37 protein-coding genes and 1 pseudogene are annotated in these 41,761 nt (G+C 72.7%); 23 read left to right on the top strand and 15 right to left on the bottom strand.

What is annotated here, in order from left to right; all coding sequences use genetic code 11:
- Positions 1–74 precede the first annotated feature (74 nt).
- Positions 75–1,067, bottom strand: a complete 993-nt coding sequence (locus K5S26_RS12815) for an iron-siderophore ABC transporter substrate-binding protein (RefSeq protein WP_221858758.1) — start codon at positions 1,065–1,067, stop codon at positions 75–77.
- Between the two features lie 96 nt (positions 1,068–1,163).
- Between K5S26_RS12815 and K5S26_RS12810 the strand changes: the two genes are divergently transcribed.
- The 3 genes from K5S26_RS12810 to coaA are packed head-to-tail and all read left to right on the top strand — an operon-like array spanning position 1,164 to position 4,197.
- Positions 1,164–2,165 (top strand): FecCD family ABC transporter permease, encoded by a 1,002-nt coding sequence (locus K5S26_RS12810; RefSeq protein WP_221858756.1) that lies wholly within the window; start codon positions 1,164–1,166, stop codon positions 2,163–2,165.
- Entirely contained in the window at positions 2,162–3,193 is a 1,032-nt protein-coding gene (locus K5S26_RS12805) for a FecCD family ABC transporter permease (protein ID WP_221858754.1), read from the top strand. Before K5S26_RS12810 ends, K5S26_RS12805 begins: the two co-directional genes overlap by 4 nt.
- Before the next feature lie 32 nt (positions 3,194–3,225).
- The gene (gene coaA / locus K5S26_RS12800) at positions 3,226–4,197 is read left to right on the top strand and encodes a type I pantothenate kinase (RefSeq protein WP_221858958.1); all 972 of its coding nucleotides are present in this window, start codon (positions 3,226–3,228) and stop codon (positions 4,195–4,197) included.
- A 37-nt stretch (positions 4,198–4,234) separates the two neighbouring features.
- Here the strand turns inward: coaA and K5S26_RS12795 are convergent, their stop codons facing one another.
- The 6 genes from K5S26_RS12795 to kdgD form a co-directional block, all read right to left on the bottom strand.
- Positions 4,235–4,909, bottom strand: coding sequence for a FadR/GntR family transcriptional regulator (locus K5S26_RS12795; RefSeq protein ID WP_221858752.1), 675 nt, complete (start codon positions 4,907–4,909; stop codon positions 4,235–4,237).
- 61 nt (positions 4,910–4,970) lie between these two features.
- Positions 4,971–7,496 carry a glycosyl hydrolase gene (locus K5S26_RS12790; protein WP_221858750.1) on the bottom strand — a complete coding sequence of 842 codons (2,526 nt, stop codon included), beginning with the start codon at positions 7,494–7,496 and terminating at the stop codon, positions 4,971–4,973.
- A complete protein-coding gene (locus K5S26_RS12785) occupies positions 7,493–8,800 on the bottom strand; it encodes an MFS transporter (RefSeq protein WP_221858748.1) in 1,308 nt (435 codons plus the stop codon). The genes K5S26_RS12790 and K5S26_RS12785 overlap by 4 nt, the downstream gene beginning before the upstream one ends.
- 98 nt (positions 8,801–8,898) lie before the next feature.
- Positions 8,899–10,029: an L-talarate/galactarate dehydratase gene (locus K5S26_RS12780; protein WP_221858746.1), complete on the bottom strand. Its 1,131-nt coding sequence runs from the start codon at positions 10,027–10,029 to the stop codon at positions 8,899–8,901.
- 121 nt (positions 10,030–10,150) lie between these two features.
- The gene (locus tag K5S26_RS12775; RefSeq protein ID WP_221858744.1) at positions 10,151–11,731 is read right to left on the bottom strand and encodes an aldehyde dehydrogenase (NADP(+)); all 1,581 of its coding nucleotides are present in this window, start codon (positions 11,729–11,731) and stop codon (positions 10,151–10,153) included.
- Between the two features lie 17 nt (positions 11,732–11,748).
- Entirely contained in the window at positions 11,749–12,684 is a 936-nt protein-coding gene (gene kdgD, locus K5S26_RS12770; protein WP_221858742.1) for a 5-dehydro-4-deoxyglucarate dehydratase, read from the bottom strand.
- A gap of 556 nt (positions 12,685–13,240) precedes the next feature.
- On the opposite strand from kdgD, the gene K5S26_RS12765 reads away from it, so the two are divergent.
- The 9 genes and pseudogenes from K5S26_RS12765 (at position 13,241) to K5S26_RS12725 (ending at position 20,556) form a co-directional block, all read left to right on the top strand.
- The gene (locus K5S26_RS12765; RefSeq protein ID WP_221858740.1) at positions 13,241–13,549 is read left to right on the top strand and encodes a helix-turn-helix domain-containing protein; all 309 of its coding nucleotides are present in this window, start codon (positions 13,241–13,243) and stop codon (positions 13,547–13,549) included.
- A 108-nt stretch (positions 13,550–13,657) separates the two neighbouring features.
- Positions 13,658–15,511 (top strand): glutamine--fructose-6-phosphate transaminase (isomerizing), encoded by a 1,854-nt coding sequence (gene glmS / locus K5S26_RS12760; RefSeq protein WP_221858738.1) that lies wholly within the window; start codon positions 13,658–13,660, stop codon positions 15,509–15,511.
- Between the two features lie 108 nt (positions 15,512–15,619).
- Positions 15,620–15,967 (top strand): annotated as a pseudogene (locus K5S26_RS12755) (holo-ACP synthase); the annotation flags it as partial.
- Positions 15,968–16,089: 122 nt separating this feature from the next.
- Positions 16,090–17,256, top strand: coding sequence for an alanine racemase (gene alr, locus K5S26_RS12750; protein ID WP_221858735.1), 1,167 nt, complete (start codon positions 16,090–16,092; stop codon positions 17,254–17,256).
- The gene (tsaE, locus tag K5S26_RS12745) at positions 17,253–17,735 is read left to right on the top strand and encodes a tRNA (adenosine(37)-N6)-threonylcarbamoyltransferase complex ATPase subunit type 1 TsaE (protein WP_221858733.1); all 483 of its coding nucleotides are present in this window, start codon (positions 17,253–17,255) and stop codon (positions 17,733–17,735) included. Before alr ends, tsaE begins: the two co-directional genes overlap by 4 nt.
- Positions 17,736–17,805: 70 nt before the next feature.
- Positions 17,806–18,498, top strand: coding sequence for a tRNA (adenosine(37)-N6)-threonylcarbamoyltransferase complex dimerization subunit type 1 TsaB (gene tsaB / locus K5S26_RS12740; protein WP_221858724.1), 693 nt, complete (start codon positions 17,806–17,808; stop codon positions 18,496–18,498).
- Positions 18,495–19,022, top strand: coding sequence for a ribosomal protein S18-alanine N-acetyltransferase (rimI, locus tag K5S26_RS12735; RefSeq protein ID WP_221858722.1), 528 nt, complete (start codon positions 18,495–18,497; stop codon positions 19,020–19,022). Before tsaB ends, rimI begins: the two co-directional genes overlap by 4 nt.
- Before the next feature lie 14 nt (positions 19,023–19,036).
- Positions 19,037–20,143, top strand: coding sequence for a tRNA (adenosine(37)-N6)-threonylcarbamoyltransferase complex transferase subunit TsaD (gene tsaD / locus K5S26_RS12730; protein WP_221858956.1), 1,107 nt, complete (start codon positions 19,037–19,039; stop codon positions 20,141–20,143).
- Entirely contained in the window at positions 20,140–20,556 is a 417-nt protein-coding gene (locus tag K5S26_RS12725) for a hypothetical protein (RefSeq protein ID WP_221858720.1), read from the top strand. The genes tsaD and K5S26_RS12725 overlap by 4 nt, the downstream gene beginning before the upstream one ends.
- A 1-nt stretch (position 20,557) precedes the next feature.
- Here the strand turns inward: K5S26_RS12725 and K5S26_RS12720 are convergent, their stop codons facing one another.
- On the bottom strand, positions 20,558–21,754 hold the full coding sequence (locus K5S26_RS12720) for a class I SAM-dependent methyltransferase (RefSeq protein WP_221858718.1): 1,197 nt from the start codon (positions 21,752–21,754) through the stop codon (positions 20,558–20,560).
- A gap of 280 nt (positions 21,755–22,034) precedes the next feature.
- On the opposite strand from K5S26_RS12720, the gene groES reads away from it, so the two are divergent.
- The 3 genes from groES (at position 22,035) to K5S26_RS12705 (ending at position 24,985) form a co-directional block, all read left to right on the top strand.
- Positions 22,035–22,331 (top strand): co-chaperone GroES, encoded by a 297-nt coding sequence (gene groES / locus K5S26_RS12715; RefSeq protein WP_017203655.1) that lies wholly within the window; start codon positions 22,035–22,037, stop codon positions 22,329–22,331.
- Positions 22,332–22,495: 164 nt separating this feature from the next.
- A complete protein-coding gene (gene rarD / locus K5S26_RS12710; protein WP_308122957.1) occupies positions 22,496–23,458 on the top strand; it encodes an EamA family transporter RarD in 963 nt (320 codons plus the stop codon).
- A 204-nt stretch (positions 23,459–23,662) separates the two neighbouring features.
- Positions 23,663–24,985, top strand: coding sequence for an ABC transporter substrate-binding protein (locus K5S26_RS12705; RefSeq protein WP_246603969.1), 1,323 nt, complete (start codon positions 23,663–23,665; stop codon positions 24,983–24,985).
- Positions 24,986–25,099: 114 nt separating this feature from the next.
- Here the strand turns inward: K5S26_RS12705 and K5S26_RS12700 are convergent, their stop codons facing one another.
- Both K5S26_RS12700 and ulaA read right to left on the bottom strand, forming a co-directional pair.
- Positions 25,100–25,798 carry a sugar isomerase domain-containing protein gene (locus K5S26_RS12700; RefSeq protein ID WP_221858714.1) on the bottom strand — a complete coding sequence of 233 codons (699 nt, stop codon included), beginning with the start codon at positions 25,796–25,798 and terminating at the stop codon, positions 25,100–25,102.
- Complete coding sequence (gene ulaA / locus K5S26_RS12695; RefSeq protein WP_221858712.1) at positions 25,795–27,648, bottom strand: PTS ascorbate transporter subunit IIC; 1,854 nt, start codon at positions 27,646–27,648, stop codon at positions 25,795–25,797. Before ulaA ends, K5S26_RS12700 begins: the two co-directional genes overlap by 4 nt.
- A 165-nt stretch (positions 27,649–27,813) precedes the next feature.
- On the opposite strand from ulaA, the gene K5S26_RS12690 reads away from it, so the two are divergent.
- The 3 genes from K5S26_RS12690 to K5S26_RS12680 all read left to right on the top strand — a co-directional run bounded on the left by K5S26_RS12690 (position 27,814) and on the right by K5S26_RS12680 (position 30,874).
- Positions 27,814–28,569: a GntR family transcriptional regulator gene (locus K5S26_RS12690; protein WP_221858710.1), complete on the top strand. Its 756-nt coding sequence runs from the start codon at positions 27,814–27,816 to the stop codon at positions 28,567–28,569.
- A gap of 92 nt (positions 28,570–28,661) precedes the next feature.
- Positions 28,662–29,426 (top strand): polysaccharide lyase family protein, encoded by a 765-nt coding sequence (locus K5S26_RS12685; RefSeq protein ID WP_221858708.1) that lies wholly within the window; start codon positions 28,662–28,664, stop codon positions 29,424–29,426.
- Positions 29,423–30,874, top strand: coding sequence for a hypothetical protein (locus tag K5S26_RS12680; protein ID WP_221858706.1), 1,452 nt, complete (start codon positions 29,423–29,425; stop codon positions 30,872–30,874). The genes K5S26_RS12685 and K5S26_RS12680 overlap by 4 nt, the downstream gene beginning before the upstream one ends.
- A 50-nt stretch (positions 30,875–30,924) precedes the next feature.
- On the opposite strand, the gene K5S26_RS12675 is transcribed toward K5S26_RS12680, so the two are convergent.
- From K5S26_RS12675 to K5S26_RS12660, 4 genes are read right to left on the bottom strand one after another with little or no spacing between them, the layout of a single operon-like run.
- Positions 30,925–31,677, bottom strand: coding sequence for an ABC transporter ATP-binding protein (locus K5S26_RS12675; RefSeq protein WP_221858704.1), 753 nt, complete (start codon positions 31,675–31,677; stop codon positions 30,925–30,927).
- Positions 31,674–32,648 (bottom strand): ABC transporter ATP-binding protein, encoded by a 975-nt coding sequence (locus K5S26_RS12670; protein ID WP_221858952.1) that lies wholly within the window; start codon positions 32,646–32,648, stop codon positions 31,674–31,676. The genes K5S26_RS12675 and K5S26_RS12670 overlap by 4 nt, the downstream gene beginning before the upstream one ends.
- 28 nt (positions 32,649–32,676) lie before the next feature.
- Positions 32,677–33,657, bottom strand: coding sequence for a branched-chain amino acid ABC transporter permease (locus K5S26_RS12665; protein ID WP_221858702.1), 981 nt, complete (start codon positions 33,655–33,657; stop codon positions 32,677–32,679).
- A 9-nt stretch (positions 33,658–33,666) separates the two neighbouring features.
- Entirely contained in the window at positions 33,667–34,995 is a 1,329-nt protein-coding gene (locus K5S26_RS12660; protein ID WP_221858700.1) for a branched-chain amino acid ABC transporter permease, read from the bottom strand.
- A gap of 283 nt (positions 34,996–35,278) precedes the next feature.
- Between K5S26_RS12660 and guaB the strand changes: the two genes are divergently transcribed.
- Positions 35,279–36,781 (top strand): IMP dehydrogenase, encoded by a 1,503-nt coding sequence (gene guaB, locus K5S26_RS12655; protein WP_221858698.1) that lies wholly within the window; start codon positions 35,279–35,281, stop codon positions 36,779–36,781.
- A gap of 16 nt (positions 36,782–36,797) precedes the next feature.
- Here guaB and K5S26_RS12650 read toward each other — a convergent pair whose 3' ends face one another.
- The gene (locus K5S26_RS12650) at positions 36,798–37,307 is read right to left on the bottom strand and encodes a hypothetical protein (protein ID WP_221858696.1); all 510 of its coding nucleotides are present in this window, start codon (positions 37,305–37,307) and stop codon (positions 36,798–36,800) included.
- Positions 37,308–37,411: 104 nt separating this feature from the next.
- Here K5S26_RS12650 and K5S26_RS12645 point away from each other — a divergent pair, with 104 nt between their 5' ends.
- From K5S26_RS12645 to guaA, 4 genes are all read left to right on the top strand, one after another.
- A complete protein-coding gene (locus K5S26_RS12645) occupies positions 37,412–38,533 on the top strand; it encodes a GuaB3 family IMP dehydrogenase-related protein (RefSeq protein ID WP_221858694.1) in 1,122 nt (373 codons plus the stop codon).
- Between the two features lie 72 nt (positions 38,534–38,605).
- Complete coding sequence (locus tag K5S26_RS12640; protein ID WP_221858950.1) at positions 38,606–39,424, top strand: SURF1 family cytochrome oxidase biogenesis protein; 819 nt, start codon at positions 38,606–38,608, stop codon at positions 39,422–39,424.
- A 93-nt stretch (positions 39,425–39,517) separates the two neighbouring features.
- Complete coding sequence (locus K5S26_RS12635; protein WP_221858692.1) at positions 39,518–40,066, top strand: DUF3817 domain-containing protein; 549 nt, start codon at positions 39,518–39,520, stop codon at positions 40,064–40,066.
- 35 nt (positions 40,067–40,101) lie between these two features.
- Positions 40,102–41,679 (top strand): glutamine-hydrolyzing GMP synthase, encoded by a 1,578-nt coding sequence (gene guaA, locus K5S26_RS12630; RefSeq protein ID WP_308122972.1) that lies wholly within the window; start codon positions 40,102–40,104, stop codon positions 41,677–41,679.
- Positions 41,680–41,761: the final 82 nt, after the last annotated feature.

Genomic DNA, 41,761 nt, shown 5'->3' with positions numbered 1-41,761 from the left:
GGTTTGCGTGGTTCATTTGCGGCCGATCCCGGCGGGGGCCCCGGCCCTATCCGCGCCGGCGCACCCGCGAAGGATCAGTCGATCGCGTCCTCGAGGAGCGGGACGAGGTTCTCGATCGCGTACAGCTTCGACGCCGGCGTGCCGAGCGAGAACGACTGCGACACGTTGCCGTCGATCACCACGGCACGCCCGTCCTCGACCGCCGGGATCTGCTGCCAGCCGGCGTCCTCGGTGATCTCGGTGGTCTCGATCCAGATCGGGAAGGCGACGATCAGGTCGGCGTCCAGCAGGTCGAGCTGCTCGGGCGAGATCTTGACGCTCCAGCCGTTCTCACTCGTGTCGGAGAGGTCGGTGATCGTCTCGTTGGGCACGAAGCCCAGGTCCTCGAGGAACAGGCTGCGGGCGTCGTCGAAGTACGCGCCCCAGCCCTCGCTCGTGCGGGTCGCGGCGGTGAAGGTCTTGCCCGCCCACTCGGGGTGCGCCTCGGTCACCTCGGCGAACGCCGCGTCGACCTCGGCGAGCATCTCCTCGGCGCGCTCCGGCTGGCCGAGGGCCGCGCCCACCATGCGCACCTGCTCGTCGGGCCGGGTCTTGTAGCCCTCGCCGCCCTCGGACACGCCGACGGTCGTCGCGATCGAGGACAGGCGCTCGTAGCGCTCCGCGTCGCCGGCGCCGCGCACGTCCAGGATGAGGTCGGGCTCGAGCGCCGCGACCGCCTCGTACGACAGCTCGAGGGTGCCGAGGATCTCGGGGGCCTCGTCGTACAGGCCCTCGGACCACGGGCCGACGCCCTCCCCGCCGAACGCCAGCCAGTCGGCCGCGCCGACGGGCTGCACGTCGAACGCGAGCGCGAGCTCGGCATCGCCCCAGCCGAGCGCGACGACGCGCTCGGGCTTCTCGTCGATCGTGACGTCGCCGAAGTTCGTCGGGATCGTCACGGGGTAGCCCGAGTCGGCGGAACCGGCGCTGGAGTCGGCGGCCGGCTCGTCGGCGGCGGGGGACGAGCACGCGGTGAGCGCCAGGGCGCCGACGACGGCGACGACGGCGAGACCTCGGAGGGAACGCATAGGAGAGGACCTTCTTCGTCTGGGGACGGTTGACGGGTGACACCCGGACGGCGGGATTCGCGATCCCGCGACTGCTGAGGCTAGCCTAACCACATCATGTCCGCCCGCTCCCGACGCCTTCTCGCGCTCGGGGGAGGCATCGCGGCGCTCGCCGCGGTCGTGGTGCTGAGCCTCGCGATCGGCAGCCGCCCGGTCCCGCCCGACGTCGTCCTGGCGGCGCTGACGGGCGGGGACGTCGCGCCGGCCGACCTGCACGCGATCGTCGAGCTGCGCGTGCCGCGCACGGTGGTGGGCGTCGTGACCGGGGCGGCGCTCGGCGTCGCGGGCGCTCTCATCCAGTCGATCACCCGCAACCCGCTGGCGGATCCCGGCATCCTCGGGGTGACCGCGGGGTCGTCCTTCTCGGTCGCGCTCGCCGTGGCGCTGCTCGGCGCCTCCGCGCCGACGCAGTACGCGTGGTTCGCGTTCGGCGGCGCGCTGGTCGCGACCGTGGCGGTCGCCCTGATCGGCGGCGGGGCCGCCCGCATCGACCCTGTCAAGCTCACGCTCGCGGGCGTGGCCTTCTCGGCCGTCCTGACGGGCATCGTCGGCGGCCTGCGGCTCTCCGCGCCACGCACGTTCAACGCGCTGCAGGTCTGGGAGGCGGGCACGCTGCTCGAGCGCGGCTGGGACGTGCTCGTGCCGCTGCTGCCGTTCCTCGCCGTGGGTCTCGCGTTCGCTCTGCTGGTGGGCGGCCCGCTGAACGCGCTCGCGCTCGGCGAGGACGTGGCCCGCTCGCTCGGCGCGAAGGTGGGGCTCACCCGGGCCGGGGCCGTGCTCGCCATCGCGCTGCTCGCCGGCGGCGCGACAGCCGTCGCCGGGCCGATCTCGTTCCTCGGCCTCATGGTGCCGCACCTCGCCCGCGCGCTCGCCGGGCCCGACCAGCGCTGGATCACCGGTCTGACGCTGCTGTACGCGCCGGTGATCCTGCTCGCCTCCGACATCATCGCCCGCGTCGTGCTCTGGCCCGGAGAGGTGCCCGTCGGCATCGTCACCGCCTTCGTGGGGGCGCCCGTGCTGATCGCGCTCGTGCGCCGCCGGCGGGTGATCGCGCTGTGACCGCCGTCGACGCCGCCGTGCAGGACGTGCGCCTCGCGCTGCACTCCCGCCGTCGTCGCTCCGTGCTCACCGCGGCGCTGCTGGGCGCCCTCGCCGGCGCGCTGTCGATCGTGGCGCTCGCGCTGGGCGATCTGGGGCTCACGATCGGCGAGGTGGTCGTGGCGCTGACGGGGCAGGGCGGGTTCGACTCGACCGTCGTGCTCGAGTGGCGGCTGCCGCGCGTGGTCGCCGCGCTGCTGTTCGGCGCGGCGCTGGGAGTCGCCGGCGCGCTGTTCCAGACCATCACGCGAAACCCGCTCGGCTCGCCCGACATCATCGGCTTCGCGACCGGCTCGTACACGGGCGTCATCTTCGCGACCGTCGTCCTCGGCCTGGGCGCCGCGGCCTCGACGACCGGCGCTCTCCTCGGCGGCGCCGCCACCGCCGTCGTCGTGTACCTGCTCGCCTACCGCCGCGGCGTGCAGGGGTTCCGGCTGATCGTGGTCGGCGTCGGCGTGACCGCCATGCTGCACGGCGTCAACATCTGGCTGCTGCTGCGCGCCAAGGCGGAGGTCGCGATGACCGCGGCGATGTGGGGCGCTGGATCCCTCTCGCTGGCGGCGTGGCGAGACGTGCTGCCCGGCGCGATCGCGCTCGCCGTGGCCGCGCCGCTGGTCATCCTCGCCGCTCACACCCTGCGCCAGCTCGAGCTGGGCGACGAGACCGCGGCGTCCCACGGCGTGCGCGTCGAGCCCGCCCGTCTCGGCATCCTCGGCCTCGGTGTCGTGCTGACCGCGCTCGTCACGGCGACCACCGGGCCGATCGCCTTCGTCGCCCTGTCCGCCCCGCAGATCGCGCGGCGCATCGCGGGCTCGGGCGGCATCCCGCTGCTGCACTCCGCCCTCACCGGGGGCTTCCTGCTGCTCGGGGCGGACATGCTCGCGCAGCACGTGCCGGCCAGCCCCGTGCCGGTGGGCGTCGTCACGGTGGTGCTCGGCGGCGTGTATCTCGTGGCGCTGCTCGTCGGCGAGGCCCGCAGGGGACGCTGAACGTGCCGGACGCCGGCGGCCGCGCCGATACGATGGGCCGGATGAGTGCCGCAGCCCCTCCCTCCGCGCCGCTCTCGCTCTACGGCGAGATCGCGCGCGACGACTGGTCGCGCCTCGCGGCCGGGATGGACCAGCCGCTCACCGAGTCGGAGGTCATCAAGCTGCGCGGCATCGGCGACCGGCTCGACCTCACGGAGGTGCGGGAGGTCTACCTGCCGCTGAGCCGCCTGCTCTCGATCTACGCGAAGACCACGCGCCGGCTCGGCAGCGAGGTCAGCGACTTCCTGGGCACCCCGCCCGACCAGGCCGCCGAGCGCACCACGCCGTTCGTGGTGGGCGTCGCCGGCTCGGTCGCCGTCGGGAAGTCGACCATCGCGCGACTGCTGCGCGAGCTGATGAGCCGCTGGGCAGACACCCCGCGCGTGGAGCTCGTCACCACCGACGGCTTCCTGTATCCGAACGCCGAGCTCGAGCGCCGCGGCCTCATGGAGCGCAAGGGCTTCCCCGAGTCGTACGACCGTCGAGGGCTCGTGGAGTTCGTCACGGAGGTGAAGAGCGGCGCCGACGAGGTGCGCGCGCCGTTCTACTCGCACATGAAGTACGACATCATGCCGGACGCGCACGTGGTGGTCAGGCGGCCCGACGTGGTCATCGTCGAGGGGCTCAACGTGCTGCAGCCCCCGCCCGCCCCGAACGACGTCGCCGTCAGCGACCTGTTCGACTTCTCGATCTACGTCGACGCCGACGCGGGGCACATCGAGCAGTGGTACATCGATCGCTTCCTGGCGCTGCGCGAGGGCGCGTTCGCCAACCCGGCGTCGCACTTCAACGTGTTCGCGCACCTGTCCGACGACGAGGCGATCGACACCGCGCGCGGCTACTGGAACGACATCAACCTGCCGAACCTCGTCGAGAACGTGCTGCCCACCAGGCACCGCGCGTCGCTCGTGCTCAGGAAGGGCGCCGACCACTCCGTCGAGTCCGTGCTGCTGCGCAAGCTCTGACCCGTCGCGCGAGGCCGGCGGCCCCGCCCGGGCGCGGTCAGCGGGCGGCGCGGCGGGCGGTGGACGCCGTGAGGTGCGCCCGCATGGCGGCCGAGGCCGCGAGCGGGTCGGCGAGCCGGATGGCCGTCGCGACCGAGCGGTGCTCCGCCAGCACGGCCGCCGCCTCCGCAGCGTCCCGCTGCGCATCGGAGATCCGGGCGGGCGGCAGCACGATGACCCGGGCGCCCATGCGGTCGAGCGCCGCCAGCAGGTAGCGGTTGCCCGAGGCGGCGGCGATCGCCCGGTGGAACGCGAAGTCCGCCTCGACCGTCTCGACCGGCAGCTGCGCGCGCTCGAGGGCGGCCAGGGCGGCATCGATCTCGGCCGTCGCCTCGGGCGTCGCCGCCCGCGCCGCGTGCGCGGCCGCCTCGGCCTCGACCGCGATGCGGAACGCGTGCAGCTCGGAGCGCTCGGAGTCGTCGCGCGCCGAGAGCCAGTCGTCGCCCGACGTCGGTGCGGGCGGGGTCAGCGCATAGCTGCCCGAGCCCACGCGGGTGCGCACCAGGCCCCGCGACTGCAGGCGGTGCAGCGCCTCCCGCACCACCGGCCGGCTCGCGCCGAACTCGTCGACGAGGCGCGCCTCGCTGGGCAGGCGCTCCCCGGGCGCGATGGTCCCCTCGACGATCCGGTCGGCGAGGACCCGCGAGATCTCCTCGGCGCGCGTTGTGCTCATCGACCCATCGTCCCATCCGCGGCGGGCCCGCCCCGATCCGTGCCCCGCGGCGGGGCGGGGCTCAGCGCGTGATGCGCACGACCGGGGCGCGCAGGATGCCCGAACGCACGCCGTCCGCCCGGCTCGCGGCGTCCTGTACGCGGAACCGCGCTCCCGTCGCCGCGCGCACCTCCGCTGCGGCGCCATCCGCGGCGCCGGCGGCCGTCGGGCCCACGCCGAGGCCCGTGACCTCGACGCGCAGGCGGTGGACGCCGGCCGCGAGCGTGCCCAGCGAGACCGTCGACGGCGTCCGCCACACGCCGCCCGCGGGCGTGCCGTCGACGAGGACGCGCGCGGCGGCGCCGATCGGCGGGGTCGCGGGCGCGGCGAAGGAGTTGCCGCGCAGGCCCCCGGCGCCGGCGAGGGCGGGCGGCGGGGGCAGCGGATCGCCGAAGTCCAGCACCGCGGCGCCGCCCTCCGGCAGGTGGAGCTCCGCCTCGTAGGCGAGGCGCTCGGTGCCCTGCGGCACCAGCGGGTCGTCCTCCCACACGTGCGGCAGGGAGACCTCGCGCGTCCCGTCCGGCGAGGCCAGCGCCCAGCCGGTCGGGCTGATCGCGGCGCCCGACGGCGCGGCCTCCGGCGCCGTGTCCAACGCCCTGCCGGCCTGCGCGACGAGCACGCCCTCGTAGGAGCCCAGGCGGATCGTGGCGACGCCGCCCTCCGCCACCGTCCGCGCCTCGCCCGTGACGGCGTCCCAGACGGTGAGGACGCGGTCGCGGTCGGCGGCGCTCAGCGTGACGGTGCTGTCGGTCTCCGCGGTGTTCACCACCAGTGACAGCCAGGCGTCGTCGAGGCGTCGGGTCGTGACGCCGACGGTCGTCGGCCTGCTCGTCGACAGGGGCGGGACGAGCCCCGCGAGCGCGCCCCGGATCTCGGCGGTGCGGGCCTCTCCTTCGGCCGCGGAGAGGCGGACCACGCGGCGGCCCGAGCGGCGCAGCACCTCCTCCGCGACCGGCGTCGGGGTGCAGCCGGCGGGCACGAGCACGACGTCGAACCTCTCGGCGCCGCCGGCCCGCAGCATGTCGTCGTCGAGCACGTCGGCGTCCAGCCCCTCGGTGCGCACGGCGGAGAGGAAGTCGTCGTCGACGAAGCGCCGCGTCTGCCGCCAGAGATCCAGCGGACGCTCGCCGTCGGGGCGCGCACGCAGCTCGGCCACCGGATGGTAGATCGCGACCTGTGCGACTCGGGTGCCGAGCTGGAGGGCCGCGCACATCCGGCCCAGGCCCGTGAACAGCTCCGGCGCCACGGGCCACCACGGGTTGCGGGCGTCCAGCGCACCGGAGGCGTAGAAGACCGGCTGTCCGTCGCCGAGCGCCGCTCCGAGCGGCCATCCGTGCCCCACCAGCAGGTTCACGCCGCCCAGCAGGTGCTCGTACGCCTCGCCCAGCAGGTCGAACGGCCCGGCGCGGAACGAGGGGGAGCGCACCCACGTCCAGGTCTCCGACGACACGAGCGTCCTGCCGTATGCGCCGGCGGCCGACACCGCCCAGCCGTTCTTCGTCCAGCGACGCCAGCCCCAGCCCTCGCCCTCGAACAGGTCGACGTGCCGGAAGCTGCTCATCAGCATCGGCGGCTCGCCGTAGCACTGCGCCCGGAACAGGATGTCGTGCGCTGCGGCCCAGCGCCGGAACGTCGCGAGGAAGGCCTCCTCGAACAGCTCGGTCAGCGTCGCGAGCACGTCCGCCCGGAGGCGCTCCGAGCCCGGCGCCTGCGCGTGCAGCATCCAGAGCTCCGGCAGCAGCTCGTAGCCGCGGCGGACGCGGAACTCGTCGGGCAGCGACGGCGTCCAGTCGGCGTCGAAGACCTCGAAGCTGTCGCAGAACCCGGCGTGCACCCGCTCGGCGCCGGCGGCGCCCACCAGGGGCGCGGCGACCCGGTCGAGGTGGGCGCTCGCCGCCGCGGCGGAGTAGTGGTCGAGCACGAGCCCCTCGGCTCCGTGCGGCGCGCGCTTGACGTTCTGGCCCGTGAGGCGCGAGACGGCGACCAGCACCACGCGGGGGCCGCGCCCGAGCAGCGGCACCTCGATCCGGGATCCCGCGCCCTCGTGCGCGGCCTCCCGGGCGCTCAGCTCGACCCGCTGCCACTCCCGGGGCGGCTCCTGCAGCGAGCCCGCGCCGGCGTAGGCGGCGATCACCCGGTCGCCGTCGAGCGGGGCGCGGTAGCCGACGCCCTCGATGCCGGGAGCCACCTCGATCCGCTCCCAGTGCAGCCGCCGTGCGGCGAGGTCCTCGTCGACGTGCGGGCCGCCGAACGGCCAGCCGGCGCCGAGGGTGAGGTCGAAGCGCAGGCCGCGCGCCGCGGCGCCGCGCGCCGCGTGCGACACGAGCTCGAGGAACGCCGGCGAGAGGAAGCCCGTGCCGTGCTCGGCGACGGGGTAGACGAAGCAGGCCTCGACCCCGCCGATGCCCGCGGCGGCCATGGCGTCGAGGTCGGCGTCGATCGCCTCCGCGCTGAGGTGGGAGGAGAACCACCACCACCGCATCAGGGGTCGCCCGTGCGGGCCGCCCTCTCGGACGGCCCGCACGACGTCGAGCGCGGTGGACGTCATCGACCGAGGCGCGCGTCGGGGACGGCGACGGGCTCCGGGCCGACCTCCTGCGCCTCCTCCTCGTCGATCGCGGTGGTGCGCTGCCGGCTGAAGACGACGAAGGCGAGCACGACCGCCACCAGGCATGCCCCGGCGAGCAGCCCGAACAGGGCGCGCGGGCCGTTCGCGAGCACGACCGGTGTCACGAGCGCGAGCCCCGCCGAGCCGAAGCGGGCGATGGCGATGATGGCGCCCTGCGCCGACGAGCGCAGCAGGGTCGGGAACGACTCCTGCGTCCAGATCTTCATGATGCCCTCGCCCGCGAACACCGTGCCCACGAGCCACAGGAACATCATGATGTGGAGGGTCCACACCTGCGGGCCGAACACCAGCGGGACGCACATGGCGACGACCGTGCAGGCGGCGCCCGCGGCGAACCACGTCATGCGCCACCGGGTCGCGACCACCTTCATGAACACGAGCACCAGGATCGCACCGAGGAACATCGTGATGAGCTTCACGGTCGAGTACACCTGCACGGTCGAGTCGGCGACCTCGGTGTACATGTAGGCGCCGTACTGGCCGACGGTGTTCGAGCCGAGGTTCATCAGCGTGTAGAAGGCCGCGAGGGCGAGGAAGTACGTCACGAAGGGCGGCTTGAGCAGGGTCTTCAGCGTGCTCCAGCCGAGCGCCGCGTCCGAGCGGCTCGTCGCCTCCGCCTTCTCGGCGAGCCGTTCCGCGCGCCAGCGCGCGGACTCGGGCACCGAGATGCGGCCGAGCAGCGTGAGCAGCGTGATGACGGCGATGTGGCCGAACAGGATCTGCGCGCCGAGCTGTCCCCAGTCTCCAACGACGGTGGCGATGCCGAGCGCGACCATGCTGCCGATCTTCCACAGGAAGTGGCTGAACCCGATCATGCTGCCCCGCAGGCCCGCCTTCGCCATCTCGGCGATGGTCGCCAGCGAGACCGGCAGGTCGGCGCCCGCGCCGAGCCCGACGAGGATCATGCCCGCCAGCAGCCCGGGGAACACCTCGACGAACACGAGCAGCAGCGAGCCGACCGCGATCATCGCCATGGTGGCCAGGAAGACGACCTTCCTGCCGAACAGGTCGCCGAGGCGGCCCCCGAACAGGGCGCCGATCGCGACCGTGAAGGTCAGCGCCGACGACAGCACGCCGATCATCTCGGGGGTGAGCGCCAGGGTGTCCTTGAGCAGCACGAGCGCGGTGCCGCTGGACGTCATCGCTGCGGCGTCGATGTACGACGCCATGCCGGCGATGAGCGCGATCCACCACATCCGGCGGGTCGATAGGCGTTCTGACATCTTCCAAGACCTCTCTGTCATTGTGTCCGCGGCGGCTGTGCCGCGGGCGTTGCTCCCGTCGGGTGGGACGGAGACCCGGCGCGGCGGCCGGGCCGGGCTCATCTCGACACGGTCACCGACTCGGTCGTCCAGGCGCGGGCCTGGCCGCTGAAGGTGATGCCGAGGCCGGGGCGGTCGGGCACGACCATGCGGCCGTCGCGCGTCTCGAGGCGCTCCTCGAAGAGCGGGTCGAGCCAGTCGAAGTGCTCCACCCACGGCTCGCGCGGGTAGCAGGCGGCCAGGTGCAGGTGGATCTCCATCGCGAAGTGCGGGGCGAGATCGAGACCCGCCTGGTCGGCGAAGGTCATCAGGCGCAGGAACTGGGTGATCCCGCCGACGCGCGGTGCGTCGGGCTGAATGATGTCGCACGCCCGTGCGGCGATGAGCCGCTCGTGCTCGGCGACGGACGCGAGCATCTCTCCCGTCGCGATGGGGGTGTCGAGGGCGCGGGCGAGATCCGCGTGGCCCTCCGCGTCGTAGGCGTCGAGCGGCTCCTCGATCCAGACCAGGTCGAACTCCTCCAGGCGGCGGCCCATCCGCAGCGCGGTGGCGCGGTCCCACTGCTGGTTCGCGTCGACCATCAGCGGCACGGCGTCGCCGATGTGCTCGCGCACGGCGCGCACGCGGCGCAGGTCCTCGCCGGAGTCGGGGAGCCCCACCTTGATCTTGATGCCGCCGATGCCCTGCTCGATCGACTGCGAGGCGCGCTCGCGCACCTCGTCGATCGAGGCGTTGAGGAAGCCGCCGGAGGTGTTGTACGTGCGGACGGAGTCGCGGTGCGCGCCGAGCAGCTTGGCGAGCGGAAGCCCGGCCCGCTTGGCCTTGAGGTCGTACAGCGCGATGTCGATGGCGGCGAGCGCCTGCGTCGCGACGCCGGAACGGCCGACGGAGGCGCCGGCCCACAGTAGCTTCGTGTAGAGGCGCTGGATGTCGTTGGGGTCCTCGCCGATCGCGGCGGCGGCGACCTCCTTGGCGTGGGCGTACTGTGCGGGGCCGCCCGCGCGCTTGGAGTAGCTGAAGCCGTGCCCGGAGAAGCCCTGCTCCGTCTCGATCTCGGCGAGCAGGAAGACGACCTCGGTCATCGGCTTCTGCCGTCCGGTGAAGACCTTCGCGTCGGAGATCGGCGTCTGCAGCGGCAGAGCGAGCGTCGACAGCGTGAGCGAGCGTATGGCGTCGGGCGTGTAGGCCATTGATCCTTCGTCCTTGAGGCGATCCGGGTGCTCCACAAAATCTATCAGACAACTTCATAACCTGTAACACAGCAGATGGGCGCACCCCCGAAGGGATGCGCCCATCTGGGGCGAACGCGGGTCAGCGCTGCTCGAGCACGCCGTCCACGCGGCGCACGAGGTGCCAGGGGTTGCCCTCGCGAAGCGGCGTCGGCAGCAGCGCGTCGGGCAGGTTCTGGTAGGCGACGGGCCGCAGGAACCGCTCGATGGCGAGCGTGCCCACGCTCGTGGTCCGCGAGTCCGAGGTCGCGGGGAACGGGCCGCCGTGCACCATGGCGTGCCCCACCTCGACCCCGGTGGGCCACCCGTTCGCGAGGATGCGCCCCGCCTTGCGCTCCAGCACGGGCAGCAGCGTCGCGGCGAGCTCGTGATCGCGTTCGGTCAGCTGCAGCGTCGCCGTGAGCTGTCCCTCCAGTCGGCCGGCCGCCGCCGCGAGGTCGTCCGCGCCGTCGTAGCGCACGACGAGCGAGGCGGCGCCGAAGATCTCGTCCTGCAGGGCCTCGAGGCCCAGGAAGGTCGACGCGTCCGTCGCGTGCAGCACGGGGGCGGGCGCGTTGTCGCCGTCCCCGTCCGTACCGCGCGCCAGCACGTCGACGTCGAGCTGCTCGCGAGCCGAGACGCCGTCGCGCCAGGCGCGCGCGATGCCGGGGGTCAGCATGACCTGCCCGACCGCGTCGCCGAGCGCGTGCGCGGCCGCCGCGACGAAGCGGTCGCCCTGTTCGCCGCGCGGTACGAAGGCGATGCCGGGCTGCGTGCAGAGCTGGCCGCTCGAACCCGTGACGCTCGTCACGTACGCCGCCGCGAGGGCGTCCACGTCGCCGTCGAGCGCGCCGGGCAGCACGAACACCGGGTTCACCGAGCTCATCTCGGCGTACACCGGGATCGGGACGGGGCGGGCCTGTGTGGTGCGGACGATCGCGAGCCCCCCGGCGCGCGAGCCGGTGAAGCCGACCGCCTGGATGAGCGGATCCGCCACGAGCGCCTGGCCGACGTCGGCCCCCGGACCGTAGACGAGCGAGAACACCCCGGGGTGCAGCCCGTGCTCGGCGACGGCCTCGGCGATCGCCGACGTCACCAGCTCGCTCGTGCCCGGATGCGCGTTGTGCGCCTTGAACACCACGGGGCAGCCTGCCGCGAGCGCCGACGCCGTGTCGCCGCCCGCCGTGGAGAACGCGAGGGGGAAGTTCGAGGCGCCGAACACGGCCACCGGGCCGAGCGGCACCTTGCGCTGCCGGATGTCGGGGCGGGGCAGCGGGGTGCGGTCGGGCAGCGCCGGGTCGACCCGGACGCCACGGAAGTCGCCCTGGCGGACGACCTCGGCGAACAGGCGCAGCTGCCCCGTCGTGCGCGCCCGCTCGCCGGTGAGGCGCGCCACAGGCAGCCCGGTCTCCTGGGCGGCGCGCTCGATCAGCGCGTCGCCCAGTGCGTCGATCCGGTCGGCGACGCCGTCGAGGAACGCGGCGTGGGCCTCGGGCGCGAGCGTCGAGAACGACGGGAACGCCTCCTCGGCGGCGGCGGTCGCGGCGGCCAGCTGGTCGATGCCGAGCAGGGTGTACGCCGGCTCGAGACGCTCGCCGGTGGCGGGCGAGATGCCGTGGGTGGTGCCGGCGGTGCCGACGACGCGGGTGCCCGCGATCAGGGAGTGTCCGGTGAGTTCGGTCATGAGGGGTCCTTTCCGGTTCAGACGGCGGCCGCGCGGCGGATGCCGGCGCGTTCGATCAGTGCCGACAGGTCGGCGAACTCGTCGTCCCGCAGGTCGTGCAGGGGCGGACGCACCGGGCCGGCGTCGCGGCCCACCGCGCGCAGGCCGGCCTTGACGATCGAGACGCCGTAGCCGCGGCCGCGGTCGCGCAGCTCGAGGTACGGCAGCACGAAGCGCGACAGCTTCTCCATCACGGCCTCGCGGTCCTGCGCGCGCACGTCGCGGTAGAACTCGAGCGCGAACTCCGGGGCGAAGTTGAACAGCGCCGACGAGTACGTGCTCATCCCCATCTGCAGCAGCGGCAGCGCGAACGTCTCGGCGGTGGGCAGGCCGCCGAGGTAGAACAGGCGGTCGCCGTTGCGCGCGCGCACCTTGGCGAGCTGCTCGATGTCGCCCAGCGCGTCCTTGAAGCCGATGAAGTTCTCGTGGCGTGCGGCCAGCCGCTCCACGGTCTCGGCCGAGTAGACCGCGTTCCCGCGGTTGTAGACGATGATCGCGAGACGCGTCGACGTCGCGATCGCGTCGACGTGGGCCTCGAGCCCTCGCTGGTCGCACTCGGTGAGGTACGGGGGCAGCACGAGGAGCCCCTCGGCGCCGGCCTCTTCGGCGGCGCGGGCGTTCTCGACCGCCTGCCACGTCGCGCCGCCGGCCGAGGCGAGCACGGGCACCTCGGGGCGCGAGCTGTCGACCGCGGCGCGCACCACAGCCGCCGACTCGGCGGGGCTGAGGCTGAAGCCCTCGCCCGTGCCGCCCGCCGCGAACAGGCCCGCGACGTCGTAGCCGGACTGCCACTCGACGTGCTCGCGGTACGCGCGCTCGTCGAACGAGAGGTCGGCGGCGAAGGCGGTGACGGGGAAGGACAGCAGTCCGTCCTTGAGGTGGTCCGCCAGCTCGGCGGGGGTGAAGCGTGCCACGGATGCTCCTGGGGCAGGGCCGGCGAGCCGGCTGTCGGATGAGTCAGGTGTCACGCTAGGCGCGTCCGATCATTCCTGTCCAAGCCTCGATCTGGATGCAACGATGCTTCGAGTGCATCGTTCGGTGGAGCCGTGACGAGCGCTCGGGTCGCGCGCTCAGCGCTCCCGGTCCTCGAGGGATCGCCAGATGTAGACGCCCAGGAGGCACACCCACACGATCAGGGGCACGACCCACAGTGGGGCGGTGCTCACGACCGGCCTCCCCTCGTCGGGTGTCGTCGCGCCGGCGCATGAGGGCGTCGACGGGCGCCTGCGGGGTGGTGACGCGATGCGGGCAGCATGACCTCCGGAACGGGCGAGGGCGTCGCGATGCGTGGGCGACGCCCCCGCCCGAGGCCCTTCGGGTTTCCGCCGGGGGGCTGGCGGGGGACAGGCATGGGGGGCTGCCCCGTGCGCCGGGCCGGAGCGCACAGCCCAGAGTGTACAGATGCCATGGCATATATGCGAGCGTCTGCGTGCGACTGGACTTTATGGATCACGCAGATATGCAGGAGGGATGTCCTCCTCTCCCGCCTCCCTGGAAATCGCGCAGCGCGTCCGCGACCTGCGCCACCGGAGCGGCATGTCCCGGAAGTGGATCGCCGAGGCGGCGGACATCGACATCACCCACCTCACGCGCATCGAGTCGGGGCGCGGCAACCCGACGCTGCACAAGCTCATCCAGCTCGCCGTGGCGCTCGAGGTCGACCCCGGCGAGCTGATCGCCGGTCTCGGCGCCGACGACGTCCCGCAGGAGAACCGCCCGCACGGCTTCAGCGAGCACCATCTCTACCGCCGGCGCCCGCGCGGCGCTCAGGAGAGCTGACGACCCTCGCCGGCCCCGGTCGCCGGCGGCGATCCGGCGTCCGCGATCCCGGCCCGTCACGTCGCGCCGCAACCGCTCCTCCCAGGCGCCGACCGTAGGATCGGAGCCATGTGTGGAATCGTCGGATACGTCGGCCCTCGACAGAGCCAGGACATCCTGCTCGCCGGTCTGGCGCGCCTGGAGTACCGGGGCTACGACTCGGCCGGCATCGCGGTCATCGACGGCGACGGCGCGCTGCACAGCGCCAAGAAGGCCGGAAAGCTCGCCCGCCTGCGGGAAGAGCTCGACGCGCGTCCCATCGGCACCGGCACGACAGGCATCGGCCACACCCGCTGGGCGACCCACGGCGGGCCCACCGACCTGAACGCCCACCCGCACCTGGCCGACGACGACCGGCTGGCAGTCATCCACAACGGCATCATCGAGAACTTCTCCGAGCTCAAGGCCGAGCTCGTCGCGGAGGGTCACGGGTTCCGCAGCCAGACCGACACCGAGGTCGCGGCGGTGCTGCTCGGGCGCGAGTACCGCGCGGCGGGCGGCGACCTGGTGGCCGCGTTCCGCGCCGTGGCGCGCCGGCTCGAAGGCGCGTTCACGCTGCTCGCGATGCACGAGGACCACCCCGGACTCGTCGTCGGCGCGCGCCGCAACTCCCCGCTCGTGATCGGCCTCGGCGAGGGGGAGAACTTCCTCGGCTCGGACGTCGCCGCGTTCGTCGAGCACACCCGCAAGGCGCTCGCGATCGGCCAGGACCAGATCGTCGCGATCACCCCGGACGGCGTCACCGTCACCGACTTCGACGGCAACGACGTCGAGACGTCCCCGTTCGAGGTGATGTGGGACGCGTCCGCGGCGGAGAAGGGCGGCTGGTCGAGCTTCATGGCGAAGGAAGTCTCCGAGGAGCCGGAGGCCGTCGCCAACACGATCCGCGGTCGCGTGCACGAGGGGCGCGTGGTGATCCCCGAGCTCGACGGCCTCGACGACCTGTTCGCGGACATCTCGCGCATCGTGATCCTCGGCGCCGGCACCGCCGCATACGCCGGCCTGGTCGGCAAGTACGCGATCGAGCAGTGGGCGAGGATCCCCGTCGAGGTCGAGCTGGCGCACGAGTTCCGGTACCGCGACCCGCTCGTCGGCCCCGACACCCTCGTCATCTCCATCAGCCAGTCGGGCGAGACCATGGACACGCTCATGGCGGTCAAGGAGGCCGCGCGGCTCGGAGCGAGGACCCTCTCGATCTGCAACACGCAGGGGGCGACCATCCCGCGCGAGTCGGACGCGATCGTCTACACCCACGCCGGGCCCGAGGTCGCCGTCGCATCGACCAAGGCGTTCGTCGCGCAGATCACGGCGCTGTATCTCTTCGCCCTGCACGTGGCGCGCGTGCGCGGCACCATGGGCGCCGACGACCAGGCGGCGCAGATCGAGGAGCTGTCGGCGCTGCCCGACAAGATCCGCTGGGTGCTCGACAACGAGCAGGAGCGCATCGAGCAGCTCGCGCACTGGATGGCCGACACCCGCTCGGTGCTGTTCCTCGGTCGTCACGTGGGGTACCCGATCGCGCTCGAGGGCGCGCTCAAGCTCAAGGAGCTGTCGTACATCCACGCCGAGGGCTTCGCCGCCGGCGAGCTCAAGCACGGCCCCATCGCGCTGATCGAGCCCGGGCAGCCCGTGTTCGTCGTCGTGCCGTCCCCGCGCGGAGCGCAGGTGCTGCACTCCAAGGTCGTCTCCAACATCGAGGAGATCCGCGCCCGCGGCGCGCGCGTCATCGCGATCGCCGAGGCGGGCGACGCCGCCGTGCTGCCGAGCGCCGACGAGGTGCTGCGCATCCCGCTCGCGGCCCCGCTGTTCGAGCCGATCCTGGCCGTCGTGCCGCTGCACGTCTTCGCGATGGGCCTGGCCGAGGCGAAGGGCCTCGACGTCGACCAGCCGCGCAACCTCGCCAAGTCGGTCACGGTCGAGTAAGCGCTCACCCGTGTGCCGAACCACGTCGACCGGCCGAACCCGCCCCGGTCTCCGGTGTGCGTTCGGCGGCACGACGTGGTTCGGCGGGATGACAGGAAGGGACCGCGCATGATCGTGGGCATCGGTGTCGACCTGGTCGACATCCCGCGCTTCGAGCGCACGATCGAGCGCACCCCCAAGCTGCTCGACCGCCTGTTCACGGGCGCCGAGCGCGGCCTGCCGCTGCGCTCCCTCGCCGCCCGCTACGCCGCCAAGGAGGCGCTGATCAAGGCGTTGGGCGGATCGGACGGCGTCCACTGGGACGAGATCGAGATCGCCCGCGAGGGCGAGAGCGTGCCGCCGCGGTTCGCGCTCTCGGGCTCGACCGCCGACGTCGTCGCGGCGCGCGGCATCACCTCGCTGCACCTGTCGCTGTCGCACGACGCCGGCCTGGCGATCGCGTACGTCACCGCCGAGGGCGCCACCGCGGGCGTGCTCGGCGGCGATGCCGTCGACGCCGTCGGGGCGGCCTACGCGCCCGCCGGCGACGGCGACGCGCTGCTGGACGTGCCCGAGGCCGAGGACCCGGAGGAGCCGCGATGACGGGCATGCGCGAGGCGCGCATCGACCTCGCCGCCGTCACCCACAACACCCGCACGCTGCGTGACCTCGCGGGCACGCGCGAGCTCATCGCCGTCGTCAAGGCCGACGCCTACGGGCACGGCGCGGCGGACGTCGCCCGCGCCGCGCTCGCCGGCGGGGCGACGCGACTCGGCGTCGCCGACATCCGCGAGGCCATCGCGTTGCGGGACGCCGGCATCGAGGCACCCGTGCTCGCGTGGCTGCACGACCCCGACGAGACGTTCGTCGACGCCGTCGCCCGCGACGTCCAGGTCGGCGTCTCGAGCCTCGCGCAGCTGCACGCTGTCGCGCGGGCCGCCGAGTCGACGCGCGCCGTCGTCCACCTCAAGCTCGAGACCGGGCTCGGCCGCAACGGCATCGCCTCGCAGGACTGGGCCGACGTCTTCCGCGAGGCCGCGAGGCTGGAGGACGAGGGGCGCCTGCACGTCGAGGGGCTGTTCAGCCACCTCTCCAACACCTCCGACGACGACGACCGCGTGCAGGTGCGGCGCTTCGAGGTGGGCGTCGCGGCCGCCGAGGCCGCGGGCCTGCGCCCCGCCGTGCGCCACATCGCCGCGACCGCCGCGGCGATCGCGCTGCCCGAGGCTCGGCTCGACGCCGTGCGGATCGGCATCGGCCTGTACGGGCTGTCGCCCTTCGCCGACCGTCCGGCCGCCGACGACCCGGCGGCCGGCATCGGGCTGCGGCCCGCGATGACGCTGCGCGCTCGCGTGGCCGCGGTGCGCCGCGTGCCGGGCGGCCAGGGGGTGTCCTACGGCTACGCGCACCGCACCGCCGCTGAGAGCACCCTCGCGCTCGTGCCGCTCGGCTACGCCGACGGCGTGCCGCGCCAGGCGTCCGGCGCCGGCCCCGTCGTGATCGGCGGGGCACGGTTCACGGTGGCCGGCCGCATCGCGATGGACCAGTTCGTGGTCGACGTCGGCGATCACCCGGTCGCGGTGGGCGACGAGGTCGTCCTGTTCGGTGACCCCGCCGCGGGGCACCCCTCCGCGGCGGAGTGGGCGTCGGCGGCCGGCACGATCAACTACGAGATCGTCACGCGCATCGGCCCGCGCGTGCCGCGGGTGCGCGCCGAGGGTGCGAGCCCGGCGGGCGAGACCGGGGCCGCCGCGGAGCGCGGATGATCGCCGAGGACCTTCTCGGACGGCACGAGGTCGCGACCGCCGCCGACATGGAGCGGCTCGGCGCTCGGCTGGGCGCAGGCCTGACCGCGGGCGACCTGATCGTGCTCACCGGTCCGCTCGGGGCGGGCAAGACCACCCTGACGCGCGGCATCGCCGAGGGCCTCGGGGTGCGCGGCCCGGTCCAGAGCCCCACCTTCGTGATCGCGCGGACGCATCCGTCGCTCGTCGGCGGCGCCCCGCTCGTGCACGCCGACGCGTATCGCCTCGCCTCGGCGATGGAGCTCGACGACCTCGACGTCGACGTCGACGGATCCGTCACGATCGTCGAGTGGGGGCGCGGCAAGGTCGACGGCCTGCGCGACTCGTGGATCGACGTCGAGATCGAGCGGCCCGTCGGAGACGTCGCCGACGAAACCGACGCCGAGGACCTCGACCTCGACGCGCCGCGGGTCGTCACGATCGCGCGCGTCACCGCCTGAGGGCCGCGCGTCCGGCGCGCCGGGCAGCGGTGCCCGGCTTCCCGTCAGACAGCGTGGATACCCTGGTGGGGTGATCCTCGCCGTCGACACGTCGCTCGGCTCGACCGTCGCGATCGTCGAGCCGGACGGTGCCGTGCGCGCCGTCGCGCGGAGCGAGAACACGCTGGGCCACGCGGAGGTCATCGGCACGCTGCTGCAGCGCGCGCTCGCGGACGCGGGCGTGAGCCCGGCCGACGTCACCCACGTCGCAGCCGGGATGGGCCCCGGCGCGTTCACCGGTCTGCGCATCGGCATCGCCGCCGCGCGGGCCTTCGCGCTGGGGCGCGGCATCCCCGTCGTCCCGGTGCCGGGCCACGTCGCGGCCGCGCTCGCCCACCTGGACGCGGGCGCGACGGCTCCCTTCGCCGTCGTCACCGACGCGCGCCGCCGCGAGAACGCCGTCACGGTGTTCGACGGCCGGGACGCGAACGGCCTCCCGCGCCGCGTCGCCGGTCCGGAGCTGCGCGCGAACGACGTCGACCTCGCCGCCGACCCGCTGCTCTCGGTCGCCGCCGGTCCCGCCTCCGACGGCGCCCGGGGCGGAGCGCGAACGGCCGAGGTCGTGCCCGTGACCGAGATCCCCGCCGACGCGCTGGGCCGCGTGGCGGCGTCGATGCTCGCCTCCGGCTGGGCGCCGACCGGCGAGCTCGCCGAGACCGAGCCGCTGTACCTGCGCTCGCCCGACGTGACGGTCGGCCACGCCCCGAAGAAGGTGCGCGCATGACCGGCCCCTCCGCGGCGCGGATCCGGCCCGCAACGGGCGACGACCTCGACGCCGTCATGCGGCTCGAGCGCGCCTCGTTCCCCACCGACGCGTGGTCCGAGGCGATGATGCGCGAGGAGCTCACCGGTGCCCATGGGCGCTACTTCGTCGACGAGCTCGCCGGTCGCGTCGTCGGGTACGCCGGCGTGCGCATCCTGCCGGGCTCGCGTGACGCCGACGTCCAGACCATCGCGATCGCCGAGGAGGCCCGCGGGCGGGGGAGGGGCCGGGCGATGCTGCGCACGCTGCTGCAGGAGGCCGCCGGACGCCGCGTCCGCGAGGTGTTCCTCGAGGTGCGGGCCGACAACCCGGTGGCACAGGCGCTGTACGCGTCGGAGGGGTTCGCCGAGCTCGGCCGTCGCCCCCGCTACTATCAGCCGGACGACGTCGACGCCGTGGTGATGCGCCTCGACCTCGAGGGCTGGGCCGCCGCACGGAACCCGACCGCGCTCGCGACGGCCGCCGAGGCGGGGGCATGCTCATGACCGGCCCCGGCCCGATGCCGCGCGGACCCCTGGTGCTGGGGATCGAGACGAGCTGCGACGAGACCGGCATCGGGATCGTGCGGGGCCGTTCCCGCCCCGGCGAGCGGCACGTCCTGCTGAGCAACACGATCGCCAGCAGCATGGACGAGCACGCCCGATACGGCGGCGTCGTGCCGGAGGTCGCCGCCCGTGCGCACCTCGAGGCGCTGCAGCCGGCCATCGAACGCGCCGTCGCCGAGGCGGGCGTGACGCTGGCCGAGGTCGACGCGGTCGCGGTCACCAGCGGGCCCGGGCTCGCCGGGGCGCTCATGGTCGGCGTGGGCGCCGCGAAGGCGCTCGCGGTGTCGCTCGACAAGCCGCTGTACGCCGTCAACCACCTCGTGGGGCACATCGCGGCCGACATCCTCGACGCGGACGCCCCGCCGCTGGAGTATCCGACGGTCGCCCTGCTGGTGTCGGGCGGCCACACCTCGCTGCTGCTCGTGCGCGACCTGACGAGCGACGTCGAGCTGCTGGGCGAGACCGTGGACGACGCCGCGGGCGAGGCCTTCGACAAGGTCGCACGCATCCTCGGCCTGCCCTATCCCGGCGGCCCCGAGATCGACCGGGCCGCCGTCGACGGCGATCCGACGGCGATCCGATTCCCTCGCGGGCTCTCCCGTGCCAGCGATCGTGCCGCCCATCGCTACGACTTCTCGTTCTCCGGGCTGAAGACGGCCGTGGCGCGCTGGATCGAGCAGCGCGAGGCGGCGGGCGAGCCGGTGCCCGTGGCGGACGTGGCCGCGAGTTTCCGGGAGGCGGTCGTCGACGTGCTGGTCGGCAAGGCGCTCGACGCGTGCGCGCAGCACGGCGTGCCCCGCCTGCTGCTCGGCGGCGGCGTGATCGCCAACCGCCGACTGCGCGACGTCGCGCTGGCGCGGGCCGAGGCGGCGGGCGTCACCGTGCGCATCCCTCCGCTGAGCCTGTGCACCGACAACGGCGCGATGATCGCCGCGCTCGCCGCAGAGCTGATCGGCGAGGGGCGCGCCCCGTCGACGCTCGAGTTCGGCGCCGACTCGACCCTGCCGGTCACGCAGATCCAGGTGGCGGCCCGGGACGCGGTGGCCGTGGGGACGGCATGACGGATCCGTCGGCTCCGCTCGCGGACCCCGGGGCGCCGGCGGCCGAGGCCGACACCCGCGCCGCCTCGTCGGTGCGGCCCGCCGTCACCGTGCCGCGCGAACGGGCCCGGGACGCGGGCGTGGCCGTCCCGACGGCGTCGTCGCCGACCGCCCGCCGCACGTCGCGCGGTCGCCTCGCGAGCTGGTCGCTGAGCGTCGCGATGTTCGCGCTGACGGCGTCGTGGTTCACGGGATGGGCGCTGCCGCTCGCGGTGGTCGGCGTGGTGCTCGCGGGCGTCGCGCTCCTCGCGCGCCGTGCTGGCCGCGAGCTCGCGTGGTGGGGCCTCGGCCTGGGGCTCGGCGCCGTCGGCTGCAGCGCCTTCTGGATCGTCTGGGGACTGCGCGCGGCCGCCGAGGTGGCCGCCGTCGGCTGAGTCAGGGGCGCGGCACCCGGTCGGCGAGCACGGCCGTCCGCCGACCGCCGATGCGGGTGACGATCAGCGTCGCGGACTCGTCCCCCTTCAGCGACAGGCGCTTTCGCAGCGCGGCGGGATCGACGTCGACCCCGCGCTTCTTGATCTCGAGCGTCCCGATGCCGCGGGCCCGCAGCGCCTTCGCGAGGGGCTTCGGGTCGGCGGGCAGCACCTCGCGCACCCGGAACGACGTCACGAACGGGCTGGTCGCCGTCGCGTCGCCCGTGAGGTAGGCGATTCCGGGCGCCACCGGTCCCGCCTGGAGCGAGCGGGCGACGTCGCCGATCAGGCGTGCCCGGATGACGGCGCCCTCCGGCTCGTGCAGGAACGCGCCGAGCTCCCGCACCGGCTCGTCCGACGCGTCGGCCGCGGAGGTGAGCTCGTGCGCCTGCTCGCCGCGCAGCACCAGGGCGGCGCGGCGGACGCCCGGCCGTGCGAGGGCGCCGGTCCACACGATCAGCTCGACGGTCGAGCCGTCGACGCTCACCCACTGCGTCTCGGCGCCCTCCGGCACCGCGTCGCGGTCGTGGGCCGGGCCGAGCTTGACGCCGGCGGAGACCCGCCCCGCCAGGTCGAAGGTCCACTCGAGCGGAGGGGAGTAGTCGGCCGCGGACACGCGGGCGGTCTCGGCGTGCCCGGCGGTGCGGCGCGCGGGGTCGAGCCACACCGCGTCGACGTCGTCGAGCCCCACGTCCTGCGCGAGCGCCGAGCGCACCTCGACGTCGCCGCCGAACGGGGCGAGGTTGAACGCCGCGAGGGCGGCCGTCACCTCGTCGGCGTCGACGGCGAGCACGCCGATGCCGAGCGACGCGAACGCGAGGGAGTCGCCGCCGATGCCGCAGCCCAGGTCCGCCACGCGCCGGATGCCGGCCTGGCGCATCCGGCGTGCGTGATGCGCCGAGACGCTCATCCGCGTCGCCTGCTCGAGCGCCGCGCGGGTGAACAGCATGCGCGACGCGAAGGGGCCGAACTTGGCCTCGGCCCGACGCCGCAGCCGGGCCTGGCCGACCACCGCGGAGACGAGCTCGGGGGAGTGGCCGGCGGCGCGCAGCCGCGAGACCGCCCGCGTGACGTCGTCGGTCGTCTCCACCGGGTCCAGCGACTCGAGGAGCGCGAGCCCGTCGCGCGTGAGCAGGGCGTCGAGCTCGGCGGAGTCCATCCGTCCAGCGTACGGTCAGGGCCGCGACACGATGCAGGACGTTCGAGCGGGACCGGCGCGCATCCCGCCGGGGCGGCGCTCGGTCACGCCGCCTCGCGGGCGGAGGTCCTGCGTTGTGTCGGAGGATGACAAAGGCTGGCACTCGCGTTGCGCGAGTGCCAGCATGCCTCCTAAACTGCTGTTAGCACTCTCCATAGGGGAGTGCAAAGCCCCGGCTCCGCGAGGGAGCTCAGGGGCGAACAGTCTTCCCGTACGAAGCACAGGAAAGAAGAGGTACACCGTGTCGGTTTCCATCAAGCCGCTCGAGGACCGCATCGTCATCAAGCAGGTCGAGGCCGAGCAGACCACCGCCAGCGGTCTGGTCATCCCCGACACCGCGAAGGAGAAGCCCCAGGAGGGCGAGGTCGTCGCGGTGGGCCCCGGTCGCATCGACGACAACGGCAACCGCGTCCCGCTCGACGTCGCCGTCGGCGACCGCGTGCTGTACAGCAAGTACGGCGGCACCGAGGTCAAGTTCGGCGCCGACGAGTTCCTGGTGCTGTCGGCTCGCGACGTCCTGGCGGTCGTCGTCCGCTGACCCCGCGACTCTCCGAGAGGGCCCGGACGCGCATCGCGTCCGGGCCCTCTCGCGTCCCGCGCCCGCGGCGTCGCCCGGACGACTCCGCGTCCGTGGCAGGAAACCCGCGATGGATGGCAGGCGCCGCGGGCCCGCGGCGGCCGCGGCGCCCGTAGTCTGAGTCGGTGAACGCCGCCCCCGCCTCCTCGTCCCTGCGCGACGAACGGGGCGGCGGCGAGACGGCCGGGACGCTCTACGCCCTCGGCGCCTACGTGCTGTGGGGCGTCCTGCCTCTCTACTTCGTGGCGCTCGCGCCGGCGGGGTCGTGGGAGGTCGTGGCCTGGCGCGTGCTGCTGTCGCTGGTCTTCTGCGCGCTGCTCCTGACCGTCACGCGCGGATGGGGTCGCTTCGTCGCCGTGCTGCGGCGGCCGCGCCTCGCGCTGCTGATGGGCCTGGCGGGTGCGCTGATCTACGGCAACTGGCAGGTCTTCGTCCTCGCCACGCAGAGCGACCAGGTGCTCGAGGCGAGCCTCGGCTACTTCATCAACCCGATCACGACGGTGCTGCTCGCCGTGATCGTGCTGCGCGAACGTCTGCGGGTGCTGCAGTGGATCGCGATCGGGGTCGCGGCCGTCGCCGTGGTCGTGATCATCGTCGGGTACGGCGACGTGCCCTGGTACGCCCTGCTGCTGACGGCGACCTTCGGGGCGTACGGCCTGGTGAAGAAGCAGGTCGGCGGCTCGGTCGACGCCACGAGCGGCCTCGCGCTCGAGACCCTGTGGCTCGCGCCGGTCGCCGTGGTCCAGCTGGCGCTGGTCGCGGCGAGCACCGGCATCACCCTCGGCACGGCGGGCGCCTGGCACACCGTGCTGCTGCTGAGCGCGGGCGTCGTGACCGCCATCCCGCTGCTGCTGTTCGCCGCCGGCGCCCGCCGCGTGTCGCTGACCACCATCGGGCTGCTGCAGTTCGCGGGACCGATCCTGCAGTTCATCGTCGGCGCGGCCGTGCTGCACGAGCCGATGCCGCCGGCCCGGTGGGTCGGGTTCGGCATCGTCTGGATCGCCTGCGTGCTGCTGATGGCCGACCAGGTGCGCCACGCCCGCCGTGCGCGGATCGCACGCGGCGTCGCGATCGACGGGGGCGCCTGACCGCGGGCTGTCCCGCAGAACGACGGGACCGGTAACGATTCGATCCCGAAAGGGCCCGCGCGCTGTGCGAGTGCGCGCCCGAAAACACACGCGAAACAAATCGCCGGTAGATTTCCGTCCATTACCCGCGGCCGCCTGTGCACTCCCTGGGAGCGCGCAGGCCCCAGTCCCCATCCGCGGGTCCTGATGAAAGGACGGAACCAGATGGTTCGATCCCGGAAGCTGTTCGGCGCCATCGCCCTCACCGGCGCCGCAGCTCTGACCCTCGCCGGGTGTGCCTCCGGAGGCGGCGGCACGTCCGCCGACCCGAGCGAGGAGCCCGAGGAGACCGTCGCGGCCCCGGCCGTGGAGTGCGACCCGCTGACCGAGCCCGCCGGCGAGGTGGGCGGCGAGCTGTCCCTCAAGATCGGCACGGCCCTGCCCCAGACCGGCACCCTGGCCTTCCTCGGCCCGCCCGAGATCGAGGGCGTGAACTACGCGCAGTCGCTCATCAACGAGTACGCCGAGACCACGGGGCTCTCGCTCGACGTGGTGCACGGCGACTCGGGCGACACGGACAACAAGGCCTACGAGACCGAGATCCCCCGCCTGCTGAGCGAGGACGTCTCGGCGATCGTCGGCGCCGCGTCGTCGGGCGTCTCGCTGCAGTTCATCGACGACGTCACCGGAGCGGGCGTCATCCAGTTCTCGCCGGCGAACACGTCCGACCAGTTCACGACGTACGAGGACGACTGCCTCTACTTCCGCACCGCTCCGTCGGACGTGCTGCAGGGCGCCGTGCACGGCAGCTTCATCGCCTCGCAGGGCTATGAGACGCTCGGCCTGATCGTGCTGAACGACGCGTACGGCACCGGCCTCGCGAAGTACATCACCGAGTCGTTCGAGGGCGCCGGCGGCGAGGTCGTCGCCGACCCGACGTTCAACACGGGCGACACCACGTTCGACGCGCAGATCTCCGAGGTGCTCGCGGCGGACCCGCAGGCCATCACGGTCATCAGCTTCGCCGAGGCCGAGACCCTGCTGCCGAGCCTGATCGAGAAGGGCTTCGACGCGGAGAACGTCTTCCTCGTCGACGGCAACATGGCCGCCTACCCCGACTTCCCCGAGGGGCTGCTCGAGGGTGCGAAGGGCACCTACCCCGGTCCCACGCCGGAGGACGTGCAGGAGTTCATCGACGGCCTCAACGCCTATGTGGAGGAGAGCGGCACGACGGCGCTCAGCGACTACACGTACGCGCCCGAGTCGTTCGACGCGGTCAACCTGCTCGCGCTCGCGTCGCTGGCGGCCGGCTCGACCGACCCCGAGGCGATCTCCGGCAAGCTGCAGGAGGTCTCGGGCGGCATCGGCGACGGTGAGAAGTGCACGACGTTCGCCGACTGCGCCGACATCATCCTCGCGGGAGGCGTCGCCGACTACGACGGCGTCTCGAGCCCGGTCACGTTCGACGAGGTCGGCGACCCGACCGAGGGCATGATCAACGTCTACGAGTACGGTGCCGACAACACCTACTCGCCGTACGAGGGCTGACCCCTCGCACGCGGCGAAGCGCCCCCGTCTCCTCCGGAGGCGGGGGCGCTTCGCGCTGTGACCGTGCTGCGCCTGCGGCAGGGGACATGCCGCCGGCCGAGCCGCGAGCGGAGGTCAGAGGGCGGTCACGCGATCCTCGAACCGCGCCATCAGCGCGGCATTGTGCTCGTCGTTCCCCTCGACGTTCGCGCTGCGCCAGCGGGGCAGACCGGGATCGAGATCGTGCACCTTGCGCAGGATCGTCGTCCACAGCGCCGTGTTGGCGATGCTGGACAGCGGCGACGTCACCGGCGCCTCCGGCGGCCAGCTCACGTCGCCGGGCGGCACGGCGGTGTCGACGACCACGTCGGCGAGGGACGCCACGGTGGCCGACGACCGGCGCGGGGCCGCCTCCGACGAGCGCAGCGAGGTGAACGCGACGACGGCGGCGCCGCGCTCCCGCGCGACCTCCGCGATCTCGACGGGGTACGGGTTCACGCCGCTGTTGGAGAAGATCACGACGGTGTCGTCGGGGCCGAGGCCCGCCTCCTCGGCGACGCGCCGGCCGAGGCCCGGCCGGCGCTCCGCGTCGGTCGCGAGCCGAGCGCCCGCGAACGGCAGCACATCGGGATGCCAGAGCGGGCTCACGAAGGCCAGCCCGCCCGCGCGGAAGAAGGTCTCGAGCACGGCCGCGAGCGAGTGCCCGGCCCCCGCCGGCCGCACGAGGCCGCCGCGGTGACCGCTGCGTACGATCGCCCGCGCCGCCGCGGCGGTCGCCTCGTCGTTCGCCTCGAGCACGTCCCGCACGTATGTCGCGATGTCGGTCGTCGTCACAGCCATCCCCTCTCGTCCAGCCCGGCCGCCAGGCGCTCCCGCACGTGGTCCACGTCGACGAAGTGGTCGATCTGCACGGCGACGGGGGCGATGCCTGCGATCTCCTGCAGGTACGTCGCCTGCGCGATGACGACGTCGGGCGCCTGAGAACGGGCCGAGCCCAGGTCGGCGTAGGTGACCTCCGCGGTCACGTCGAGCTGCGCGAGCGCCCGCTTCGCCGTCGTGCTGAGCACCAGGCTCGTGCCCATCCCGGCGCCGCAGACCGCGAGCACGCGGAGCACCGCGGGCCGTGCGGAGCGGTCGGACGTCGCGACGGCGGCTTCCGGCCTCGCGACGGCGACCCGCGGCTCCGCGACGGCCGCCGGGGCCGCGCGATCGGCTGTCTCCGCGGCAGCGGGGAACGGGCCGGTGGCGGGCGAGGTCTCCGGCGCCGTGGCGTCGACCGCGTCCGGCGTCGCGCCCGAGCGGCGCTGGCGGGCGCTGAGCACCGCGAGGATCGCGACGGTCACCGCGAGCACGGCGACCGCGATCACCACCGCGCCCCAGGCGCCGAGCGGCGCGAGCAGGGCGCCGAGGCCGAGGAGCAGCCACCCGACGACGTACCAGTCGGCGTCGGCGAGCGTCGCCAGCTCGGGCGCGGTCCCCGACCACAGGCCCCAGCCGATCCACTGGCCGAAGGCGAGCACGACCCCGTTGAGCGCTCCGCCGAAGACGGCGCCGCGCCAGCCGGCGGCCGCGTTGCCGAAAACGCCGCCGGCACCCCCGCCGAAGAACAGCATGATCATCGGCGGCACCAGGACGAACCAGCCGAGCCCGGCGAAGACGCCCATGAGGACGAGGAACACGGCCACCGACGACAGGAAGCCGATCATGACCGAGGTGGGCGCGCGCGTGAACGTCACCGGCAGATCGAGCGCCGGGCGTGCGCCGGGCAGCACCCGCTCCGACAGGCCCTGGAACGCCGGCACGATCTCCGAGAGGAACATCCGGACGCCGAAGAGCAGGATGGCGATGCCGGCGGCGAAGCGCAGGGCCTGCAGCAGGGCCCACACCCAGGGCAGCACCGCGGAGCCGGCCATCTGCTCGGCTACGACCTCGGGTGCGGCGAACAGGATCGCCACCAGCAGGATCGCGCCCGTCACGAACGCGGTGGAGACGTTGATGTCCTTGAAGAACGACAGCGCGCGGGGCAGCCGCAGGCGCTCGGAGTCGTGGGCGACGGGGTCGCCGAGTCGCAGCGCCTTCGCCCCGTAGCCGGCGGCGAGGGCGATCGACGAGTCGGTGTGGGCGAGCCCCACCTGGTCGTCGCCCATCACGCGGCGCATGAGCGGGCCGATCACGATCGGCTGCAGCACCCAGTACGACCCGGCGATGAGCGAGCCGACTCCCGCCAGCACCCATCGGTTCACGTCGCCGAACATCTCGACCAGGCTGGCCGCGACGACGACGCTCATCCAGTACATGAGGTGGCCGGTGAGGTACACGTAGCGGGCGGCGGGGAAGATCCGCACGAGCACGAGGTGCACGACGAAGCCGCCGGCGATGATGAGCGGCACGACCGAGCCGGCGCCGGCGCTGAACTCCGTCAGCGTCGACTCCGCGGTCGGGGGCTGCAGCCCCATCGCGCTGGAGACGATCGCCTGGAAGCTCGTCAGGCCGCCGACGAAGACCTCGACGCCGATGTTGAGGACCACCACGCCGATCGTCGCGCGGATGCCGCCCGCCACCACCTCCTCGAACGGCTTGCGCTGCAGCGCGAGGCCCACGATGGCGATCAGGCCGATGAGCACTGCCACCTGGTTGAACAGGTTGTTCGTGATCAGCTCGAGCACGTCGACGACGGCATCCATCTCGTCCTCCTCGAATGGGATCGGGTGAGCCAATGGTATAGCCCATTTCCAAGAATGGTATAGCCCATTTGTTTCGCCCGTGTGAAGATCCGTCCGCCGTCGCCGTGCCGTCCCGCGGCGGCCCGCCGTCGGGCCCCGGCGGCGACGGGGTGCGAGGATCGGTGCGTGGAGATCCCGAAGTATCAGAAGCTCGCCGACGAACTGCGCGAGAAGATCCTGACACTGCCCGTGGGGACGCCCACCGGGAGCGAGCGGCAGCTCGCCGAGGAGGTCGGCATCTCGCGCATGACGGCCCGGCGGGCTCTCGACGAGCTCGTGCGCGAGGGACTGCTGGTGCGCGAGGTCGGGCGGGGCACGTTCGTGGCGCGTCCGGTCGTGAACGTGCCGCTGCAGCTGACCAGCTTCTCGGAGGACATGCGCTCGCGCGGCTACGCGCCGTCGAGCCAGGTGCTGGAGGCGACGCGCATCGAGGCCGAGGGCGATGTCGCGGCCGCCTTCGGCGTCACGGCCGGGGAGGAGCTCATCCTGCTCTCGCGTCTGAGGCTGGCGGACGGCGCGCCGATGGCGATCGAGCGCACCCACCTCCGCGCCCGCCGCACGCCGGGCCTGCTCGAGCGCGACTTCACGTCGACGTCGCTGTACCAGGTGCTCGTCGACGACTACGGCGTGCGGTTCGACGCCGGCTCGCAGACGATCCGCGCGGGGATCGTGACGGAGGCGGACGCGGAGGTGCTGCGGGTCGATCCGGGCTCGCCCGTGCTGGAGCTCGTGCGGACCACGATCTCGGACGGCGAGGTCATCGAGTGGACGACGTCGACGTATCCCGCATCGCGGTTCGAGCTGTCTGCGCGCATCGCACCCGCGTCGTCCGCCTCGGCGACCGCGACGGGCGCGTTCAGCGCGCTCCGGGTTCGGGACTGACCGCCGCATCCCGCGCAGGGTCTTGACGGGGAGCGCCTCTGTCCCTCTACTGGTACATACCAATTTGCTGGTATATACCAATGGAGGCCCCCATGACCCTTCCCTGCACACCCGCGCCCGTCGCGTCCCGCACCCTTCGTCCGCGCCGTCGCGCCCCGCTCGCCGTGACCGCCGGTGCCGCCGCGCTCGCCCTGGTGCTCGCCGCCGCCCCCGCCCGCGCGGACGTGATCTGGCAGGGGGGCTCCGCCGACGGCGCCGGCGTCTTCGGCACCATCGAGTGCGACGACCCCGGCGTCCTGTCCGTCGTCGACGGCGCCTTCCGGTTCCAGAAGTCGGTCGGCACCTACCGCTGCGAGGCGCGCGGCGTGCGCGCCGATGGAGAGCGCCTGGCGTTCGCCGAGGACGAGACCTACTGGCTCGGCTGGACGCAGAGCCTCGAGCTGGTGCCCGACGCCACGCAGGGCGACTGGGTCGCGTGGCAGTGGAAGTCGTACCCCAACGCCGACCAGAACTACCCCCTGCTCCTGCGTGTGCAGAGCGGCGAGCTGCGCCTCACGTACGTCGCGCCCGGCGAGGTGTGGACCACCATCTGGTCCGCCCCGGTGAGCGAGCTCGACGAGCACCGCGTCGCGATCGGGATCCACACGTCCGCCACCGAGGCGGACGGATGGGTGGAGCTGTACTACGACGGCGAGCGGCAGACGTTCGCCGACGGGTCCACGCGTTACGCGGGCCGCACCTGGGACTCGGCGAACGAGCCCAAGTGGGGCGCGTACGACCGCGACAACACGGCGTTCGAGATCGCCAACCGCGTGAGCGACCTCGTGATCGGGACGACGAAGGAGGACGTGCTGTGAGCGGCTCCCGCACCTCCCGTACCTCCCGCACGCTCCGCCGGTGGCTCGCCGCCCCCGCCGTCGCCGTCGTCGCCGGAGGCGGACTGCTCGCGGTGGCACCCGCCGAGGCGCACGTCGTCGAGACCGGCCGCGGTCACCACGGCGGCGATCGTCCGGGCTGGCGGCTCGTGGCCGACGAGGACTTCTCCCGCCCGTTCACCACGGCCGGCGCCGAATGGATCCTCGACGAGAACGGCGTCGACGACCGATGGACGATCGACGCGCTCGACGACGACGGCGAGGCGTGGCGGGCCATCAGCGACCCGGCCTTCAGCGACGCGCTCGAGACGTTCGACGTCTATCGCCAGCAGGTGCGTCTGGGCGAGGACGGCTGGCTCACGGCGGAGCTCGCGTCCGTCGACGCCGATCTGGACGGAGAGCCGGATTCGGAGCCGACGCTGTCGACCGTCCGGATGGACGGCAGCCGCGAGAGGGCGCTGCTGATCGACGAGCCGCAGTGGAACTCCGGCGCGATCCTCCGGCCGACCGACGCGCTCCCCGCCGAGTACCGGGTGGAGGTGACGCTGCGCTCGCTCGACTTCGGCGGCAAGAGCACCGGCAGCTTCCTGGACGGCGACCGCTACAACGGCTACGACGCCGACCGCGAGTGCATGACGGGCTATCCCTGGACCTTCCGCGGCGCGCTCGCCGACACGTCGCGGTGCGAGTACGGCGACGTGCGCGCCGAGAACGGCTTCTACTACCTGGCCATCCTCGACCACGCCAACCCGGCGCCGCACGGCAACCCGGGCATCCACCACCGCCGCAAGGTCATCATGGACGGCTACTACGCGGATGTCGTCGGCCAGTACGGCGACTACGCGACCTGCGACCCGGCCACCGGAGAGCTGTTCAGCTCCGCGGACTCGAACTACGTCGGGCTGAATGCCATCTTCATCCGCGGCGACAGCTTCATGTCCGGCCAGAACAACATCGGCAACCACTACCAGTTCGAGACGGCGTGCGGATCGGCCGACAGCATCGACCGGTTCGGCGACGAGGACCAGTACTCGCGCATCCTCACCTCCGCCGAGCTGCAGCCCGAGCTGATGCCGGAGCAGAGCTACACGTTCGCGGTCGAGCGCCGCGACGGCGCCTACACGATCGAGTACAGCGGTCCGTTCGAGCACATCGGCCAGGCGACCTTCCGCTTCACGCGGGAGTTCGTCGAGGACGGCATCCCGATCTGGCACTACAACCAGACGGCGGCGGAGTACGACGGCGCGTTCGACCAGGACCTCACCCTGACGGGCGCCGCCGGCGCCTACACGCTCGAGAGCGTCTGGCCGGAGGGATCCGCGTACCCCGACTCGTTCATCGTCGGAGACCCGCACCTGAACTACTACGAGGGCAGCGCCACGATCGACGACGTGCGGCTGTACGTGCCCGACGACCGCGCGCGGCGCTGACGCGTACGCGAGGGGCCCGGATCCGCGGACCCGGGCCCCTCGCCCGGGTGTCAGGCGCCCAGCGTGCCGAGGTAGAGCTCGGTGACCTTCGGGTCGTTCAGCAGCTCGCGGCCGGTGCCGGTGTAGGCGTCCCGGCCCTGGTCGAGCACGTAGCCGCGATCGCAGATCTGCAGGCAGCGCCGGGCGTTCTGCTCGACCATGATGCAGGTCACGCCGGCCTTGTTGATCTCCGAGACCCGCAGGAACGCCTCGTCCTGACGCACGGGGGAGAGGCCCGCCGAGGGCTCGTCGAGCAGCAGCACCTTGGGATCCATCATGAGAGCGCGCCCCATGGCGACCATCTGGCGCTCACCGCCGGAGAGCCCGCCGGCGCGCTTCTTGATCCCGGCGCCCTTGGCGAGATCCGGGAACAGGCTCGTCACGAAGTCGACCCGCTCGGCGAAGAGCCTCGGCTTCTGGTAGGCGCCCATCTGCAGGTTCTCCTCGATCGTCAGCGAGGGGAAGACGTTGTTCGTCTGCGGGATGAACCCCACGCCCTTCGAGACGAGCCGGTCGGCCCCGAGCCCGGTGATGTCCTCGCCGGCGAGGGTGATGACGCCGCTGCGGATCTTCACCTGCCCGAAGATGGCCTTGAGCAGCGTCGACTTGCCGGCCCCGTTCGGGCCGATGATGCCGATCAGCTCGCCCTGCTGCGCGGTGAGGGTGGCGCCGTTGAGGATGTTCACCCCGGGGAGGTAGCCGGCGTGCACGTCGTCGACGAGCACCACGGGGGTCTCCTGCGCGGTCGCGGCCTGATCGCTCACTTCGTGTCCTCCTTGTCCGCCTCGGCGGTCGCCTCGGCCTCGAGGGTCGCCGCATCGACGGCTGCGGACGCCGCGGCGTCCGTGGTCGGGTCGGCCTCGACGATGGGGATCCGGCCGGTCACCACGCCCAGGTCGAGCTCCTGGTGCGCGCCGAGGTAGGCGTCGATCACCGCCGGGTCCTTCATGACCTGGTCCGGCGCGCCCTCGGCGACGACCTTGCCCTCGGCCATCACGATGACCCAGTCGGCGATGTGGCGCACCATGTGCATGTCGTGCTCGACGAACAGCACCGTCATCCCCTCGTCCTTCAGGTCGAGGATGTGGTCGAGCAGCGACTGGGTGAGCGCCGGGTTCACGCCGGCCATCGGCTCGTCGAGCATGACGAGCGTGGGGTCGGTCATCAGCGCGCGGGCCATCTCGAGCAGCTTCTTCTGGCCGCCCGACAGCCCGGCGGCGAGGTCGTCCTTCTTCGCGTCGAGCTTGAACTTCACCAGCAGCTCGTGGGCGCGCCGCTCGATGTCCTGGTCCTGGGCGCGCCAGAGCGCGGGGATGAGGCTGTGCCAGAACCTCTCGCCCGTCTGACCCGGTCGGCCGAGCTTCATGTTGTCCATGACGCTCAGGCGGCCGAGCGCCTTGGTGAGCTGGAACGTGCGGACGAGCCCCATACGGGCGACCTTGTGCGCCGGCACGTGGGCGAGGTCGGTGCCGTCGTACGACCACGTGCCGGAGTTCGGCTTGTCGAAGCCCGTCAGCAGGTTGAACAGCGTGGTCTTGCCCGCGCCGTTCGGACCGATGAGCGCGGTGATGGCGCCGCGCGGGATCTCGAGGTGCTCGACGTCGACGGCCGTCAGGCCGCCGAACGTGCGCGTGACGTTGTCGGCCACGATGATCGGGTCGAGCTTCTTCACGCCCGGCCGGGCCTCGCCGACGTGCAGTCCCGTGGTCTTCGCGCGGGGCACCGGCGCCGTCATCGGCGCCGGCTCGCTCTGAGGGGTGGCGTTATCGGACAAAGGTCAGCTCCTTCTTGTCGCCGAGGAGGCCCTGCGGCATGAAGATGACGAGCAGCATCAGCGCGACGCCCACCAGGATGAACCGCAGCGTGCCGGCCTGGACGGTCGACATGAACGGCAGCACACCGGCGGAGACCAGCGCGGGGAGGACGTTCGAGAGGAACGTCTGGATCACCCAGAACACGAGCGACCCGAGGAGCGGTCCGAAGACGGTGGCCGCCCCGCCGAGCAGCAGGGCCGTCCACACGAAGAACGTCAGCGACGTGACGTACACGCCGGGGCTCACCGCAGAGGGCAGCGCGTAGACGACGCCGCCCGCCGCCATGATGACGCCGCCGAGCACGAGCGACTGCAGCTTGTACGAGAAGACGTTCTTCCCGAGCGAGCGGATGGCGTCCTCGTCCTCGCGGATGCCCTTCATCACGCGACCCCAGGGGCTGCGGGTGAGCATCCACACGGTCAGCGCCGCGAACGCCAGGGTGAGCACGCCCATGAGCCGCACCCACCAGCCGTTCTCGTTGTACATCCATGGACCGAGGCCGTAGGTGCCGTCCGGCAGGGGGTTCATCTCGCGGAAGCTGCCGTGATAGCCGCTCAGGCCGTCGGCGGACCCGGTCACGTCGGCGAACGCCGTGGTGAGGAACAGCAGGCGCAGCACCTCCGCCGCGGCGATCGTGGCGATCGCGAGATAGTCGCCGCGCAGCCGCAGCGTCGGGATGCCGAGCACCAGCGCGAACACCGCCGCGGCGGCGAGGCCGACGATCGCGCCGAGCCACCACGGCAGACCGAAGGTGAGCACCGAGATGGCGTAGCCGTAGGCGCCGAGCGCCATGAAGCCGGCGACACCCATGTTGATCAGTCCGCCGTAGCCGAAGTGCACCGCGAGGCCGAGGGCGGCGAGCGCGTAGCCGAGCGTCGCGGGGCTGAGGATCGAGGACAGCGTGTTCTCGAAGATCTGGGACCAGTTCATGAGCGGCACCTATCCGATTCGCTCGCGGCGGCCGAGGATGCCCTGCGGCCGTACCAGGAGGATGACGATGAGGACGACCAGCGCACCCGCGAAGCGCAGGTCCGCCGGGATCCAGAGACTCGACGCCTCGACGAGGACACCGATGATGAGCGCGCCGACGAGGGCGCCGAACGCCGTGCCGAGGCCGCCGAGCGTGACCGCGGCGAACACCAGCAGCAGGATCTGCGCGCCCATGTCCCAGCGGATGCCGGGCCGGTAGTAGGCGTACAGGACTCCCGCCAGGCCGGCGAGGGCGCCCGAGATGATCCACACGACCCGCACGACGTGGTCGACGTTGATGCCCGACGCGGCCGCCAGCGACGGGTTGTCGCTGATGGCGCGCGTCGCCTTGCCGAGCCGGCTGCGCGTCAGCCAGATGGCGAACGCGACGATGACGACGATCGAGATGCCCATCGAGATCAGGTCGTTGAGCGTGGTGGTGACGGCGCCGAACAGCGGGATGCTGACGGCGGGGACCATGGCCGGGAGCTGCTGCGTGCCGCCGCCGATGAAGAACTGGTAGACGTACCGCATCGCGAGGGAGAGGCCGATCGAGAGGATCATCAGCTGCACGACCCCGGTGCCCCTGCGCCGCAGCGGGCGCCACAGCAGCAGGTCGAGCACGTAGCCGAGCACGGCGCTGAGCACGATCGTCGCGGGTATGCCCACCCAGACCGGGAGCGCGAGGCTCGCGGGGCCGACCAGGAACAGGGCGATCACCGCGCCGAAGGTCACCATCTCGGCGTGCGCGAAGTTCGAGATGCCGGTCGTGCCGAACACGAGCGACAGCCCGACGGCGGCGAGCCCCAGCATGAGCCCGAAGTTGATGCCCTGGAAGACGCGCTGGACGAGCTGGTCGAAGAAGCTCGTCACGTTGCGCTCGGCCTGCCCGATGAAGAAGTTGACCGCCGCGATGCCGCCGGGGCCGACCACGACCTCCTTCACGTTGGGGGTCTCGTCCTCGCCCGACTCGTCGACCACCGCGATGCCGTCAGGCAGGGACGACTCGTCGAGCGTCACGACGTACGAGGCCTCGTTGTCCGGCACGTCGACGCTCCAGCGGCCGTCGCCGTCGGTGACGACCTCCTGCACGCCGCCGGGCCCGTCGACCGAGAGCTCGACGCCCTCGAGCGGTGTGCCCTCGTTCCTGACGTTTCCGCTGATCGTGTACGGGTCGCCCTCCGCGGCGTGCGCTGCAGTCGGCAGCAGCACGGCCGCGAAGAGGGCGGCGAGAAACGTCGCGAGAGCGACGATCGCACCGTTTCGGGTACGCCTCGAGGAGGCGATTCTGGGGTTCATTGATCCTCCGGTCCAGGGGCGACGGGTGGGGATGCATCGCACCGGGCTGGTCGAACGGTTCGTTCAAACGTAAGACCCTAATGTGTCCTGAACATTTCCTGAGAGCATGAGGTGCGTGTCGGAGGGCAATCTGCGCAGCCGGATCGACCCTGATCCGTGCGATCTGCCCTCCGGAATATCTCCAGCCTCTCGCGCCTTAGAATCCGTATACGGGGGAGGATGACACACCCGGGTCCTCCCGCGATACGAGTGCATCCATCTCGCATCGGCAGGAGAAGCGGCAATGACTGATTACGATCCGTTCGGATTCGTCGGACTCACCTACGACGACGTGCTGCTCCTGCCAGGGCATACGGACGTGATCCCGAGCGAGGCCGACACGTCGTCGCGCCTGACGCGGAACATCCGCGTCGCCGCTCCTCTGCTCTCGAGCGCCATGGACACCGTGACGGAGTCGCGGATGGCGATCGCCATGGCCCGACAGGGCGGCATCGGCATCCTGCACCGCAACCTGTCGATCGCCGACCAGGCCGCGGCCGTCGACCGGGTCAAGCGCAGCGAGTCGGGCATGATCACGGACCCCATCACGACGTCGCCGGACGCGACGATCGAGGAGGTCGACGGGCTCTGCCGCAAGTACCGCATCTCCGGCCTGCCCGTCGTCGACGAGGCGGGCCGTCTCGTCGGCATCGTCACGAACCGCGACATGCGCTTCGTCTCCGACTTCGAGCGCACCACGACGCTCGCGAAGGACGTCATGACGGCCGAGGGTCTCGTGACGGGGCGCCCGGGCATCTCGCCCGAGGAGGTCGTCGCGCTGTTCGCGCAGCACCGCGTCGAGAAGCTACCGCTCGTCGACGACGAGGGCAAGCTCGTGGGCCTCATCACGATCAAGGACTTCGACAAGAGCGAGAAGTACCCGAACGCCACGAAGGACTCCCAGGGACGCCTGCGCGTCGGCGCCGCGATCGGCTTCTTCGGCGACGCGTGGGAGCGCGCCGAGGCGCTTCGCGACAAGGGCGTGGACGTCATCGTCGTCGACACGGCCAACGGCCAGTCGCAGGGCGTGATCGACATCGTCAAGCGCCTGAAGGCCGACCCGACGTTCGAGCACATCGACGTCGTCGGCGGCAACATCGCCACCCGCGAGGGCGCCCAGGCGCTGATCGACGCCGGCGTCGACGCCGTCAAGGTCGGGGTCGGCCCCGGCTCCATCTGCACCACGCGCGTGGTGGCGGGCGTCGGCGTGCCGCAGATCACCGCGATCTACGAGGCGTCCCTCGCCGCGCGTCCCGCGGGCGTCCCGGTGATCGCCGACGGCGGCCTGCAGTACTCGGGCGACATCGCCAAGGCCCTCGTCGCCGGCGCGGACACGGTCATGCTCGGGTCGCTCCTGGCCGGCACGGAGGAGTCGCCCGGCGACATCGTGTTCCAGGGCGGCAAGCAGTTCAAGACCTACCGCGGCATGGGCTCGCTCGGGGCCATGCAGACCCGCGGCAAGCAGACGTCCTACTCGAAGGACCGCTACTTCCAGGCCGACGTGCCCAGCGACGACAAGCTGATCCCCGAGGGCATCGAGGGACAGGTCGCGTACCGCGGGCCGCTCTCGGCCGTCGTCTACCAGCTCGTCGGCGGCCTGCGGCAGTCGATGTTCTACGTGGGCGCGCGCTCGATCGAGGAGTTGAAGGCGCGCGGCAAGTTCGTGCGCATCACCTCGGCCGGGCTGAAGGAGTCGCACCCCCACGACGTCCAGATCGTGGTCGAGGCGCCGAACTACAAGCGCTGACCCGCCGGCGTCCCGGTCAACGGGTGGGGGAGTCGCCGCCCGGGCGGTGGCGGGCGAGCGCGTCCTCCACCTTCAGCAGGGCGCCCGCCGCTGTGCGCTGGTCGATGAGCCCCTCCAGGGCGTGGGCCGTCGCCTCGACGCGGTCGGCGTGCCACACGACCTGCACGACCGCGGAGTTCATGCCGAGCGCGCCGGCGCCGATCAGCCCGACGATCGCGTCGTCGTCGTCCGAGCTCGCCGGCAGCGGCTGCAGGATCCCGCGCACGTCGGCGGCCGCCGCCCCCGTGCGCGGCACGTCGTAGGTACGGGTCAGGCCCGTCACCCTGGTGAACAGGCGTGCGCCGAGGCGGCCGCCGATCCGGCCCCCGCTCGCGCCGCCCGCCGCGCCGGCGCGGCCACCGGCCGCCCCGCCCCCGACGGCGCCGCCGGTCGCCCCCATCTCGGCGTTGCGCTCGATGAGGATGTGCCGCACCTCGTCGTCCGCGAGCACGGGCGACGGGTGATCTCGGTGCGCTCGTTCTGTCACGCCAGCATCCTGCCACCGCTCCCGGGCGCGGCGGCCCCGCCGGGCCGGGGGCCGGCGGGGCGGCGCCCGGGGAGCGTCCGCACCGGCCCGGGTAGGCTGGGACGGTGACGACGGAGATCGAGCTGGGCCGCGGCAAGCGGGCACGACGGGCGTACGCGTTCGACGACATCGCGGTGGTGCCGTCGCGGCGCACCCGCAACCCCGAGGACGTCACGACCGACTGGTCGATCGACGCGTTCCACTTCGACATCCCCGTCATGGGGGCGCCGATGGACTCGGTGGTGAGCCCGAAGACGGCGATCATGCTGGGCGAGCTCGGCGGACTGGGCGTGCTCGACCTCGAGGGCCTGTGGACGCGCTACGAGGACCCGGAGCCCCTGCTCGCGGAGATCTCGTCGCTGCCGGACGAGGTCGCCACCAGCCGCATGCAGCAGCTCTACGCCGCCCCGATCAAGCCCGAGCTGGTCACGGCGCGCATCAACGAGATCCGTGCCGCGGGCATCACCGTCGCCGGATCGCTGACGCCGCAGCGCACGCAGGAGCTGTACGAGACCGTCGTCGCCGCGGGCGTCGACCTGTTCGTGATCCGCGGCACCACCGTCTCGGCCGAGCACGTCTCGAGCGTCGCCGAGCCCCTCAACCTCAAGAAGTTCATCTACGACCTCGACGTGCCGGTCATCGTCGGCGGCGCGGCCACCTACACCGCCGCGCTGCACCTGATGCGCACCGGCGCGGCCGGCGTGCTCGTCGGCTTCGGCGGCGGCGCCGCGTCGACCACGCGCGCCACCCTCGGCGTCCACGCCCCGATGGCGACCGCCGTCTCGGACGTCGCCGGGGCCCGCCGCGACTACCTCGACGAGTCGGGCGGACGCTACGTGCACGTGATCGCCGACGGCGGCGTGGGCACGTCCGGCGACCTCGTCAAGGCGCTCGCGATGGGCGCCGACGCGGTGATGCTGGGCGTGGCGCTGGCACGGGCGACGGACGCTCCCGGCCGCGGCTTCCACTGGGGACCCGAGGCGCACCACCCGAAGCTGCCGCGCGGCCGCCGCGTCAAGGTGCCCCAGGTCGGCACGCTCGAAGAGGTGCTGTACGGCCCCGCCCCCGTGGCCGACGGCACCGCGAACCTGATCGGCGCGCTGCGCAAGTCGATGGCCACCACCGGCTACTCCGACCTCAAGGAGTTCCAGCGCGTGGACGTCGTGGTCGCGCCGTACGAGCGCTGAGTGTCCGAGCGGTCAGTGTCCCAGCCCCTCGCCGAGGCCCCGCCGGCCTTCCCGCCCACGCTGCGGGAGGTCATGCTGCGGCCGCGCTGGATCGCGCTGCTGCTGTTCGCCCTGCTGGTCGCAGGGGTGTTCGCCTGGCTGGGGCAGTGGCAGCTCTCGAGCGCGATCGACACCGACCCGGTGCCCGAGGGAGCGACCGAGGAGGTGCGCCCGATCGAGGACGTCGTCGTCCCGGGCGCCTACCTCGAGGAGCCGCTCGTGGGCCAGCGCGTGGACGTCGGCGGGCGCTGGGTGCCGGGTGACTTCGTGGTCGTCTCGTCGCGCTTCAACGACGACGTCGAGGGCTACTGGGTGACCGGCCAGCTGCGCGTCGACGCCGATGAGCCGACGGCGCTCGCCGTGGCCATCGGATGGGCGCCGACGCGCGAGCGCGCCGACGCTGCGGCCGCCGCACTCGACGAGGCCGCGACCGAGGCGTCGCTGACACGGGAGGCGCACCAGCCGATCCCGCTGACCGGGCGCATCATCTCGGACGAGGGGCCGGCGATGCCGCCGCCCGAGGCCGACCCGCTCGAGCAGACGCGCATGTCGCCCGCCGCGCTGCTGAGCCGCTGGCACGAGCCCGACGGCTCCCCGGTCGCAGCCGTCGAGGTCTACCGCCCGTACCTGACGTCGTCCGACCCGACCGCGGGCCTCGTCGACGCGGGCCTCGAGGAGATCTCCTCGCCGGCGCCGGAGATCGGCAGCCCGGTCAACTGGCTGAACATCTTCTACGCCGTGGAGTGGGCGATCTTCGCCGGCTTCGCGTTCTACCTCTGGTACCGCCTCGCCAAGGACGCCTGGCAGCGCGAGGTCGAGGAGATCGAGGGCGTGGATCCCGACGAGGTCTGACCCGCCGCGCCCCGGCGCCGCGCCCGTCCCGCGCCCCCGCCGAGATCCCCGTCGCGGATCGGACGCACAGCAGCCGCCGATAGACTGGACCCCATGCCGCAGCCGAAGCTCGCCACCTTCCCGCAGATCCGGGGGGCGCTGCGGTTCTACCAGATCTGCTCGGTCATCACCGGCGTCGGGCTGCTGCTGCTCGTGGCCGAGATGATCCTGAAGTACACGCCGCTGCACGTCGAGCTGTTCCTCGGCGGCTCGGGCGGCTTCCTCTGGTTCGCCCCGGCGATCGTCGGACCGGACTGCCTGTGGTGGTCCATGTTCGCGCCGATGACGAACGACTGCGAGATCATCTCGACCGGCGACGGCTTCAACGTGTCGCTCGCCATCCTCGTGGTGCACGGCTGGTTCTACGTCGTGTACCTGTTCGCCTGCTTCCGCGTGTGGAGCCTGATGCGCTGGCGGTTCCCGCGCTTCCTGGCCCTCGCCGGCGGCGGCGTCGTCCCGTTCCTCTCCTTCTTCATGGAGATCCGCGTCGCCCGCGACGTGAAGCGCTACCTCGCCGAGCGCGAGGCCGCGGCTGCCGCGCGCGCCGCGGAGAAGCGCGCCGCAGCCACCTCATCCACCGACGATCTGGAGGTCGCTCCGTGAGCGATGCCACCCCCGTGCCGCCCGAGGCGGCGAGCGTGACGGACGACACCGTCCAGCGCCCCGTGCTCGTCGTCGACTTCGGCGCCCAGTACGCGCAGCTGATCGCGCGCCGCGTGCGCGAGGCGGGCGTGTTCAGCGAGCTGATCCCGCACACCGCGACGGCCGAGGAGATCGCGTCCCACGACCCGGTCGCCATCATCCTCTCCGGCGGTCCCTCGTCCGTGTACGAGCCGGGCGCGCCGACGCTCGACCCCAAGGTGTTCGACCTCGGGGTCCCGACCCTCGGCATCTGCTACGGCTTCCAGGTGATGGCGCAGGCGCTCGGCGGCGAGGTCGCCAACACGGGCCTGCGCGAGTACGGCGCGACAGACGCCGCGCTCGTCGGCGACGGCGGGGTGCTCCTGGAGGGGCAGCCCGCGTCGCAGAACGTGTGGATGAGCCACGGCGACCAGGTGTCGAAGGCCCCCGAGGGCTTCCAGGTGCTCGCCTCCACCGCGGCGACGCCGGTGGCGGCGTTCGGCAGCGCCGAGCGGTGCTTCTACGGCGTGCAGTGGCACCCCGAGGTGAAGCACAGCGACTTCGGCCAGAAGGTGCTCGAGAACTTCCTGCACAAGGCCGCGGGGCTTCCCGCGGACTGGAACGCCGGCAACGTGATCGCCGAGCAGGTCGAGCGCATCCGCGCGCAGATCGGCGACGCGCGCGTCATCTCGGCGTTGTCCGGCGGCGTCGACTCGGCCGTCTCGACGGCTCTCGTGCACAAGGCCGTCGGCGATCAGCTGACCGCCGTGTTCGTCGACCACGGCCTGCTGCGCAAGGGCGAGCGCGAGCAGGTCGAGAAGGACTACGTCGAGTCGACCGGTGTGCGCCTGATCACGGTCGACGCCGTGGACACGTTCCTAGGCCACCTCGAGGGCGTCACCGACCCCGAGCAGAAGCGCAAGATCATCGGCCGCGAGTTCATCCGCGCGTTCGAGAAGGTGCAGCTCGACCTGATCGCGGAGGCCCGCGAGTCGGGCGAGAAGGTCAGGTTCCTCGTGCAGGGGACGCTGTATCCCGATGTCGTCGAGTCGGGCGGCGGAGCGGGCACGGCCAACATCAAGAGCCACCACAACGTGGGCGGCCTACCCGAGGATCTCGACTTCGAGCTCGTCGAGCCGCTGCGCACGCTGTTCAAGGACGAGGTGCGGGCGATCGGGCGAGAGCTCGGCATCCCGGAGGCGATCGTCGGTCGCCAGCCGTTCCCCGGTCCCGGCCTCGGCATCCGCATCATCGGGGAGGTCACCCGAGACCGCCTCGAGATCCTGCGCGACGCCGACGCGATCGCTCGCGAGGAGCTGACGGCCGCCGGCCTGGACGGCGACATCTGGCAGTGCCCGGTCGTGCTGCTGGCCGACGTCCGCTCCGTGGGCGTCCAGGGCGACGGCCGCACGTACGGCCACCCGATCGTGCTGCGCCCGGTGTCGAGCGAGGACGCCATGACGGCCGACTGGACGCGTCTGCCGTACGACGTGCTCTCGAAGATCTCGAACCGCATCACGAACGAGGTGCGCGACGTGAACCGCGTGGTGCTCGACGTCACGAGCAAGCCGCCGGGGACGATCGAGTGGGAGTGATCCCCAGACGCGAGAGGCCGCCCGTCGGGGCGGCCTCTCGCGGCCTCCGGGTGCCGCCGCCTCGTCTGGAAAAACCCAACGC

The sequence above is a fragment of the Microbacterium marinilacus genome, from assembly GCF_019753765.1.
GTDB lineage: Bacteria > Actinomycetota > Actinomycetes > Actinomycetales > Microbacteriaceae > Microbacterium > Microbacterium marinilacus.
This window is presented reverse-complemented; position numbering and strand designations above follow the sequence as displayed.

Excerpts from the sequence above, each read along its gene's own strand:
- K5S26_RS12765 (WP_221858740.1), top strand. The coding sequence starts at position 13,241 with ATGTCCTCCTCTCCCGCCTCCCTGGAAATCGCGCAGCGCGTCCGCGAC.
- K5S26_RS12685 (WP_221858708.1), top strand. The coding sequence starts at position 28,662 with ATGACCCTTCCCTGCACACCCGCGCCCGTCGCGTCCCGCACCCTTCGT.
- K5S26_RS12815 (WP_221858758.1), bottom strand. The coding sequence starts at position 1,067 with ATGCGTTCCCTCCGAGGTCTCGCCGTCGTCGCCGTCGTCGGCGCCCTG.
- K5S26_RS12725 (WP_221858720.1), top strand. The coding sequence starts at position 20,140 with ATGACGGATCCGTCGGCTCCGCTCGCGGACCCCGGGGCGCCGGCGGCC.
- tsaD (WP_221858956.1), top strand. The coding sequence starts at position 19,037 with ATGCCGCGCGGACCCCTGGTGCTGGGGATCGAGACGAGCTGCGACGAG.
- tsaE (WP_221858733.1), top strand. The coding sequence starts at position 17,253 with ATGATCGCCGAGGACCTTCTCGGACGGCACGAGGTCGCGACCGCCGCC.
- K5S26_RS12790 (WP_221858750.1), bottom strand. The coding sequence starts at position 7,496 with ATGACGTCCACCGCGCTCGACGTCGTGCGGGCCGTCCGAGAGGGCGGC.
- ulaA (WP_221858712.1), bottom strand. The coding sequence starts at position 27,648 with ATGGATGCCGTCGTCGACGTGCTCGAGCTGATCACGAACAACCTGTTC.
- K5S26_RS12720 (WP_221858718.1), bottom strand. The coding sequence starts at position 21,754 with ATGGACTCCGCCGAGCTCGACGCCCTGCTCACGCGCGACGGGCTCGCG.
- K5S26_RS12775 (WP_221858744.1), bottom strand. The coding sequence starts at position 11,731 with ATGACCGAACTCACCGGACACTCCCTGATCGCGGGCACCCGCGTCGTC.
- guaB (WP_221858698.1), top strand. The coding sequence starts at position 35,279 with ATGACTGATTACGATCCGTTCGGATTCGTCGGACTCACCTACGACGAC.
- K5S26_RS12640 (WP_221858950.1), top strand. The coding sequence starts at position 38,606 with ATGCTGCGGCCGCGCTGGATCGCGCTGCTGCTGTTCGCCCTGCTGGTC.
- glmS (WP_221858738.1), top strand. The coding sequence starts at position 13,658 with ATGTGTGGAATCGTCGGATACGTCGGCCCTCGACAGAGCCAGGACATC.
- K5S26_RS12780 (WP_221858746.1), bottom strand. The coding sequence starts at position 10,029 with ATGGCCTACACGCCCGACGCCATACGCTCGCTCACGCTGTCGACGCTC.
- K5S26_RS12705 (WP_246603969.1), top strand. The coding sequence starts at position 23,663 with ATGGTTCGATCCCGGAAGCTGTTCGGCGCCATCGCCCTCACCGGCGCC.
- K5S26_RS12660 (WP_221858700.1), bottom strand. The coding sequence starts at position 34,995 with ATGAACCCCAGAATCGCCTCCTCGAGGCGTACCCGAAACGGTGCGATC.
- K5S26_RS12665 (WP_221858702.1), bottom strand. The coding sequence starts at position 33,657 with ATGAACTGGTCCCAGATCTTCGAGAACACGCTGTCCTCGATCCTCAGC.
- rimI (WP_221858722.1), top strand. The coding sequence starts at position 18,495 with ATGACCGGCCCCTCCGCGGCGCGGATCCGGCCCGCAACGGGCGACGAC.
- coaA (WP_221858958.1), top strand. The coding sequence starts at position 3,226 with ATGGGCCGGATGAGTGCCGCAGCCCCTCCCTCCGCGCCGCTCTCGCTC.
- alr (WP_221858735.1), top strand. The coding sequence starts at position 16,090 with ATGACGGGCATGCGCGAGGCGCGCATCGACCTCGCCGCCGTCACCCAC.
- K5S26_RS12810 (WP_221858756.1), top strand. The coding sequence starts at position 1,164 with ATGTCCGCCCGCTCCCGACGCCTTCTCGCGCTCGGGGGAGGCATCGCG.
- K5S26_RS12670 (WP_221858952.1), bottom strand. The coding sequence starts at position 32,648 with ATGACGGCGCCGGTGCCCCGCGCGAAGACCACGGGACTGCACGTCGGC.
- K5S26_RS12795 (WP_221858752.1), bottom strand. The coding sequence starts at position 4,909 with ATGAGCACAACGCGCGCCGAGGAGATCTCGCGGGTCCTCGCCGACCGG.
- K5S26_RS12785 (WP_221858748.1), bottom strand. The coding sequence starts at position 8,800 with ATGTCAGAACGCCTATCGACCCGCCGGATGTGGTGGATCGCGCTCATC.
- K5S26_RS12635 (WP_221858692.1), top strand. The coding sequence starts at position 39,518 with ATGCCGCAGCCGAAGCTCGCCACCTTCCCGCAGATCCGGGGGGCGCTG.